The 54,899-nt window shown below is 64.8% G+C and carries 59 protein-coding genes and 4 pseudogenes (2 of these 63 running past the window's edge); 28 read left to right on the top strand and 35 right to left on the bottom strand.

Annotated elements, in window-relative coordinates; all coding sequences use genetic code 11:
• Together ACQCSY_RS23685 and ACQCSY_RS23680 are read left to right on the top strand one after the other, a co-directional pair.
• Positions 1 to 491, top strand: the 3' portion of a protein-coding gene (locus ACQCSY_RS23685; RefSeq protein ID WP_427136266.1) for a TetR/AcrR family transcriptional regulator. Its footprint begins 217 nt before the window's first position; only the last 491 of its 708 coding nucleotides appear in the window; its start codon lies off the left edge, out of view; the stop codon is at positions 489 to 491.
• The gene (locus tag ACQCSY_RS23680) at positions 427 to 792 is read left to right on the top strand and encodes a DUF2470 domain-containing protein (protein ID WP_427136264.1); all 366 of its coding nucleotides are present in this window, start codon (positions 427 to 429) and stop codon (positions 790 to 792) included. Before ACQCSY_RS23685 ends, ACQCSY_RS23680 begins: the two co-directional genes overlap by 65 nt.
• 402 nt (positions 793 to 1,194) lie before the next feature.
• Here ACQCSY_RS23680 and ACQCSY_RS23675 read toward each other — a convergent pair whose 3' ends face one another.
• The 11 genes from ACQCSY_RS23675 to ACQCSY_RS23625 all read right to left on the bottom strand — a co-directional run bounded on the left by ACQCSY_RS23675 (position 1,195) and on the right by ACQCSY_RS23625 (position 10,286).
• Positions 1,195 to 2,358, bottom strand: a complete 1,164-nt coding sequence (locus ACQCSY_RS23675; protein ID WP_427136262.1) for a permease — start codon at positions 2,356 to 2,358, stop codon at positions 1,195 to 1,197.
• Positions 2,359 to 2,466: 108 nt separating this feature from the next.
• Positions 2,467 to 3,375 carry a cytochrome c oxidase assembly protein gene (locus ACQCSY_RS23670; protein WP_427136260.1) on the bottom strand — a complete coding sequence of 303 codons (909 nt, stop codon included), beginning with the start codon at positions 3,373 to 3,375 and terminating at the stop codon, positions 2,467 to 2,469.
• Positions 3,376 to 3,377: 2 nt separating this feature from the next.
• Complete coding sequence (locus tag ACQCSY_RS23665) at positions 3,378 to 3,635, bottom strand: hypothetical protein (RefSeq protein ID WP_427136258.1); 258 nt, start codon at positions 3,633 to 3,635, stop codon at positions 3,378 to 3,380.
• 22 nt (positions 3,636 to 3,657) lie between these two features.
• A complete protein-coding gene (locus tag ACQCSY_RS23660) occupies positions 3,658 to 4,293 on the bottom strand; it encodes a DUF3105 domain-containing protein (RefSeq protein WP_427136256.1) in 636 nt (211 codons plus the stop codon).
• Positions 4,290 to 5,198: a prolipoprotein diacylglyceryl transferase gene (gene lgt, locus ACQCSY_RS23655; protein ID WP_427136254.1), complete on the bottom strand. Its 909-nt coding sequence runs from the start codon at positions 5,196 to 5,198 to the stop codon at positions 4,290 to 4,292. The genes ACQCSY_RS23660 and lgt overlap by 4 nt, the downstream gene beginning before the upstream one ends.
• 12 nt (positions 5,199 to 5,210) lie before the next feature.
• On the bottom strand, positions 5,211 to 6,806 hold the full coding sequence (locus tag ACQCSY_RS23650; protein ID WP_427136252.1) for a multicopper oxidase family protein: 1,596 nt from the start codon (positions 6,804 to 6,806) through the stop codon (positions 5,211 to 5,213).
• 40 nt (positions 6,807 to 6,846) lie between these two features.
• Positions 6,847 to 7,596 carry a cytochrome c biogenesis CcdA family protein gene (locus ACQCSY_RS23645; RefSeq protein ID WP_427136250.1) on the bottom strand — a complete coding sequence of 250 codons (750 nt, stop codon included), beginning with the start codon at positions 7,594 to 7,596 and terminating at the stop codon, positions 6,847 to 6,849.
• Between the two features lie 4 nt (positions 7,597 to 7,600).
• Positions 7,601 to 8,293 (bottom strand): F510_1955 family glycosylhydrolase, encoded by a 693-nt coding sequence (locus ACQCSY_RS23640; protein ID WP_427136248.1) that lies wholly within the window; start codon positions 8,291 to 8,293, stop codon positions 7,601 to 7,603.
• Between the two features lie 275 nt (positions 8,294 to 8,568).
• Positions 8,569 to 9,168 (bottom strand): DUF305 domain-containing protein, encoded by a 600-nt coding sequence (locus tag ACQCSY_RS23635; protein WP_427136246.1) that lies wholly within the window; start codon positions 9,166 to 9,168, stop codon positions 8,569 to 8,571.
• Between the two features lie 142 nt (positions 9,169 to 9,310).
• Positions 9,311 to 9,784 carry a hypothetical protein gene (locus tag ACQCSY_RS23630; RefSeq protein WP_427136245.1) on the bottom strand — a complete coding sequence of 158 codons (474 nt, stop codon included), beginning with the start codon at positions 9,782 to 9,784 and terminating at the stop codon, positions 9,311 to 9,313.
• Between the two features lie 181 nt (positions 9,785 to 9,965).
• The gene (locus ACQCSY_RS23625) at positions 9,966 to 10,286 is read right to left on the bottom strand and encodes a heavy-metal-associated domain-containing protein (protein WP_427136243.1); all 321 of its coding nucleotides are present in this window, start codon (positions 10,284 to 10,286) and stop codon (positions 9,966 to 9,968) included.
• 341 nt (positions 10,287 to 10,627) lie between these two features.
• Between ACQCSY_RS23625 and ACQCSY_RS23620 the strand changes: the two are divergent.
• From ACQCSY_RS23620 to ACQCSY_RS23600, 5 genes and pseudogenes are all read left to right on the top strand, one after another.
• Positions 10,628 to 10,992, top strand: a pseudogene (locus ACQCSY_RS23620) (ArsR/SmtB family transcription factor).
• A complete protein-coding gene (locus ACQCSY_RS23615; protein ID WP_427136241.1) occupies positions 10,989 to 12,236 on the top strand; it encodes a cation diffusion facilitator family transporter in 1,248 nt (415 codons plus the stop codon). The pseudogene ACQCSY_RS23620 and the gene ACQCSY_RS23615 overlap by 4 nt, the downstream one beginning before the upstream one ends.
• Before the next feature lie 79 nt (positions 12,237 to 12,315).
• The gene (locus tag ACQCSY_RS23610; protein WP_427136239.1) at positions 12,316 to 13,569 is read left to right on the top strand and encodes an MFS transporter; all 1,254 of its coding nucleotides are present in this window, start codon (positions 12,316 to 12,318) and stop codon (positions 13,567 to 13,569) included.
• On the top strand, positions 13,553 to 13,930 hold the full coding sequence (locus tag ACQCSY_RS23605; RefSeq protein WP_427136237.1) for an ArsR/SmtB family transcription factor: 378 nt from the start codon (positions 13,553 to 13,555) through the stop codon (positions 13,928 to 13,930). The genes ACQCSY_RS23610 and ACQCSY_RS23605 overlap by 17 nt, the downstream gene beginning before the upstream one ends.
• Before the next feature lie 110 nt (positions 13,931 to 14,040).
• Positions 14,041 to 15,012, top strand: a complete 972-nt coding sequence (locus ACQCSY_RS23600; protein WP_427136235.1) for a cation diffusion facilitator family transporter — start codon at positions 14,041 to 14,043, stop codon at positions 15,010 to 15,012.
• A gap of 106 nt (positions 15,013 to 15,118) precedes the next feature.
• On the opposite strand, the pseudogene ACQCSY_RS23595 reads toward ACQCSY_RS23600, so the two are convergent.
• Positions 15,119 to 15,657: pseudogene (locus ACQCSY_RS23595) on the bottom strand (cytochrome c biogenesis CcdA family protein); the annotation flags it as partial.
• A 4-nt stretch (positions 15,658 to 15,661) separates the two neighbouring features.
• Entirely contained in the window at positions 15,662 to 15,907 is a 246-nt protein-coding gene (locus tag ACQCSY_RS23590; protein WP_427136233.1) for a hypothetical protein, read from the bottom strand.
• A 373-nt stretch (positions 15,908 to 16,280) separates the two neighbouring features.
• Here ACQCSY_RS23590 and ACQCSY_RS23585 point away from each other — a divergent pair, with 373 nt between their 5' ends.
• On the top strand, positions 16,281 to 16,556 hold the full coding sequence (locus tag ACQCSY_RS23585) for an SHOCT domain-containing protein (RefSeq protein WP_427136231.1): 276 nt from the start codon (positions 16,281 to 16,283) through the stop codon (positions 16,554 to 16,556).
• 292 nt (positions 16,557 to 16,848) lie between these two features.
• On the opposite strand, the gene ACQCSY_RS23580 is transcribed toward ACQCSY_RS23585, so the two are convergent.
• The 4 genes from ACQCSY_RS23580 to ACQCSY_RS23565 form a co-directional block, all read right to left on the bottom strand.
• Positions 16,849 to 17,259: a DUF302 domain-containing protein gene (locus tag ACQCSY_RS23580; RefSeq protein ID WP_427136230.1), complete on the bottom strand. Its 411-nt coding sequence runs from the start codon at positions 17,257 to 17,259 to the stop codon at positions 16,849 to 16,851.
• 54 nt (positions 17,260 to 17,313) lie between these two features.
• Entirely contained in the window at positions 17,314 to 18,813 is a 1,500-nt protein-coding gene (locus ACQCSY_RS23575) for a multicopper oxidase family protein (RefSeq protein WP_427136228.1), read from the bottom strand.
• Positions 18,813 to 19,091, bottom strand: coding sequence for an SHOCT domain-containing protein (locus tag ACQCSY_RS23570; protein ID WP_427136226.1), 279 nt, complete (start codon positions 19,089 to 19,091; stop codon positions 18,813 to 18,815). The genes ACQCSY_RS23575 and ACQCSY_RS23570 overlap by 1 nt, the downstream gene beginning before the upstream one ends.
• Positions 19,092 to 19,283: 192 nt before the next feature.
• On the bottom strand, positions 19,284 to 19,541 hold the full coding sequence (locus ACQCSY_RS23565; RefSeq protein WP_427136224.1) for a metal-sensitive transcriptional regulator: 258 nt from the start codon (positions 19,539 to 19,541) through the stop codon (positions 19,284 to 19,286).
• Positions 19,542 to 19,733: 192 nt separating this feature from the next.
• Here ACQCSY_RS23565 and ACQCSY_RS23560 point away from each other — a divergent pair, with 192 nt between their 5' ends.
• Positions 19,734 to 21,143 (top strand): MBL fold metallo-hydrolase, encoded by a 1,410-nt coding sequence (locus ACQCSY_RS23560; RefSeq protein WP_427136222.1) that lies wholly within the window; start codon positions 19,734 to 19,736, stop codon positions 21,141 to 21,143.
• Between the two features lie 45 nt (positions 21,144 to 21,188).
• Entirely contained in the window at positions 21,189 to 22,475 is a 1,287-nt protein-coding gene (locus ACQCSY_RS23555; protein ID WP_427136220.1) for an MFS transporter, read from the top strand.
• A 575-nt stretch (positions 22,476 to 23,050) separates the two neighbouring features.
• On the opposite strand, the gene ACQCSY_RS23550 is transcribed toward ACQCSY_RS23555, so the two are convergent.
• The 9 genes from ACQCSY_RS23550 to ACQCSY_RS23510 form a co-directional block, all read right to left on the bottom strand.
• On the bottom strand, positions 23,051 to 23,815 hold the full coding sequence (locus ACQCSY_RS23550) for a sulfite exporter TauE/SafE family protein (protein WP_427136218.1): 765 nt from the start codon (positions 23,813 to 23,815) through the stop codon (positions 23,051 to 23,053).
• Entirely contained in the window at positions 23,812 to 24,420 is a 609-nt protein-coding gene (locus tag ACQCSY_RS23545; RefSeq protein ID WP_427136216.1) for a rhodanese-like domain-containing protein, read from the bottom strand. Before ACQCSY_RS23545 ends, ACQCSY_RS23550 begins: the two co-directional genes overlap by 4 nt.
• Before the next feature lie 158 nt (positions 24,421 to 24,578).
• The gene (locus ACQCSY_RS23540; protein ID WP_427136214.1) at positions 24,579 to 24,881 is read right to left on the bottom strand and encodes a rhodanese-like domain-containing protein; all 303 of its coding nucleotides are present in this window, start codon (positions 24,879 to 24,881) and stop codon (positions 24,579 to 24,581) included.
• Between the two features lie 84 nt (positions 24,882 to 24,965).
• Positions 24,966 to 25,190, bottom strand: coding sequence for a metal-sensitive transcriptional regulator (locus ACQCSY_RS23535; RefSeq protein ID WP_427136613.1), 225 nt, complete (start codon positions 25,188 to 25,190; stop codon positions 24,966 to 24,968).
• 15 nt (positions 25,191 to 25,205) lie between these two features.
• On the bottom strand, positions 25,206 to 25,520 hold the full coding sequence (locus ACQCSY_RS23530; protein WP_427136212.1) for a rhodanese-like domain-containing protein: 315 nt from the start codon (positions 25,518 to 25,520) through the stop codon (positions 25,206 to 25,208).
• Between the two features lie 137 nt (positions 25,521 to 25,657).
• Positions 25,658 to 26,188 carry a DinB family protein gene (locus ACQCSY_RS23525; protein WP_427136211.1) on the bottom strand — a complete coding sequence of 177 codons (531 nt, stop codon included), beginning with the start codon at positions 26,186 to 26,188 and terminating at the stop codon, positions 25,658 to 25,660.
• A gap of 174 nt (positions 26,189 to 26,362) precedes the next feature.
• Positions 26,363 to 26,887 carry an N-acetyltransferase family protein gene (locus tag ACQCSY_RS23520; protein ID WP_427136209.1) on the bottom strand — a complete coding sequence of 175 codons (525 nt, stop codon included), beginning with the start codon at positions 26,885 to 26,887 and terminating at the stop codon, positions 26,363 to 26,365.
• Positions 26,884 to 27,234 carry an ArsR/SmtB family transcription factor gene (locus ACQCSY_RS23515; RefSeq protein WP_427136207.1) on the bottom strand — a complete coding sequence of 117 codons (351 nt, stop codon included), beginning with the start codon at positions 27,232 to 27,234 and terminating at the stop codon, positions 26,884 to 26,886. The genes ACQCSY_RS23520 and ACQCSY_RS23515 overlap by 4 nt, the downstream gene beginning before the upstream one ends.
• Before the next feature lie 131 nt (positions 27,235 to 27,365).
• The gene (locus tag ACQCSY_RS23510; protein WP_427136205.1) at positions 27,366 to 28,106 is read right to left on the bottom strand and encodes an aquaporin; all 741 of its coding nucleotides are present in this window, start codon (positions 28,104 to 28,106) and stop codon (positions 27,366 to 27,368) included.
• A 45-nt stretch (positions 28,107 to 28,151) separates the two neighbouring features.
• Here ACQCSY_RS23510 and ACQCSY_RS23505 point away from each other — a divergent pair, with 45 nt between their 5' ends.
• From ACQCSY_RS23505 to ACQCSY_RS23475, 7 genes are all read left to right on the top strand, one after another.
• Entirely contained in the window at positions 28,152 to 28,826 is a 675-nt protein-coding gene (locus ACQCSY_RS23505) for a helix-turn-helix domain-containing protein (protein ID WP_427136203.1), read from the top strand.
• 148 nt (positions 28,827 to 28,974) lie between these two features.
• Positions 28,975 to 29,397, top strand: a complete 423-nt coding sequence (locus tag ACQCSY_RS23500) for an arsenate reductase ArsC (RefSeq protein WP_427136201.1) — start codon at positions 28,975 to 28,977, stop codon at positions 29,395 to 29,397.
• A 28-nt stretch (positions 29,398 to 29,425) separates the two neighbouring features.
• Positions 29,426 to 30,415: a thioredoxin-disulfide reductase gene (gene trxB / locus ACQCSY_RS23495; RefSeq protein ID WP_427136199.1), complete on the top strand. Its 990-nt coding sequence runs from the start codon at positions 29,426 to 29,428 to the stop codon at positions 30,413 to 30,415.
• A 171-nt stretch (positions 30,416 to 30,586) separates the two neighbouring features.
• Complete coding sequence (locus tag ACQCSY_RS23490) at positions 30,587 to 31,969, top strand: FAD-dependent oxidoreductase (protein ID WP_427136198.1); 1,383 nt, start codon at positions 30,587 to 30,589, stop codon at positions 31,967 to 31,969.
• A gap of 36 nt (positions 31,970 to 32,005) precedes the next feature.
• Positions 32,006 to 32,680, top strand: coding sequence for an arsenate reductase ArsC (locus ACQCSY_RS23485; protein WP_427136196.1), 675 nt, complete (start codon positions 32,006 to 32,008; stop codon positions 32,678 to 32,680).
• Positions 32,677 to 33,126, top strand: a complete 450-nt coding sequence (locus ACQCSY_RS23480; protein ID WP_427136195.1) for a low molecular weight phosphatase family protein — start codon at positions 32,677 to 32,679, stop codon at positions 33,124 to 33,126. Before ACQCSY_RS23485 ends, ACQCSY_RS23480 begins: the two co-directional genes overlap by 4 nt.
• A gap of 36 nt (positions 33,127 to 33,162) precedes the next feature.
• Positions 33,163 to 33,702: a universal stress protein gene (locus ACQCSY_RS23475; protein ID WP_427136193.1), complete on the top strand. Its 540-nt coding sequence runs from the start codon at positions 33,163 to 33,165 to the stop codon at positions 33,700 to 33,702.
• A 25-nt stretch (positions 33,703 to 33,727) separates the two neighbouring features.
• Here ACQCSY_RS23475 and ACQCSY_RS23470 read toward each other — a convergent pair whose 3' ends face one another.
• Positions 33,728 to 34,174 (bottom strand): heavy metal-responsive transcriptional regulator, encoded by a 447-nt coding sequence (locus ACQCSY_RS23470; RefSeq protein WP_427136191.1) that lies wholly within the window; start codon positions 34,172 to 34,174, stop codon positions 33,728 to 33,730.
• Positions 34,175 to 34,359: 185 nt separating this feature from the next.
• On the opposite strand from ACQCSY_RS23470, the gene ACQCSY_RS23465 reads away from it, so the two are divergent.
• Positions 34,360 to 35,640 carry an MFS transporter gene (locus ACQCSY_RS23465; RefSeq protein WP_427136189.1) on the top strand — a complete coding sequence of 427 codons (1,281 nt, stop codon included), beginning with the start codon at positions 34,360 to 34,362 and terminating at the stop codon, positions 35,638 to 35,640.
• A 145-nt stretch (positions 35,641 to 35,785) separates the two neighbouring features.
• Here the strand turns inward: ACQCSY_RS23465 and ACQCSY_RS23460 are convergent, their stop codons facing one another.
• Positions 35,786 to 36,175: a heavy metal-responsive transcriptional regulator gene (locus tag ACQCSY_RS23460; protein WP_427136612.1), complete on the bottom strand. Its 390-nt coding sequence runs from the start codon at positions 36,173 to 36,175 to the stop codon at positions 35,786 to 35,788.
• A gap of 221 nt (positions 36,176 to 36,396) precedes the next feature.
• Here ACQCSY_RS23460 and merA point away from each other — a divergent pair, with 221 nt between their 5' ends.
• The 4 genes and pseudogenes from merA to ACQCSY_RS23440 all read left to right on the top strand — a co-directional run bounded on the left by merA (position 36,397) and on the right by ACQCSY_RS23440 (position 40,603).
• Complete coding sequence (gene merA, locus ACQCSY_RS23455; RefSeq protein ID WP_427136187.1) at positions 36,397 to 37,839, top strand: mercury(II) reductase; 1,443 nt, start codon at positions 36,397 to 36,399, stop codon at positions 37,837 to 37,839.
• Between the two features lie 34 nt (positions 37,840 to 37,873).
• A complete protein-coding gene (gene merB, locus ACQCSY_RS23450; protein WP_427136185.1) occupies positions 37,874 to 38,539 on the top strand; it encodes an organomercurial lyase MerB in 666 nt (221 codons plus the stop codon).
• 130 nt (positions 38,540 to 38,669) lie between these two features.
• Positions 38,670 to 40,018, top strand: a pseudogene (locus tag ACQCSY_RS23445) (dihydrolipoyl dehydrogenase family protein).
• 78 nt (positions 40,019 to 40,096) lie between these two features.
• Positions 40,097 to 40,603: a DUF1440 domain-containing protein gene (locus ACQCSY_RS23440; protein WP_427136183.1), complete on the top strand. Its 507-nt coding sequence runs from the start codon at positions 40,097 to 40,099 to the stop codon at positions 40,601 to 40,603.
• Between the two features lie 118 nt (positions 40,604 to 40,721).
• Here the strand turns inward: ACQCSY_RS23440 and ACQCSY_RS23435 are convergent, their stop codons facing one another.
• From ACQCSY_RS23435 to ACQCSY_RS23415, 5 genes are all read right to left on the bottom strand, one after another.
• Positions 40,722 to 41,708: a cytochrome c biogenesis CcdA family protein gene (locus tag ACQCSY_RS23435; RefSeq protein ID WP_427136181.1), complete on the bottom strand. Its 987-nt coding sequence runs from the start codon at positions 41,706 to 41,708 to the stop codon at positions 40,722 to 40,724.
• Positions 41,709 to 41,721: 13 nt separating this feature from the next.
• Entirely contained in the window at positions 41,722 to 42,258 is a 537-nt protein-coding gene (locus tag ACQCSY_RS23430) for a TlpA family protein disulfide reductase (protein WP_427136179.1), read from the bottom strand.
• 1,013 nt (positions 42,259 to 43,271) lie between these two features.
• Positions 43,272 to 43,955: a hypothetical protein gene (locus ACQCSY_RS23425; protein ID WP_427136177.1), complete on the bottom strand. Its 684-nt coding sequence runs from the start codon at positions 43,953 to 43,955 to the stop codon at positions 43,272 to 43,274.
• A 17-nt stretch (positions 43,956 to 43,972) separates the two neighbouring features.
• Complete coding sequence (locus ACQCSY_RS23420) at positions 43,973 to 44,620, bottom strand: hypothetical protein (RefSeq protein ID WP_427136175.1); 648 nt, start codon at positions 44,618 to 44,620, stop codon at positions 43,973 to 43,975.
• Positions 44,610 to 45,401, bottom strand: coding sequence for a TIGR04255 family protein (locus ACQCSY_RS23415; RefSeq protein WP_427136173.1), 792 nt, complete (start codon positions 45,399 to 45,401; stop codon positions 44,610 to 44,612). Before ACQCSY_RS23415 ends, ACQCSY_RS23420 begins: the two co-directional genes overlap by 11 nt.
• 962 nt (positions 45,402 to 46,363) lie before the next feature.
• Here ACQCSY_RS23415 and ACQCSY_RS23410 point away from each other — a divergent pair.
• The 3 genes from ACQCSY_RS23410 (at position 46,364) to ACQCSY_RS23400 (ending at position 50,806) form a co-directional block, all read left to right on the top strand.
• The gene (locus ACQCSY_RS23410; RefSeq protein ID WP_427136171.1) at positions 46,364 to 48,502 is read left to right on the top strand and encodes a hypothetical protein; all 2,139 of its coding nucleotides are present in this window, start codon (positions 46,364 to 46,366) and stop codon (positions 48,500 to 48,502) included.
• Between the two features lie 512 nt (positions 48,503 to 49,014).
• Positions 49,015 to 50,520, top strand: coding sequence for a competence protein CoiA (locus ACQCSY_RS23405; protein ID WP_427136169.1), 1,506 nt, complete (start codon positions 49,015 to 49,017; stop codon positions 50,518 to 50,520).
• A gap of 25 nt (positions 50,521 to 50,545) precedes the next feature.
• Positions 50,546 to 50,806 carry a hypothetical protein gene (locus ACQCSY_RS23400; protein WP_427136167.1) on the top strand — a complete coding sequence of 87 codons (261 nt, stop codon included), beginning with the start codon at positions 50,546 to 50,548 and terminating at the stop codon, positions 50,804 to 50,806.
• A gap of 47 nt (positions 50,807 to 50,853) precedes the next feature.
• Here the strand turns inward: ACQCSY_RS23400 and ACQCSY_RS23395 are convergent.
• Positions 50,854 to 51,273, bottom strand: a pseudogene (locus ACQCSY_RS23395) (hypothetical protein); the annotation flags it as partial.
• Positions 51,274 to 51,291: 18 nt separating this feature from the next.
• On the bottom strand, positions 51,292 to 51,522 hold the full coding sequence (locus ACQCSY_RS23390; RefSeq protein WP_427136165.1) for a hypothetical protein: 231 nt from the start codon (positions 51,520 to 51,522) through the stop codon (positions 51,292 to 51,294).
• 214 nt (positions 51,523 to 51,736) lie between these two features.
• Here ACQCSY_RS23390 and ACQCSY_RS23385 point away from each other — a divergent pair, with 214 nt between their 5' ends.
• The 3 genes in view from ACQCSY_RS23385 to ACQCSY_RS23375 are tightly spaced (at most 60 nt apart) and all read left to right on the top strand, a layout consistent with a single transcriptional unit that may run on beyond the window.
• Positions 51,737 to 52,591 carry a DNA methyltransferase gene (locus ACQCSY_RS23385; protein WP_427136163.1) on the top strand — a complete coding sequence of 285 codons (855 nt, stop codon included), beginning with the start codon at positions 51,737 to 51,739 and terminating at the stop codon, positions 52,589 to 52,591.
• Positions 52,592 to 52,651: 60 nt separating this feature from the next.
• A complete protein-coding gene (locus ACQCSY_RS23380) occupies positions 52,652 to 53,884 on the top strand; it encodes a DNA methyltransferase (protein WP_427136161.1) in 1,233 nt (410 codons plus the stop codon).
• Positions 53,881 to 54,899, top strand: the 5' portion of a protein-coding gene (locus tag ACQCSY_RS23375) for a DEAD/DEAH box helicase (RefSeq protein WP_427136159.1). It continues 1,576 nt past the right edge of the window; the window shows 1,019 of its 2,595 coding nt (coding positions 1–1,019); the start codon lies at positions 53,881 to 53,883; its stop codon lies off the right edge, out of view. The genes ACQCSY_RS23380 and ACQCSY_RS23375 overlap by 4 nt, the downstream gene beginning before the upstream one ends.

The raw sequence follows: 54,899 nt of genomic DNA, 5'->3' as shown, positions 1-54,899 counted from the left end.
TCCACCTCGAAGAGCTCACCGCGCTCCGGCATCGGGGCGGTGATCCCTGGCAGCGGCTGGAAAGGGTGCTGGAGGCCTATGCGTTCATCTCCCGGCGCCGTGCAGGCGAACTCGGTGCGCTCCTGCACCGTGGAGAGAAGGTAGCCCAGGCACACCAGGAACTCACGGATCTGGTCCGGGACCTGCTGGCCGAGGCGGCACGGGCCGGGTCGGTCCGCAATGACATCGACCCTGCAGAGCTGGCCGGATACTGCCTGCACGCCCTGGGCGCGGCCGCTTCGGTTCCTTCGGACGAGGGCGTCCACCGGCTAGTCACCCTCACGCTAGCCGGCCTGACCGGTCCGGCGGGCACGGCGCCCGGCCAGGACTTTGAACGACACCCCGAACGACACGCCCAGCGCCACGAAGTGGAACCGGAGGCCCGCCATGAACAGGGACATCAGCACGGACTTCACGGCCGGAGCGGCCAACATCCTCAGGCATCTCAATAGCCGGCACCCGGATACCGTGTTGTTCCTGGCCCGGTACTCCGCAGGGATCGCTGATGCGCTGGCCGCTGAACTGGTCAGCGCAGACCGCGAAGGCATCGACATGTCCGTGAAGCGCGCGCTGGGGTCCTCTACGGGTCGCCTCCAGTTCGGGCAGCCGATCACCGCCGCGGCCGAACTGCGCCCCCAGCTCCGGGGCCTCCTTATCGCCGCCCGCGCCGCCGCGCCGCAGGAACACCTCACCTCCCTTGAAGAGGAAATGAGCACTTCAAGGGCCAACCACCATGACCCGGGCTCCCGATGATGGTCAGTGCCCTGGCTGGCAGGAAAGCCGCCATCGTGCAGGGCGGCCTTCGTCAGCCGACCTTGGGGAGTTGCGTAATACGGAACGCCGCATGAGGCACCGGGCGTGCGAGGTCAGGGCCTGATGGGAAGACACCGGGGAGACGCCCTCCGCATTGTCATGGTCGCAGCGGTGGTCGTCGTGGCGGCGGTGCTCGCCTTTGTGTTGACCCGGCCGCACAGCGACCGCATCGTGGACTGTGCACCGGGATACCACAATATTTCAGGTCCTTCCAGCGACTGTATCCCGGACCAACCGCCCGCTGCATCCCCCGCGCCGGCGTGAGGCAACCGTTCTCAGCTGTCCCCGACCGCGGCCGGACGGTATCAGCACACCCGCGTGTCTGAGAGCGCGGAGCGATGCTCAGCCGTGGTGGTGGTCGCGGTTGTCGGGGCTTCCTCCCATCATGTTGAGCATCCCGGTCCCGCCGCTGCGCACGAACCGGGCCACGAGGAACGCGGCAAGGGCCAGGAAACCGATGTTCAGATAGGTGGTGTAGTTCCAGGAGATGCTTGATTCCAGGACGGTGGCGTTGCGCTGGGTCGGGACGAGCCCGGTGATCGTGAACAGGCCTTCGACGGCGTATCCGGCGGCGACCATGGCGAGGTAGAAGGTCCCGGTGATCCGCAGCGCGGCCCTGGTGCCGTAGTACTTGCGGTAGATCAGGATGACGGGGATCACGATCAGGTCAGCGAAGATGAAGCTGGCGACCCCGCCGAAGCTGATCCCGCCGTTCCAGAGCACCGCGGCCAGGGGTACGTTGCCGATCGAGCAGACGAAGCTGAGCATCGCGATGACCGGGCCGATGATCGGGCCCCACAGGGCGGCCAGGAGCGGGTCGCCCTCGAAGAAGAAGGCCCGGAGCCAGTCCTTGGGAATCCACGCGGCAAAGGCGCCGGCGATCAGCAGGCCCCCGGCGATGTCCCGCCAGACCGAGGCCCAGTCCATCACGAAGTAATTCGCAACGGCGTCCAGGCCCTTGCCTGAGAAGAGCCGCTGGAACAAGGTACCTCCGCCCGGGACGGACATGTCCATCGCTGCGTGGCCCTCCATGGACCCGGCAATACCTTTCTCGGCCTGCTCTCGGGCGGCGCCAACGATTTCGCCGCGCATCCATAGCCGGAAGCCCAGTGCGACGAGGACGATCATGATCGGGCCGCCGATGAATTCGGCCAGGGTGAACTGCCAGCCCATCAGCAGCGCCAGGATGATGCCCAGTTCGATAACCAGGTTCGTTGAGGCAATTTCAAAAGCCATGCTCGACGCGAAACTCGCCCCTTTGCGGAACAGGGACCGGGCCAGGGCCACCGCGGCATAGGAGCAGGATGAGGAGGCCGCGCCCAGGCCGGTGGCGGCGGCCAGCGCCCTGGGCGAGTCGCTGGAGAGCAGCCGGGTGACCTGTTCCTTCCGGACGACCGCCTGCACAATCCCGGAGAGGGCAAACCCCAGGATCAGCGGCCAGAGGATCTCCCAGGTCATGGACCCGGCCATGGCCAGCGCCTGGCCGATTTCATTGATGACATTCATCTCCAACTCCTTTCTCCGGGCCCGGATGGGCCAAGGCTACTCGCGGCTGCACCGGTTCGGCAGGGACCGACGCAGCGGCGCCGCGGAAACGCGGGGCTGGCGGGGGGCTTACGCAGCGCCGGTCTCGCCGGGTGTGCGAGGGCCGTTCAGGTGTTCTTGGTTCAGTGCTTCCATCTGTGCGTCGGTGAGGTTGTCGAAGGAGCTCGCTTCGTTCCGGTCGCTGCGGGCGAACCGGAGGAACATCAGGATGAGCAGCGGCACGTCGACGATTTCGGCCAGGAACCACAGGAGGTCCCCGGCGAGCTGCTGGTCACGGAGCGGGCCCGGCAGCCACGCCGCATGCCCGGTGAGCCCTTGGGTTGCCCCGTCCAGGATCTGGGGGCTGATCCGCATCATGATCCCTGGCACGGCGTCGGCGACGAGTTCAATGAACACGTAGATGAATTCGACGATGATCAGCGAGCTGACGGCCTTGGAGGACGCCTCTTCGATGATGGGCACGACCATCAGCATCCCGGTCAGCGGCACGAGTACGGTCAGGGCCATGTCCCACAGCGGTTCGGTCCGCAGGGGGTGGAACAGCGGTGTCAGGAACACGGTGAAGATTCCCAGGCCCAGCAGTGCGGCGACGACCGTATTGCTCAGCGCCCGCATCACCGGGTGCCCCAGGAAGGCGTGGAGCCGTGCCAGACCGGCAGGTCCGAGGGTCTCGCGGGCAAGGGTCAGGGGTTTACCCGCGGTGACGAGGAGCGGGACGATGAACAGGTATGAGGTGATTTTCAGGGTGAAGACCCAGCGCAGGTCGTGGCTGTAGACCCCGGTGAACCCGAAGCTGAGAGCGGCGAAGCCGCCCAGTCCCAGGACGTAGAACGTCAGTGTCCGCCACCACGGCCACCGGATCCCGCGGCGTCCGGCCGCCCGGAGACCGCGGCCATAGAGCACCGCGGCGGGGACCAGGAGGGCCAGGGCCGGCCAGTTCAGGGTCCAGGAGGTCAGGACAACATTCAGAGGGGGCATGTTCAGCGCTTCTTCATCTCGGTGCGGCCGGCGAGAACAGCGCCGATGAGGATCAGCAGGGCACCTGTGGGGTAGTCGATGAAAATGTCCTCGGTGAGGCTGGGCCCCTGCCCGGTAGCGGCCAGGTGGGCGATCCAGTGGCTGATGGCGACGAGAGCCCCGGCGGCCATGAGGGCCTGCCCCGTCCGGAGGAGCCGCCGGTGCAGACGGTATCGTGATTCGGCGTCGGCCGCTTGTTTTGGCTTGCGGTACTTTTTCATGGTTTTCCTTGGCGGGGTCAGTTCAGCCGTTGGTTCCGCCGGTGCAGGCGGCGCCGGGTTCGGGTGCTTTCGGGGATTGGGCGTAGGCGCCGATGAAGGCGGCGATACGGGGGTCACCGGCGTCCTGCACGCTCAGTTGAACTCCCCAGGCGGTGGCGGTGACCGGTCCGGCCTGGTCATTGTCGGGGCTGAGCAGGAGGTAGGGCTTGTTCTTGGCGAGGTCGGTGAGCTTGGTGATCTCTGCCGGCGGCAGGTCCGGTTTGTAGGTCAGCCAGACGGCGCCGTGTTCAAGGGAGTGGACCGCGCGTTGTTCGTTGACCGGTCCGGTGTAGACACCGCAGTTGGTCCAGACCGGCGCGTGGTCGCCTCCCACGCCAGGTTCCTGGGGATATTTGACGGCGTCCTGAACGTGGTTGCGGGAGAGCCCGGTGTACGTCTGGACCCCGTCGATCGGTCTTTTCGCCGCTTCGGCGGCTGCGTTCTTCTCCTGGATCGAGGTGGTGACGGTGAGGGCCACGGCGGTGAGGATGGCCGCCAGGATGAGCCCGAGACCGCCGTAGACCAGGAGTTTCCATCTGCGCTGCTTGGCTTTCTGCTGGGCGCGGACGGCAGCCAGGACAGCCTCGTGCCCGGCGCGACGCTTTCCGGCGTTGGTCATGTGTTGGTCCTTTCGATGGGCGCGGCGGGGCCGTGGCGCGGATCGGGGGCGGGGGTGCCGATTTCTGAGCGCGACCGCGACCGGAGGGTCTGGAAGAGGGCAATGCCTGCCAGGAAGAGCAGGCCCGAGACCCAGGTGTTCACGCGCAGGCCCAGAATGGTGTTGGCGGGGTCGGAGCGCATCAGTTCAAAGACGAAACGGCCGGCGGTGTAGACGACGATGTACAGGGCGAAGACCGAGCCGGCACCGAGTCGGTAGCGGCGGTCCAGGAACATCAGCAGCGACGCGGCGGCAAGGACCCAGAGGGATTCGTAGAGGAACGTGGGCTGGAAGTAGCCGAGAACTTCCGGTGTGCCGTCGGAGCCGGTCAGGGCCTGGCCGGTGGCCTGGTTCATGGCATGGATCTGGAGTTTCCAGGGCAGGTCCGTGGGTTCGCCGTAGAGTTCGTTGTTGAACCAGTTGCCCCACCGCCCCAGGCCCTGGGCCAGGAGCAGCCCCGGGGCGGCTGCGTCCGCGAACGCCGCGAAGGGGACTCCGGCACGGCGGGCCCCGATCCCGGCGCCGACCAGTCCGAGGGCCACGGCTCCCCAGATCCCGAGCCCGCCGTCCCAGATCCGCAGCGCACCCCAGGGGTCTTTGCCCGGGCCGAAGTAGAGCTGGTTGTCGGTGATGACGTGGTAGAGCCGGCCGCCGACGATGCCGAAGGGCACAGCCCAGGTCACGATGTCCAACGTCTGGGCGGTGGTGCCGCCCCGGGCACGGAGCCGCCGTGCAGTCAGCCACACGCCGACTCCGATGCCGGCCAGGATGCACAGGGCGTAGAAGCGGATGGTCAGCGGCCCGAGCTGGAAGGCGCTCACGGTCGGGGATGGGAAGAACAGTTCTGTCACGACAGGGGTGTTCATGGTCGGGGTCCCTTATTTGATGTAGGAGAAGACGCCTACCATGCCGCGTTCGGCATGGTAGGCGTTGTGGCAGTGGGTGAGCCACTGGCCGGGGTTGTCGGCGTCGAAGATCACCGTGACGGTTTGTTTGGGACGGACGATCACGGTGTCCTTGCGTGCCCCGCCGGCACCGACTTGGAGGGTGTGCCCGTGGACGTGCATGGGGTGCCACATGTCGGTGTCGTTGATGAATCGCACTTCGACGCGTTCGCCGGCTTTGATCTCGAACGCGTTCTCGAACGGCTTGTTCATGTCAAAGCGGTTGCCGTTGATGCCCCAGTCGTACTTCATCATGCCGCCGGTGAGGTGCAGCTCATGGGTGCGGTCCGGAGTTTTGGCGGGGAGGACAGCGTCGGGGTCGGCTTTGAGCTGTCCACCGTCGACGACGGTTCCGTCCAGGGTGTCCGGCAGGACTGCCGGGAGGGGTTGTTTGCCGGCGCCGGTGCTGATGAAGCCGAGTCCCTGGCCGGTTTTGCCTTCGGGTAGTGCCATTACCGGGGTGAATCCGTCCCTGACGGTGAGGAGGGCGTCGATGCGTTCGCCCATGCCGAGCACGACGGCGTCGACGACCTGATGGACGACGGGGAACCCGTCGGTGTGGGTGATGGTCAGTTTCTGGCCGGGGACACCGACGCGGTAGGCCGTGTCCCCGGCGGCGTTAATGACCCGCAACCGGATCACTTGCCCCGCTGTGGCGGACAGGGTGTCCGCTTCGTCCGGGGCTTTTGAGTTGAACAGGTGGTAGGGGTAGCTGACGTCCCCGGCGTCGCCGCCGAGGAAATCGCTGCGGGAGCCCATCAGCATGTGTTTCATTCCCATCCCGGTCATTCCGCCGGCACCGGAGGGGGAGGGAGGGGATCCCATGGACCCGGACATAGAGCCGTGGTCCATGCCGGGCATGGATGTCCCGGACATGGACATGCCGCCGGAAAGCTCCTTCAGCACGTCATCGGGGGTGCCGGTGATGCCGTCCATCCAGTCATCCAGGACGATGACCCAATCCTTGTCGTATTGGAGTTTTTCGGTCGGGTCCTCGATGATCAGTGCCCCATAGAGGGCGCGTTCGCGCTGCATCTCCACGTGGGAGTGATACCAGTACGTGCCGGGGCGGGCGAGACGGAAACCGTAGGTGAACCCGGCGCCCGCGCCAACCGGGCCCTGGGTGAGGTGCGGGACGCCGTCCTGGTCATTGCGCAACGCGAGGCCGTGCCAGTGAATGCTGGTCGGATCACGGAGCTGGTTGTCCAGTGTTACCTCGAGCCGGTCCCCGGCCGTGGCCCGGAGCTGCGGGGCGATGAAGCCGCCGTTGTAGCCCCACGTCGTGACGGGCTTCCCGGCGACAGTTGTCTGGAAGGACGAGGCCGTGAGTTCTTGCCTGAGGGTTTTTCCGGTGAACGCCCGGCACGCTTCATAATCGGCGACGAGCGGATCAGTGGACAGGACCCGGTCCGGGAGGCCCGCCGGCACCGGCGTCTTGCTGCACGCCGCGAGGGCCGCCGCCGCGGCGCCGGCCACCGATAGGCCGATAAAGCGGCGCCGGACCAGATGGCCGTCTGTGGCGTTATTCATGTGAAGTCCTTCGGAGGCGGCCATGAGCGGGCCGCCCGTGTCAGATGGGGGTCAGGAAAGTTCCGGAGAGGTTCTGGAGCTGATAAATCCACTGCACCCAGAGTCCGGAGACCATGAGCACGCCCAGGATGATGAGCATGGCAGCGCCGGCGATGTTAACGATCCGGATGTGCCGGCGGACGAAGGCCAGGGCAGTACTGACCCAATTCAGGCCCAAGGCGGTCAAGGTGAAAGGGATGCCCAGGCCCAGGCAATAGGCGAAGGCCAGGAGCGCCCCTCGCCCTGCACTGGCGGTGGTGACGCTCAGGGACAGTACGGCGCTCAGGGTCGGACCCATGCAGGGCGTCCAACCCAGCCCGAAGACGACGCCCAGCACGGGCGCGCCAGCCAGCCCAGTCCTGCGGCCCAGAGTCAGCTTTCGGGTCCGCTGAAGCCAGGGGATGAATCCGAGCAGGACGGCGCCCATCAGGATCACCACAACACCGAGGCCGCGCATCAGGACATCCTGCCAGCGCAGCAGCCAGGACCCGATCGCACCGAACGCCGCCCCGTAGAGGGTAAACACGGCAGCGAAACCGAGCACAAAGAGACCGACCCCGGCCAGGACCCGGCGCCGGTTACGTGGCTGCGTCGGGTCGGTCAACCCCGACACATACCCGAGGTAGCCCGGCACCAGGGGCAGGATGCACGGCGAAAGGAACGACACCAGTCCCGCCGCCATGGCCAGTGGAATGGCGATGACCAGGGCGCCGGAGGTCACCGTGGAGGCAAAGAATCCGCCGATATCCATCGGCTCAGTCCGCGTCGGAGGGCCGGAACGTGGCGCCCCCGTCGGTGGACACCACCAGCCCGGTGGAAGTGGCGGCCCAGATCCATGGCTTTCCCTCCGCGCCTTCGGTCGCGGCGAGGGCCTGGACCACACCGGAGATTTTACCGGTCCGTTTCCAGGTGGTGCCGCCGTCTGCGGAAAAGTGCACGTTGCCGTCGGATGCGACGCCGACGGCTTCCTTCGCGGAGGCAAAGGCCGCGAACTGGATGATCGGGGAAGATTTCTCCAGCGCCCAGGTGGCGCCGCCGTCGGTCGAGCGCTGCACGCCCTCCCGGGTGGTGGCAAGGACGGTGTCGCTGTAGGGGTTCCCGGCCAGGACTGCCGGGATGAACCCTACGGCGATTGTTTTCCAGGTTATGCCGTCGGTGCTGGTGCGCAGCGTCCCGTCGAACGCCACGATCCCGGACTTGGTCGTCGTGAGCGCATGGAAGTCGGATTCGCCCTGCCGGGAGAGCTGTTCCCAGGTCTTCCCTCCGTCCCGGGTCTTGATCAAGCCCAGCGGGCCGGGCAGCGAAAAGTCCTGGCCCGGGTGGCCGGAAGCGTAGAACACGCCCTGGTCCATGGCGGCACTGAACCCCATGAGGTCGTTGGCCGGGCCGACTTTGACGGCCTGCTTTTTGGACACGTCATACAGGCCATCGTGGGTGGCCAGGAGCACCTGACCGGTTTCGCCGTTGACGCTCAGGCCGTGGATATGCGCACCGGGAATGCCGTTGCTGGCGCTTTGACGTGGGCCCGGGTCTGCCGGGACCAAGGCCGGAGCGCAGGCTGACAGGCCCAGGGCAACGCTGGCGACCGCCGCGATAACGGCGGCAATCCGCGGACGCAGGCTGGGGCGTGCGAGGGTGAAGAGGGGCATGGACGACTCCAGGTGTCGGGGAGGAAGGAACGGGTGCGGGCGGCACCGCCAGGGCCGGTGCCGCCCGCCAGGGACTACAAGGTGCCCAGCAGGTCCTTCATTTCCTGGATTTCCGCTTGCTGGGAGACCACGATGCTCTTGCTAAGAGCGACGGCGTCGGTGTTCTGCCCTCCGGCTTCCTCGGTCTTGGACATCATGATTGCCCCCTGGTGGTGGGCGATCATCTGGGTCAGGAACAGTTTGGCCGCGTCAGTGCCCTGCGCCGTCTGGAGTTTGCCCATGTCATCGGCGCCCATCATCCCGGACATGCCGTGGCCGGCAGACATTTGCGCGGACTCGTTCCAGCTCTTGAGCCAGCCGGTCATGGTGGTGATCTCCGGGCCTTGTTCGGCTTTGATCCGGGTGGCCAAGGCAGCCACCTTCGGGTCGATGCCCTGTTTAGTGAGCATCATGTCGCTCATCACCACGGCCTGGGTGTGGTGGGGGATCATTCCCTGGCTGAACATGGTGTCTGCCGCATTGTGGTCCCCGGGAGCCGGGGCGAAGCTCGAGGACATTCCGGAGCTGCCGTGGTTCATGCCGGACATGCCGCCCCCACTGGTATCGGCGGAGCATCCGGCCAGGGCAATGGTGGTGGCGAAGGCCGCGGCGGAGAGGGTCAGAATTTTTTTCATCAAAATCGGGGTCCTTCAAGACATCAATCCGGCGCTTGGCGCCGGTGGCGGGTGGCGCGCACGACAATGCAGCCGGAGTTCCCGGCAGGGCGCGTCAGGGTAAGGGCTGTGCGCCGGTCAGGACATGGCGCAGCTCAGCCGTTTACGTCCGGCTGATGCAGAGTTGGCCCGGTGAAGGACTTCCCGGAAGGTACGAGTGTGTGGAAGCAGGGGTCCGCGTGTAGGGGTAGTCGACCGCAAAAGAGGTACTGCCCGGCAGCGGGGCTGCCAGTGGTGCGTTGCCCGGGGAAAGGGTGCAGGACGACGCGTCCATGGCGGTCATCATCGCGCACCCGCCCGGGTCAGCGCACGATGACCCGTGCATAGACGTCCCGGTCATTGAAGGTGAGCTGTCCGTGGCCGCGGCGCCGAAGGCGGCATGGGATGTGTGTCCCGTCGCCGATGACTGCATCGCCTGGATCATGCCCACGTCCTGGACAGCGGCGGACGCCGTCATGCTGTGGGAACCGGTCATGATGTGCATCCCTAGAATCCCGGCGATCACGGCCAGAATTCCGGCCAGCAGGGCCGTCCGGCAGAGGAAGGCCGCGGCGCGCCCGGACAGGGGTGCGGTCATGGTTTTCCTCCTTTCCTGCCGATGTTCGTTTAAGGGTACCGGCCCGGGGACCGCCCGGGTGTCTGCCGGATTCAGCGGACCTGGCATCGGCACCGCACCCGGCGGCCGGAGAGAGCACCACCACGCGAACGTGCCGGTGCCAGGCAGGGCCCGTGGCCGGACCTGCGCCGGATCGGATGGACTACCTGGTGCTGAAGCTGTATCCGGCTGCTACGACGGCATCACTGAGCGCGGCTTCATCGACTGTGCCGGATACCGTCAGGCGGGAAATGCCGTCGGGCACCAGATCCACGGTGGCGGATTCGACGCCCGGTACGGCTGCTACAGCTTTCTCGACGGTTTCAACGCAATGGCCGCAGTCCAGACCTTCCAGGCCGTAAGCGCTGGCCTCGGACCCTGCAGGGACCGGTCCGGACGCTTCCGCAGGGGAACGGTCTCCGATGGGCTCGGCTGAAGTCTCACCGTGGTGGTGGTTGTGTGCATAGGGTTCAGTTCCGCACATGACAGTTCCTGACGCCAGAGGGGTACTTGGAATGCTGGGGTTGAACGGCTGTGATGGCCGGGCACTGCGCCGGCCTGGACATACCAATTCACTGACAACACCCTAAATATACCCCTAGGGGGTATCGATGGCAAGGAATAACCCGTGATACCGCGCAGTAGCCGAAGCCGCCATTCGAACTGTGAAAAGACCGCCACTCGCAAATACAAGTCATAGTCATCCAACACCGGCGGCCCGATTCTCAATGGGATACGTTCCCGATAACGAGAAGCCGGAGCCGTAACGGGAGGAATCCATACACACCTGGTGACGCCCCTTTTCCGATATGCCATAATGTGCGCATGGGTGCAATTGTAGAGATATGCGACCGGGATCCTGACAGTCGGTTCGTCGAGCTTGCCGTTGAAGGCTTCGCCATGCTCGCCGACGCCACGCGTGTGCGCATCATCCTGGGCCCTGCGCGACGGCGAACTGTCGGTCAACCATCTCGCCGGCATCGTCGACAAGACCCCCGCGGCGGTCTGCCAGCACCTGGCCAAGATGCGCCTGTCCCGGTTTGCGCCGCACGACAGGAAGGCACCGAGTGTTCTACCGGCTCGAGGATGATCACGCCCGCCACCTCGTGACCGAAGCGATTCTCCAGGCCGAACATTCCCTTGGCTGCCTGCCGCGCCACCACCACTCCGGAAGCAGGACGACACCATGAGCGCTCCGCACGAGCACCCGCACCCACACGCACACCCGCACGAGGACGAGCAGCCGGTGCCCGAAAACCCCGGCCCCGGCGAGCCCTACGACGATCATGATCATGGCCGCAGCAACAATGCCCATGCGCACCCGCACGAAGGACACTCCGGCGGCGATCACGGTCATGCGCACCCGCATGAAGGGCATTCACACAGCGAGGGCGATCACGGTCATGCGCACCCGACCGGGATCAAAGGATTCTTCTATGGCCTCTTTGTCCCGCACAGCCACGATGCCTCGGATTCTATCGACGACGCGCTGGAGGCCAGCGCGGAAGGCATCCGCGCCCTGAAAATCAGTCTCTTCATTCTGCTCGGCACCACCCTTCTGCAGCTGGTTGTTGTCCTTATCAGCGGTTCCGTCGCGTTGCTCGCCGACACCGTCCACAACTTTTCCGATTCCCTGACGGCGGTTCCGCTGTGGATTGCGTTCATTCTCGGCCGGCGGGCCGCCAACCGCCGACACACCTACGGCTATGGCAAAGCCGAAGACCTGGCCGGGCTCTTTATCGTCGCCGTCGTTGCCTTGTCAGCGGTCGTCGCGGCCTGGCAATCGGTCGACCGGCTGTTTCATCCGCAGTCGCTCCAGAACCTCTGGTGGGTGATGGCCGCGGGCGTCGTCGGATTCATCGGCAACGAGGCGGTGGCGATCTACCGCATCCGGGTCGGCCAGCGGATCGGCTCGGCCGCTCTCGTGGCCGACGGGGTCCATGCGCGCACCGACGGGTTCACCTCCCTCGCCGTTGTGGTCGGCGCCGGCGGCGTCATGCTGGGATTCCCCCTGGCTGACCCGATCGTCGGACTGTTGATCTCCATCGCCATCATCTTCCTGCTCTGGGGCACCGTCCGCAGCATCGGTCGCCGGCTCATGGACGGCATCGAACCCGAGCTGCTGGACCGCGCCCAAACCGCCCTCGAAAATACACCGGGCGTGCTCTCCGTCCCGAAGTTGCAGCTGCGGTGGGTCGGGCACCGCCTCCAGGGCGCGGCGACCGTCATGGTCGCCAACACCTCGCTGGCCGAGGCGGAAAACGTCGTTTCACAGGCCGAAGCCAGGCTGGCCTGCGCGCTGCCTAATCTTGACGACATGCCCATCCGCACCGTCAGCGGCACCCCGGCCGCGTCGGATGTGCTGCTCCAAACACCGCCGCCGCTGCACCCAATTGCCGGCCGAGACGGTGACGGGTGGGACCGCAGGCCCTGAGCGCGGAACATCTCGGGGACGAAAGTCGACTAGGGTGGGTGCATAGACGCGCACGTATGCACTTAAGGGGTTTTGTCTGATGTTAGCGGTTTTGCGGAATGTGACCTACCGGCGGCTGTTCGCCGCCCAGATCGTGGCCCTGGTCGGCACGGGCCTGCTCACGGTGGCCCTCGGGCTGCTGGCCTATCACCTGGCGGGCCGGAACGCGGGGGCCGTCCTGGGAACGGCCTTGACCATCAAGATGCTGGCGTACGTGGGTCTCGCCCCGGTGATCACTGCCCTGGTGGCGCGCCTGCCGAAAAAGCCGGTGCTGATCGGTGCGGACCTGATCCGGGCTGCGATGGCACTGTGCCTGCCGTTCATCACCGACACCTGGCAGATCTACGTCGTGATCTTCCTGCTGCAGTCCGCCTCCGCGACCTTCACCCCGGCCTTCCAGTCGCTGATCCCCACCATTTTGAAGGACGAGCGGGACTACACGCGCGCGTTGTCCCTCTCCAGGCTGGCCTATGACATGGAATCCCTGGTCAGCCCGGCCCTTGCGGCTTTGTTGCTGACGCTGATCAGCTACAACAACCTGTTCATCGGCACCGTTGCCGGTTTCCTGTTCTCGGCCTTCATGGTCACCATCACGGTTCTGCCCCGGCTTTCCGCCGCGGCCGGGCCGCAGACGTCGTTGTGGCACCGGACCACCCTGGGTGCACGGATCTTTTGGCGCAACCGGCGCCTGCGGTCCCTGCTGGCACTGAACCTCGTGGTCGCAGCCCCGACAGCCCTGGTGCTCGTCAACACCGTGGTCTACGTCCGGGACATCCTGCACCGCCCCGAAACCGACCTGGCCCTGGCCCTGGCCTGCTTCGGCGTCGGTTCAATGATCGTCGCCTTGTCCGCCCCCCGGGCCCTGGACCGTTTCGGGGACCGTGCCGTGATGCTCACCGGCGCCGCCCTGATCCCTGTGGTGCTGGCCGGCGCGGCACTCCTGACCTTCCTGGGAGCCGGTGGTGCGGGGTGGTGGCTGCTGTTGGGGCTGTGGTTCCTGCTCGGCGCGTCGAACTCCACGATCCTCACCCCCTCCTCCCGGCTGCTGCGCGATGCCTCCACCGAGGAAACCCGGCCCTACGTCTTCACCGCGCAGTTCTCCCTCTCCCACGCCTGCTACATCCTGACCTACCCCCTGGCCGGCTGGATCGGAGCCGTGGCCGGGCTGGGCTGGGCCGCTCTTGCGCTGACGATTATTGCGATGATAGGCAGTGCAGGCGCATTCCTGTCCTGGCCACGGCACAACGCCGCGGAACCCGCTAATGAGGAGCAGTCCGTTGACCAGCCAGCCTGAGAGTGCGTCCAGCACCATCCCTGAGGAGCCGTCCCTGGCCCATCCGGTCATTCCGGACTCTAAGCTGCTCGAAACGGCAGCCGGGACGCTGCGGATGCTCGCCGAACCCACCCGGCTGCACCTGCTCTGGCAACTCTCCAACGGCCCGAAAACCGTCACCGAACTCACCGACGCGTCCGGTGCGCCCCGGACCGTGGTCAGCCAGCATCTGGCCAAACTCCGGCTCAGCGGCCTCGTGGACACCCGCAAAGACGGCCGGCACGTCATCTATTCCCTCCATGACGGGCACCTGGTCCGGCTCATCCGCGAAACCATCAACCACGCCGACCACCTGGTCACCGGCGAACCGGCCCACGACTAAACCCGCCTCATGCCCGCACACTTCACCCGCACGCCAGAGGCCAAGCCCATCCGCACCAACACATCACTGCCGTTCATCCAGGACGCACCAGCACAAAAGGACAACGACCGATGAGCGCTCATGACCACGCACCGGACCGGACCGCGGACCGGACCGCGGACCGGTCCGCTTCCACCCACGACGGTCACAGCCACGGGATAGCCGCGAACGCGGACAGACGGTACCTGGTCATAGCCCTGGCGCTGATTGTCGGGTTCATGATCGTCGAGGTCATCGTCGCCGTCGTTTCCGGGTCGCTGGCACTGCTCTCGGACGCCGGGCACATGCTCACCGACGCGGCGGCGATCGCCGCCTCCCTGTGGGCGATGCATCTTGCGGGCCGTCCGGCACGGGGAATCTGGACCTTCGGATTCAAACGCGCGGAAATCCTCTCCGCTGCCGCCAACGGCATCACCCTGGTGGTCATCAGCGCCCTCGTAGCCGTGGAAGCAATCCACCGCCTCCTCGATCCGCCCCCCGTCGCGGGCGGACCCGTCCTGATCGTCGCAATCCTGGGGGTCATCGTGAACCTGGTGGCGGTTTGGGTGCTGGCCCAAGCCAACCGGTCCAGCCTGAACGTGGAAGGATCCTTCCAGCACATCCTCACCGACCTCTACGGGTTCATCGCCACCGCGATCGCCGGCATCCTCGTCCTGACCACCGGCTTTACCCGCGCGGACCCGATCGCCTCCCTCATCGTGGTTGCCCTCATGCTCTACGCCGCGTGGGGGCTGCTGCGGGACTCGGGCAGAATCCTCCTGGAAGGAGCCCCCGAAGGCGTTGACCTGGCCCAGATCAGGGAACACCTGCTGGAAACCGGGCATGTGCACGACGTCCATGACCTGCACGTCTGGACCGTCACCTCAGACCTGCCCGCCCTGTCGGCCCACATCGTCCTTGACGAGAGCTGCTTCCACGACGGACACGCCCCCGCCATCCTCGATCAGCTGCAATCCTGCCTGACCGGACACTTCGACGTCGAGCACTCCACGTTCCAGCTCGAACCCGCCGGCCACGCCACCCACGAAACCGGCACCCACTAATAACCGGACCTCATCACGGTTTGAACGGCTCCAGCCGGGGCGATGGATGAACAGTCGTCCCTGGTCCATCCGGTCACCCCCGGTCCGGGACATCTGGCTGCGGCCAGCGAAACGCTGCGCATGGCCGCCGAACCCAGCCCAGACCCGTGGCCGTCAGGGCGAAGGGGATGCCCCGGCCCAGGCAGTAGGCGAAGGCCAGCAGGTTCCTCGGCCCGCGCTGCCTGTGGTCACGCTCAGTGAGACGACGGCGCTCAGCGTCGGCCCCATGCAGGGTGTCCATCCCAGCCCGAAGACGATGCCCAGCAGCGGGCCGGCGGCCGAGCGTGAGCTTTCGGGTCTGCTGCAACCAGGGCACCAGCCCGAGCGGGACCGCTCCCATCAGGATCACGACCACACCGAGGCCGAGCATCAGGGCGTCCTGCCAGCGCAGCAGCCAGGGCCCGATGGCCCCGAAGGCCGCACCGTAGAGGGTGAAGACGGCGGCGAATCCGAGTACGAAGAGCCCGACGCCGGGCAGCACCCGGCGGCGGTTACTGGGATGCAGGGCGAGTGGAATGACACCGGGCCCGCGCAATGGCCGGCGGGATGGCGATGACGAGCGCGCCGGGGGGTCACCGTGGAGGCGAAGAATCCGCCGATGTCCATTGGTTCAGGCGGCGTCGGAGGGCCGGAACACGGCGCCGCCGTCGGTGGATACCACCAGGCCGGTTGACGTGGCGGCCCAGATCCAGGGCTTTCCGTCCGAGCCTTCCGTCGCGGCGACGGCCTGGACCTCTCCGGTGATCCGGCCCTTCTGGGACCAGGTAGCCCCGCCGTCAGCGGAATAGTGCACGAGGCCTCCGGGCTCGACTCCGACGGCTTCCTTGGAGCTGGCAAAGGACGCGAACTGGATCACGGGGGAGGACTTTTCCAGCTGCCAGGTGTTGCCGCCGTCTGTCGATCGCTGTACGCCGTCGGTGGTGGTGCCTGAAAACGAGCTGGTTGGAGTGTGGAAAGCAGTTTCTGCATTCCCTGGATTTCCGCTTCCTGGGCGGTCACGATGTCTTTGCTGAGCTGGACCGCGTCGGCGTTTGGGGGGTATATGTAGCAAGGGTGGCCAGCGTGTGGGTTTCCCTCATGCCGTGCGCCGACGTGGGGCCGCCAGTCGGCCGCGGGATTCACACCGTGCGAATCGAACAAGGGCCAGGTATATGGTTGCTGGTGCTAGGGGTAGTCGCCGGTGTAGGGCCTGCACGGCGGGGGGATGCTCCAACCGGGCATGAAGGGACGTGCGAATCATGATGGGTGGCGGGTTCGGCATGGGCGGGTGGTGGGTCATAGGCCTGCTGTTGGCCACCGTCCTCATCTGGGTCACCATCCGCGTGGTCCGCGCCGCTGGCGACGACAGCATCCAGAACAACAGCCAGGAACCCCGAGATACGGACATCGGGGCCGCTGAGACACCCGCGGGTGCCCGCGGGATCCTTGCTGAGCGATACTCACGCGGTGAACTGAGCGCACAGGAGTATCAGGAACGTCTGCGTATTCTCGGCGAGGGCCCATAGCGAGGCCGACCACCACCTTCGGCGGGTAATCCGGCCGGCTTCCCGACCGGAGGGCAGCGTTTCTGGGCCGGCGATTGTCGCCGTCCAGAACGCTGCCCCCGGGCTACGCTGATTGACCGGACGGTAACTCAGCAACCCTGTGACTCCCGCCAACTAGGCCCCTGGCTGAGCCAGGCACCGCGTGAATAATCCAGCCGGCACCGCACAGTGGCCGGCGGGCTCCGGTGCCACGCCGCGTTCAACCGTACTCGTTCTCTCCGCGGGCGGTCCGTCGCCGCACGTTGGCCGGGTCTCAGACGGATTCTAGTTCCTTCAGGGCTGCGAGGAGCCTGTGATCGGCGTCCGAGGCGACTTCGGAGACGGCCGGGGCGTCGCTGAGCTGCACCATGGTCTGGGGGTCGATGGTCTGGATGACGGTGGTGCCGTTGTCAGGTCCGCGCCTGATCACGACGTTGCAGGGCAGCAGCAGTCCCATGTCGGGGTCTGCGGCAAGAGCTTTCTGCGCCAGGGCAGGATTACAGACGCCCAGGATGAGGTAGTCACCTAGGCCCTGCCCGGCATCGGACCCGAGCTTGGCCTCGAAGGTGGAACGGACATCAATTTCGGACAGCACCCCGAAACCCTGCCCCGAGAGGGCTTCCCGCGTCCGGGTTACCGCTTCCCCATAGGGCAGCGCGACGGTGATGGTGTGTGCGTAGCTCATTGTTGTGCTCCTTCATCGGTTTTCTCAGGCGTGCAAAGGCTGCGGGGCGCTGTGCTACCGGGCTTCTATCAGGCCCATCATGCCGCTGTCCTCGTGGTCCAGGATGTGACAGTGATAGACCGTTTTCCCGGTGAAGTCATCGAAGGCGATCCGGACCCGGACACTGCTGCGGGCCGGGACGTTGACCACATCCTGCCACGCGGGACTGTCCACGGGCCGGCCGGCCTGTTCGATGATCTGCATCGGCCACACGTGCAGGTGCACGGGGTGGTCCATCGGGCTCGTGTTCCTCAGGGTCCATTCCTCGACGGCGCCGGCGGGGACCGTGGTGTCGACCCGGGCTGGGTTGAACGGCCTGCCGTTGATGGTGAAGCTCATCATCCCCGGCCCCGTCCCACCGCCCATCCCCAGGCCGCCGCTGTTCATTCCCATATCCATGCCCATAGCGAAGACCAGTTCCCGGTGGGCGGTCACCGGGGCGGCCCGCAGGTCCCGCGGCGCAGGCTGCGCCGGAACCGGTCCCGGCGCAGCAGCCGGTGCGCCGGCAACGGCCACAGTGGCCAGGACCGTCCCTTCCGGGCCGGGCCGGGACTGTCCGCCACCGTTGTTGCCGCCCATCATGGATCCCATACTGCCCCTGTCCACGGGCAGGGTGCGCAGCCTGGCCGTCCCGGCCGCGGTGGTGACGAGCAGGTCGGCCCGGTTGCCCGGGGCCAGCAGCACCTCCTCAACGTCCCTGGGACTTTGGAAGCGGCCCGAATCCAGACCCAGCAGCTGCAGGTACTGGCCGTCCAAGCGCAGTTTCAGGTACCGGGAGGTGCAGGCATTGATGATCCTCCACCGTTCACGCTCGCCCGGCCGGGCGGCCAGGGCCGGGTTCAGCTGCCCGTTGACCAGGACCAGGGCACCTTCCCGGCCCATCATTTTCTCCATCGCAGACACGGCGGCGATGGAACCGCCACCGGTCAGGGAGATGTCGGAGATGACCAGGACCCGTTCCCGGCTGACCGGCACGGGCTGGGGGTCCTGGATGATGATCGCCCCGTACAGGCCGCCGAAGATCTGGTCGGCGACGCTTCCGTGACGGTGCGGGTGGTACCAGTACACGCCCGGCGGATGGTCCGCCGGCAGCCGGTACTCATAATCAAAGGACGTTCCCGGCGCGACCGAGACCAGCGCATTGTCGCTGTTACCCTGCGGGGAGACGTGCAGCCCGTGGACGTGCAGGTTGGTCGGATCCGCCAGCCCGTTCTCCAGCGTCACGTTCACCCGGTCCCCGGGCTGCAGGAACAGGGTGGGCCCGGGCAGGGACCCGTTATAGGACAGCGCAGTGGCGTCCCTGCCCGCGATCCGCACCTGGCCCAGGGCCGCTGAAAGTTTCACCTGAAGCCGGCCATCGGCACTGTGCAGGGCCTGCGGTTCACTCAGGTCCTGCCCGTCGGCGGACTGGAATCCGGAGCCTTGTCCCCACAGCAATCCTGCCGCGCCCGTCACGGTGGCCACAGCCCCCGCACCTCCCAGTATCAGGGCACTGCGGCGGCTTAGAGGTTGCATCAGGTTTCGTTCCCGAGGACTGCGAGCCGTTCACGGTATTCTTCTGTGCTCAATTCTCCCTTGGCGTACCGTTCGTCCAGAATCCGTCGGGCGGTAGTCTCACCCATAGCTCCGGGGCGGTCCGGGCCCGGGGCCGCCCCTGGACGCCGGCCGGTCCCGGGTCGGGTGATTCCCCCGGAAAAAGCCCGCACGGCAAGGATCGAGAGCAGGACAATGCCGATAATCAGGAGCAGCCAGAACAGCCACGTCGAGCCCATCATCGAACCATATCCGTCCATCACTTTCCTTCTCCGTTCCTTCTCCACCGGCCGCTGTCCCGCCGGCCGCCTCGGGAGTCGTGGCAGTTCGTGGCGGGACCGGTGTAACGATTGCCAATAATGACCCGGCCGTATTGGACCCTAAGGGCTGGCGGGAACCGGGACGCGCCACAACGACGCCCTCCGTGGGTTTGGTTTTGGGTTGATTGCGGCTCAGGCGAGGGACAGGAAGAGTTTTTCCAGGTCTTTAGTGTTCATGCTGGCATCTTCCCTGGTGATGCACTGCTCCAGGCCGCTGGCGATGATGGCGAATCCTGCCCGGTCCAGTGCCTTGGAGACCGCGGCGAGCTGCGTGACGATGTCCTTGCAGTCCCGGCCCTCTTCGAGCATGCGGGTGACGGCGGCGAGCTGCCCCTGGGCGCGCTTGAGGCGGTTGATAACCGGGGTGAGTTCTGTCGAATCAAGTTCCATGGCGGGCTCCAAAGCTGAGTGGGTGTTTTGCAAAGTCTATACCGCCGGGGGTATAACAGCCAGTGGTGAGGCGCCCGCATCCGGCCGGGCCCGGACCATTTGCCAGATACCCCCAGGGGTATTACCGTTGTGAATAGAGGAACGGAGGATCCCTCCCGGAAACTCCCCCACCGCCCAACGAAGGAGAGCCCCATGCTTATTGAGCGCATTTACGACGAAGACCTCGCCCAGGCCAGCTATCTGATCGGCTGCCAGGCCAAGGGCGAAGCACTCGTGGTCGATCCACGCCGGGACATCGCCGTGTACCAGTCCCTGGCTGCAGCCAACGGGATGAAAATCGTGGCCGTCACCGAGACCCACATCCACGCGGACTTCCTCTCCGGCACCCGTGAACTGGCCGCCGCGACCGGCGCCACCGCCTACGTCTCCGGTGAGGGCGGAACCGACTGGCAGTACGGGTTCGAGGCCGAACGCCTGAACGACAACGACGAGATCACCCTCGGCAACATCACCGTCAAGGCCCTGCACACCCCCGGCCACACCCCCGAACACCTGTGCTTCCTCATCACCGACGGCGCGTTCGCCGACACTCCCGGCTACCTGCTCTCCGGTGACTTCGTCTTCTCCGGCGACCTGGGCCGCCCGGACCTGCTCGACGAGGCCGCCGGCGGTGTGGACACCCGCTTCGCCGGGGCCAAGCAGCTCTTCGCCAGCCTGCTGGAGAAGTTCCTGACCCTGCCGGATCACGTCCAGGTCCACCCCGGCCACGGCGCAGGCAGCGCCTGCGGCAAGGCACTCGGCGCCATCCCGTCCTCCACCGTCGGCTACGAGCGGCTCTACTCCTGGTGGGGCCCGTACCTGGCCGCGAACGATGAGGAAGGCTTCGTCAACGAACTCCTCGACGGCCAGCCCGACGCCCACGCCTACTTCGGCCGGATGAAGCGCGAAAACCGGCAGGGGCCAGCTGTGATGGGCGAACGTGCCCCGCTTGAGGAACTGCAGACCGCCGATGTCGCCCTGGGCCTCGCCGCGGACACCGTGACGTTCGTGGACACCCGGTCCAATGCCGAGGTCCACGAGGGAACCGTCACCGGCTCCCTGAATATCCCGGCCGGCAAGTCCACGGCGAGCTTCGGCTCCTGGGTCGTGAACCCCGAAACGGACAATAACCCTCTGGTGCTGCTGGCCCCGAACCAGGCGTCCGCGCAGGAGATGCGGGACCACCTGGTCCGGGTCGGCATCGACACGGTCGCCGGCTACGTCACCAGCATCGAGGGCCTGCCTGCCAGCACCCCGAAACTGATCCAGCCCGAAGAACTCGATGGCTTTGACGCCGCCATGGTGCTCGATGTCCGCAACCGCACCGAACACACCGACGGTCACATCCCCGGCTCCCACCAGCTCAGCGGCGGCCGCGTCATGTGGAACCTGAACGAGCTCCCCACTGGGGGCACCATCGTGTCCTATTGCCAGAGCGGGGTCCGGAACTCGGTGGCGGCGTCCGCGCTGCGCCGCGCCGGCTACGACGTCGTCGAACTCGACGGCAGCTACGCCGCCTGGGCAGCCTGGCAGCAGGCACGGGAATCCGTCTCCAGCAACTGAGCCAGGCAACATCTGAAGTGATTGATTGACAACTGGAGTGCAGGGATGACATCCGGCAACACCTCTTCACCGCAGCGTCCCGGAGTACGGCCCGGTGTCACGCTGGGCCTGCGGCAGAACCTGGCCCAGTTCATGCTCCTGGTCGCCGTCAACGCCCTCGTCGGCGGCACCCTCGGCCAGGAACGGACGGTGCTGCCCCTGCTGGCGGACCAGGTCTTCCACCTGGACCTGTACACGTCCGCACTGACGTACATCCTGGCCTTCGGGCTGGCCAAGGCCGGAACCAACTACGTCGCCGGCACCCTCTCGGACCGCTACGGCCGAAAGCCGGTCCTCGTTGCCGGCTGGCTCATCGCCATCCCCGTGCCGCTGCTGCTGATTCTTGGACCGTCCTGGGGATGGATCGTGGCCGCCAACGTGATCCTGGGCATCAGCCAGGGCCTGACCTGGTCCACCACCGTGATGATGAAGATGGATCTCGTCGGCCCCTCCCGCCGCGGCCTGGCCATGGGCCTGAACGAGGCGGCCGGCTACCTCGGCGTCGCCGCCACCGCACTCGCCACCGGCTACATCGCCGTCAACTACGGGCTCCGGCCGGGACCGTTCCTGCTCGGCGCCGCCTACATCGCGCTCGGGCTGGGCCTGTCCGTCCTGTCCGTGCAGGAAACCCATCACCATGCCAAACTTGAAGCCGCCAACCACACCGCGGCCCATGCCGATGCCCACGCGGATCTGAGCAATCGGCAGGTCTTCACCCTGACCAGCTTCCGGGACAAGTCCCTGTCCTCGGTCAGCCAGGCCGGCATGGTGAACAACCTCAACGACGGCCTCGCGTGGGGGCTGTTCCCCGTTCTGTTCGCCGCGGCCGGACTGACCATCGAAAAGATCGGCATCCTCGCCGCCGTTTACCCCGCCGTCTGGGGTGCGGGCCAGCTCGTCACAGGTGCCCTGTCAGACAAGTACGGCCGCAAACGGTTGATCGTGGGCGGCATGCTCGTCCAGGCAGGGGCCCTTGGGATGGTCGCCTTCGGGACCGGATTCGGGACCTGGCTGGCCGCAGCGGTCCTGCTCGGCGCCGGCACCGCCATGGTCTACCCGACCCTGCTGGCCGCGATCGGCGACGTCGCCCACCCGGTGTGGCGGGCACGCTCGGTGGGGATCTATCGGCTGTGGCGCGACGGCGGATTCGCCGTCGGTGCAGTGCTCGCCGGGATCCTCGCGGATGCCTACGGCATCCCGGTGGCGGTCGCCGTCGTCGGTGCCCTCACCGGGCTCTCAGGAATCTTCGTGGCTGTCCGGATGCGCGGCACCGACCACAAACCTGCCGCCTAGCGGCCGGCTGCCGACGAAGGTACGCGTCGGGCCACACGCAGCGGCCCAACCACACTGAGCCGTAATTTTAGGCACTTGCCCGTTCCCCATTCAGCCGGCCTGGCCATACCGGCCGCCCCTTCCATGGCGGTCCCTGATTCGGCCTGGCACGGCGACGGTGCGTCATTGACGCTCTCTCCTGTCATTCCCGCGCTGTGCCCCAACCGGCGCACCGGGCGGCCATGTCTGGCGGGGAATGCATCCGAGCACAAATACCCCATGGGGTATACTGATGGGACTATCCATTCATGCTAAGGGAGCAAGCAGATGTGCCGTGCGGTGACATGTAAGAAGTGCCAGAAGACGACGTGGGCGGGCTGCGGTCAGCACGTTGACCAGGTCATGCGCGGGGTTCCGGCCTCCCAGCGTTGCCGCGGGCACGAGCAGGAGAAGTCGGCCGGCAAGGGCTTCTTTGCGAAGCTGTTCGGACGGTAGATCGCCCCTGCCATCGCCCGGGAACAGGCGTTGAGGAAGAGGGAAGCGCCGGAGGAAGAGTCCTCCGGCGCTTCCCTCTTCCCTTTCCCTTGCGGTCGCTCTCAGGAGAGGAGCGCCTGCACTGCGACGTAGGCGGCAATGACCACGACCAGGATTCCAAAGCCGCGTTTGAGCGCCTTGTCCTGGATCCGGGCGCCGATCCGCCCTGCCGCGAGCGAGGCGGCCATCGCGGCTCCGGCGAAGGCCGCCGTGACGGCCCAGTCGATCTGCAGGTCGCCCAGATGGGCGGCGAAACCGGCGGCCGAGTTGATGACGATGATGACCAGGGACGTCCCGACGGTCAAGGCCATCGGGAGTCCGAGAACCAGGGTGAGGGCCGGGACGATGAGGAAGCCGCCGCCGACGCCGAGCAGGCCGGTCAGGAACCCGACGACGGCGCCGGTGGCGATTGCCTTGGGCAGGCAGCTTCGCCAGTTGATCCCGCCGCCGGGCAGCGCGCAGGCGCCGCCGGCTGCTGTGGAGGGCATCAGCATCCGGACGCCGGCGAAGACCATGATGGCGGCGAAGGCCAGCAGCAGGATCTTCGGGTCCAGGAGCCGGTTGACCGCCGCGCCGAGGTACGCGGTCGCGGTTCCTGCGGCGCCGATGATAAGCGCCAGCCGCCAGTTCACCCCGGTCCGCAGCCGGGGCAGCACCGCGACGGCGGAGGAAGCGCCGACAACGACCAGCGACGTCGGGATTGCCGCGGCAAGCGGCAGCCCGACGCCGTAGACCAGGGCGGGCACGGCGAGGATGGATCCGCCGCCTCCGACCAGGCCCAGCAGGGCGCCGACGATCAGCCCGAACGCCGCCGCGGTAAGGATCATGCCTTCGCGTCCAGGTTCTGCAGGGCCTGGTGCGCGGTTGGCTCGCTGGCGGAGCGGTTCCACGGCATTCTGGAGAGCATCTGGCCCATGGCGCAGCTGTTGGTGGCGGCGGAGAACGTCAGTCCGGCCCCGATCCCGCCGGCAACCAGGCCCAGCCTGGGCGAGACGAATTTCGCCGCGACGATGCTGGCGAGCACCAGGGAACCCGCGGTCATCCGGACCTGGCGTTCCAGGGCCCAGGGGCCGCGGCCGCGGACCACGTTCCCGCCTGCGGCGGCGTAGGCGGGGACCCCGCCGGACAGGACGCTGGCACTGGCCAGGCCGACGGCGTCCAGGTGTTTGCGGGCCTGCTCGGCCCGGTTGCCGGACTGGCAGACGAGGACCACGCGGGTGCCCATTTTTGCCGCGAATTCTTCCGCGTGTTCGCTGAGCATGGCCAGCGGTACATGGTAGGAACCCTTGACGTGCAGGGAATCGAACTCTGCACCGCTGCGCACGTCAATGATCATCAGATCATCATGGTTGTCTTGCCAGGCCTGCAGGGTCGAGGCATCGATGGACTGAGGAGCGGAATCAATGGTGCTGGTCGTATTCAAGGAAGTCATGATCTCTTTCGGTATATCTTGGAGCATTTCCGGTGGCGGCCCCGCGTTTGCGCGAAGCCGCCATCCACCGTCCGGTTGGCCGCGTATAAGGACAGGATCCGGGCAAGTGGAAGTCCGGGCGACACTTGGGGGCATGCCGCCCGGACGGTCTGGTGGGGTCAGCTGACGGGGAAGCCTGCGGCGGCCCAATCGAGCATCCCGCCAGGCACGGTGTAGGCGGTGAAGCCTGCGGCCGTGAGCTGGTCCGCGGCCGCCGCACTGCGGCGGCCGCTGCGGCATACGGCGAGGACGGGACGGGACTTGTCCAGGTCGTTGAGGCGCTCGGCCAGTTCTCCCAGGGCGATGTGCCTGGCGCCGGGGATCATGCCTTCGGCGACTTCAGCTGGTTCTCGGACATCCACAATCTGGGCGTCGCTGCCGCTCTTGAGCTGTTCCGCGAGCTGCTGTGGGGTGATTTCCATGAGCTGGACCTTTCGGTAGGACGGGGCTGTTGCGCTGCAAAAATCAGTACTACGGGGTTTCTCAGGAAAGAGTCCTGCCCCGGCCTAGGTCATGCGCAGGAAGAGCGTGCGGATTTCCTCCAGGGTGGGCTTCCGGGCCAGCAGCCCGGACGGCGCGCCTCCGGCCGTGAAGACGTCCGCAGGCGCTGTGAGGCAGTCGCGCATCGCCGTCGAGATCAGTTCGAATCCGGCTTTGTCCAGGGCTCCGCGGACGGCCGTCAACTGGGTGACGACGTTCCCGCAGTCAGCCCCGGATTCGACGGCGGCAATCAGCGCGGGACATGCTCACTTGCCGCCGGCCTGGTAGGTGACCGGGTGCCCGTTGCGGTACCACTCGGTGATGCCACCCATAACATTCACAGCGTCGTAGCCTTCCCCCTCCAGGTGCATCGTGGCGCGGGAACTGCGGCCACCGGACGCGCACATCACATAGACGGTCCGCCCGATCGGAACGTCACCGAGGGACTGCTGGAAACGCGAGAGCGGAATGTTCAGAGTTCCCGGGACGCAGGCCTCCGAGTACTCCGCCTCTTCCCGGACGTCGATGATGGAAACATCAGACCCGAGTGCTGCCAGGTCGTCCACTGAAAGGCTCTTCATGCCGGTGTCCTTTCATGGTGTCCGCGAGCCCGGGCGGGCATCTGCCTCTTCCATCATGATACCCCCAGGGGTATAAATGCAAACCGGCGCATCGCCTTGCATCAATACCCCCTCCATCGGTCCTTCGCTTTGCCCACCTATCGGGGCGGAGGGCTGAGACTCAACTGTCGGGCGTGGAAGTCGAAGTGAAGTGTGGGGTAGGCGTAGACGTCCTTGAGTGTCATGGTCGGGGCGAAGAACGGGTCCCACTTCTCGGGAAACGACATTGCCCCGGTCAGGGACCTGGCGCTCTCGCGTTCCAGCCGGCGGGTGATGGCGGCGATGGTCTTTTCGAATTTTCGGCCCATCCGTTGCCTGCTGTAGACGAGGGCAGCGGCCCGGGAGCCCCAGTAATTCACGGCATCGAAGGGCCGCGTTCCCGCGTTGAGGACGGCGGCGAAGGCCTTACCGACGGGCTCGGGGAGCCTGCTGATGACATGGACCATCGGAAGCAGGGCGCGGACGATCATGTATCCGAAAACCATGTGGAACAGCAGCTCTTCGTTGGTCCACCGGGTTCCGTTGCTCCTGCGTCGAAGATCCGCGGCCGTCGCGCTCTCCAGCCAGGCGTCGAGGGCATGGCGGGCGCGGCTGTATCCGGCCAGGATTTCCGTCTTGGTTGGTTCCACGTCGTGCCGTCCCCTTCCTTAGGCCTGGATCCGGATGAGGTCCGGTAGGTCCGAAATGCGTTGTGCCTGGCTTCAGTATGGGTCGTGACAGGGCGACGCCGGAGCGTTTGACAGCAAGGCGGGCAACGACAGTATTTGCCGATCACGTGAGGCCGGGCCGGACAAAGTGGCTGTTCAGATGGCGTTGGACCGGCGTTCGATCAGGACCGTGTCGCGCCACTGCCCGGTGAGCGGCCCGTGGGTCATCCTGGCGATGCGGCGCCTGCTCCCGACGACGACGTAGCCGTTGGCAAGGTGGAGTTTGAGGCTGGCTTCGTTTTCGGGAAAGACGCTGGCCTGGATGGTCCAGATCCCGTCGCGCTCTGTGGAGTCTGCCAGAGCCCGCAGCAGCGCTGCGCCCAGGCCTTGCCCGCGCGCCTCGGCTGCGATGTAGACGGAGTGTTCAACCACGCCGCAGTAGGCGGGGCGGGCCGATACGGGGGAGACAGCAGCCCAGCCAAGGATTCCGCTTTCTGCGGTTTCGGCGACCATCCGGTGGCGGGGGAGCCTGGAGTCGTTGAACCGGTCCCAGTCGGGCGCTTCGGATTCGAAGGTGGCGTGGCCGGTGGCGATGCCTTCACGGTAGATCCGGTGGACGGCCGGCCAGTCGTCCTCGCGCATGGGACGGATCGTGACCGCGGAGGGTTCCGGCGCGGTCACAGGGTCGCCAGGAGTCCGGCGGCCTGTTTCAGGGCGCCGGGAACCAGGGAGTAATAGGCCCACGTGCCACGCTTTTCGCGGTGCAGCAGACCCGCATCGACCAAGATTTTCAGGTGGTGGGAGACGGTGGGCTGACCCAGCTCCAGCGGACCGGTCAGATCGCACACACAGGATTCACCGGAGGCTTCGGCCTTGACCATGGAGAGCAGCCGCAGCCGGTTCGGATCGGCCAGCGCCTTGAAGACCACGGCCTTCTGCTTCGCCTCCTCAGCGCCCAGGGCAGGCATTCCCGCAGGGGCGCAGCAGGCTTCATCCGTGGCCGGCTCAAGGACAGGCAGCAAGTTCATGTACCCATTATGCCCCAATATTGACAATCATCAATGTATAAGCCGCAAGCCGTTGACCGGGAGCGACCCGGGCACAGGCCGTATTTTATGCGGAGGTACAGGCGGCCCGGCCCGTCGCGTGCCGGCGAAGGCTATGCGCTGGCCGTCTCGGCACTGTGCGCCAGGACGACGTCGTCCGCGGCGCGGGGCGCGGAGGGGAACAGGATGAGGAGGAGGCCAAGGCCTACTGCCGCGCCGACCAGCTGAGCCACGACGAAGCCCGGAACGGAGGCCGGCGCGATGCCGGCGAAGGTGTCACTGAAGACACGGCCCACCGTCACGGCCGGATTCGCGAACGACGTCGAGGACGTGAACCAGTACGCGGCTCCGATGTAAGCGCCCACCGCCGGCGCGGCGAGAACGCCACGCTTGGTGGCGGCCAGGGCGAAGATCAGCAGGACGAGCCCGGCGGTCGCGACTACCTCGCCCAGCAGATGCCCCGTGGTTGCGCGCTCCTTGGTCGAGATGGAGGTGCCCACCTCAAACATGGCGTTCGCGACCACGCTGCCACTGACCGCCCCCACGGTCTGCGCAACGACATAGGTGCCAAGCTCCGGCAGGGTCAGTCCGGTGCCGCTGCGCCGGCCCAGGATCCAGTCGGCGAGGGAGACCACGGGGTTGAAATGCGCGCCGCTCACGGGCCCGAGCATCAGAATCAGGACCGTCAGCCCCAGCACCGTGGCGGTGCTGTTCTGGAGCAGCTGCAGGCCCACGTCATTCGGGGAGAGCTGCTGTGCGGCTATCCCGGACCCGACGACGATCATCACGAGCAAGTTGGTGCCGAGCAGTTCGGCCACGGCACGGCGCCACAGCGGCGGTTGTTGAGAAGTCATACCAACAGCTTGACTCAAGATATTTACTCAGTCAAAATTGAATCAATGAATACTGAGCAAGTTGAAGTCTTTCGGGCGCGGGTCGCCAAGCATGCGGCCCTCGCAGATCCTGCGCGGCTGCGGATCGTGGACCTGCTGACCCTGGGAGACCTTTCCCCCACGGAGCTCCAGGCCGAACTCGGGATGCCGTCAAACCTGCTGTCCCACCATCTGCGCACGCTGGAAGGCGCCGGCCTGACGACCCGCCATCGTTCGGAGGCGGATAAGCGCCGCAGCTACATCCGGCTCGCCGCAGGGGCGTTGGAGGGACTGGCTCCCGGCCGCGAACACGGAGCCCGCCGCGTCCTCTTCGTCTGCACCCGTAACAGCGCCCGGTCCCAGCTGGCCGTCGCACTCTGGAACCAGGTCAGCAAAATCCCCTCGATCTCCGCGGGTACGCACCCCGCGGACAGCATCGCGGCGGGCGCCCTTGATGTCGCCCGCCGCCACGGCGTTGCTCTCGCGGACCTTCCCCCGCGCCGGTTGGATGAGGTGGCGCACGATGAAGACTTTGTCGTGACCGTGTGCGACAACGCCCACGAGGAAATCCCAAACCTCGGAGGGATCCACTGGTCCGTTCCGGATCCGCTCCGGCTGAACACCGAGGACGCCTTCGAAGGCGCCTTCACTGACATCGCCCGCCGCATCAGCGACCTCGCCCCCCGCCTGCACGCAGCCTAAAACCCGAAACCCGCCAATATTGACAAATATCGATCTATTGTCCGATACTGCATGCATCGACAAACATCAATGTCTAGTCAGTAAGAGTGGTGCGGAACGACGACCTCATCAAAACCGATCCACATATATCTGATTCCAGGAGAAACACGTGAGCACCGAAACCGCCAAGAAGCCCTCTGTCCTGTTCGTCTGCGTCCACAATGCCGGCCGCTCCCAGATGGCCGCCGCCTTCCTCACCACCCTGGGCGAGGGCCGGATCGAGGTCCGTTCCGCCGGCTCCGCGCCCGCCGACAAGGTCAACCCGGCCGCCGTCGAGGCCATGGCCGAACTCGGGATCGACATGTCAGCCGAGATCCCCAAGGTCCTCACAACCGAGGCCGTGAAGGAATCCGACGTTGTGATCACCATGGGCTGCGGCGATACCTGCCCGATCTTCCCGGGCAAGCGCTACGAGGACTGGGAACTCGAGGACCCGGCCGGCCAGGGCGTCGACTCCGTCCGGCCGATCCGCGACGACATCAAGACCCGCATCGAGGACCTCATCGCATCCCTCACGCCCGCCGCCAAGTAACGCCCGTTCGAGCACCAGGAGACGTCCCGTGAGCGAGACCCAGAACACTGAACAGCTGATCATCATCGGATCCGGCCCGGCCGGCTACACCGCGGCGATCTACGCAGCCCGGGCAGGGCTGAAGCCCCTGGTCCTGGCCGGGTCGGTCACGGCAGGAGGTGCGCTGATGAATACCACCGAGGTCGAGAACTTCCCCGGCTTCCCCGGCGGGATCCAGGGGCCGGAACTGATGGACGGCCTGCAGCAGCAGGCAGAGAAGTTCGGCGCCCGGGTGGTCTTCGACGACGTCACCGAAGTCACGCTGACCGGGCACCTCAAACGCGTGGTCACCGGCGCCGGAGAGACCCACGAGGCCCCCGCCGTCATCCTCGCGACCGGTTCCGCCTACAAGGAACTGGGCCTGCCGGAGGAGAAAAAGTTCAGCGGACACGGCGTCTCCTGGTGCGCCACCTGCGACGGGTTCTTCTTCCGCGAGCAGGACATTATCGTGGTCGGAGGCGGCGACTCGGCCATGGAGGAAGCGACGTTCCTGACCCGCTTCGCCAGGTCCGTGACCGTGGTCGTCCGCAAGGGCGAACTGCGCGCCTCCCGGATCATGGCCCAGCGCGCCAAAGACAATCCCAAGATCAGCTTCGCCTGGAACTCCGCCATCACCAAGATCCACGGCGACAGCAAGGTCACCGGCGTGACACTGACCGACACCGTCACCGGCGAAACCCGCGAACAGCCCGTCACCGGGATCTTCGTCGCAATCGGCCACGTCCCCAGGACCGAACTCGTGACCGGGCAGGTGGAACTGGATGACGAGGGCTACATCAAGGTCGACGCACCCACCACCGTCACCAACCTTTCCGGCGTCTTCGCCTGCGGGGACGCCGTGGACCACCGCTACCGCCAGGCCATCACCGCCGCCGGGACCGGCTGCGCCGCCGCCCTCGACGCCGAGCGCTACCTCGCCGCCTTAGAGGACGCGGACAGCATCGCCACCGCCCTCGTGGAAGAACCCATCCACGCCTGACCCCGAACGGAGAGGGGGTGAGCTGAATGACAACAGGATGCTGCAGCGACTCGGGTTGCTGCGAAGACGATCAGGACTGCTGCTAACACTCTCCCGCCTGCCGGCCCCACCAGGGACCGGCAGGCACCTCCCGCAAAACCCATCACCCCTACGGATGAAACAGAGGAAACCATGGATTCAGCGAAGAACCTTCCCGTTGCCGTGATCGGCGCCGGCCCCGTGGGCCTGGCCGCCGCGGCCCACCTCCTCGAACGCGGACTCGAACCGCTCATCTTCGAAGCGGGCTCCTCCGCGGGCGCCGCCATCGAGCAGTGGCGCCACATCCGGCTGTTCTCCCCGTGGCGGTTCAACATCGACGCCGCCGCCGTCCGCCTGCTCGAACCCTCCGGATGGGAATCACCCCGCCCCACAGCGCTTCCCTACGGCGGGGAACTCATCGACGAGTACCTCACCCCGCTGGCCGCACTCCCGGCCATCAGCTCGCAGCTGCAGACCGGCGCCAGGGTCATCGCGGTCACCCGCGCCGGCATGGACAAGACCCACACCCGCAACCGCGAGACCACCCCGTTTCTCATCCGGGTCGAGAACGAGGACGGCGAGGCCCGCGACCACACCGTGGCCGGGGTCATTGACGCCTCCGGCACCTGGTCCACCCGCAACCCGTTGGGAACCTCCGGACTTCCCGCGATCGGCGAAGACTCCGCCGCGGGCCGGATCTCCTCCCCGCTCCCGGACGTCACCGGCCGTGACCGTGCCTCGTTCGCCGGACGCCGCGTCCTGGTCGTCGGCGCCGGCCACTCCGCCGCCAACACCCTGATCAACCTCGCTGACCTCGCCAAAGAAGAACCGGACACCCGGATCCTCTGGGCGGTCCGCGGCGCGTCCGCCGAAAAGGTCTACGGCGGCGGAGATCTGGATGGCCTGCCCGCCCGCGGCCAGCTCGGTGCCCGCCTCCGCCGCCTCGTCGAGGCAGGAACCATCGAACTGCACACCGGCTTCGGCATCAGCTCGCTGAAATCCCTCGCCTCGCATGTCACCGTCGAATCCGTTGACGGCCGGACCCTCGAGGCCGACATCGTCGTTCCCTGCACCGGCTTCCGCCCGGACCTGGACATCCTCCGCGAACTCCGGCTGAACCTGGACCCCGCCGTCGAAGCACCCACCGAACTCGGCCCGCTCATCGACCCGGAATTCCACTCCTGCGGCACCGTCCCCCCGCACGGCGCAGCACTGCTGGCCCACCCGGACCAGGACTTCTACCTCGTGGGCATGAAGTCCTACGGCCGGGCCCCGACCTTCCTGCTCGCCACCGGCTACGAACAGGTCCGATCCGTCGCCGCCGCCCTGGCCGGGGACCGGGAAGCCGCGGACACCGTCCACCTCGAACTCCCCGAAACCGGGGTCTGCTCCACCGACGCCGGGACCAGCTGCGACGTCCCCGCCGCCGTCACCGCCAGCGCAGGCTCCGAAGCCGACGGATGCTGCACAGTCCCGGAACCCGTACTCATCGGATTTCCGACCGGCCTGGCCCACGGCCGATCCGGCAACAACTGACACCCTCCGTCGGCCCAAGTAGAACGGACACATGCGATGACTGAACAGCCCAACACGCTGGGCCTGAAGGACAACACCGAGCTTCTGCACCGGATCAGTGACCGCCTGGCTGAACGGTTCTCCGGCATCTTCACCGCCGAAACCGTCGAACGCTACGTCTTCGAGTCCTACACCGCCATGGCCCGAACCGCGAAAATCAGCGCCTACTTGCCAGCCACCACCGAACACTTCGCCAACGACCGCCTCAACGCCCTGGCCAGATCCAAAGGCGCCTTCGCCTCCGAGGTCCCTGAAGTGCTCTTCGTCTGCGTCCAGAACGCCGGACGCTCCCAAATGGCCGCGGCCTTGTTGAACGTCGAAGCCAAAGGCCGCGTCCGGGTCCGGTCCGCGGGGTCCCTGCCCGCGGCAGAACTGGACCCCGCCGTGGTGACGGCCATGTCCGAAATGGGCCTGGACATCTCGGCCAACTACCCCAAACCCCTCACCGACGATGTCGTACGCGCCTCCGACGTCGTGATCACCATGGGCTGCGGAGACTCCTGCCCGATCTACCCCGGCAAACGCTACGAAGACTGGGACCTGACCGACCCGGCCAACCAGTCCCTTGACATCGTCAGGGACGTCCGCGACCAGATCCACGACCGCGTTAAGACGCTGGTCGTCTCACTGCTGAACTATCCCGACCTGCACAAGGAAGAAGCCCACTCATGACCTACCCCGCAACCACCCCGGCCGAAAACGGAAAGAAGCCCGCCGTCCTGTTCGTCTGCAGCAAAAACGGCGGCAAGTCCCAGCTCGCCGCCGGGCTCATGCGCCAGATCGCCGGGGACAGCGTTGAGGTGCACTCGGCCGGGACGAAGCCGGGCAAGGACCTGAACCCCCTTGCCGTCGAATCCCTCACCGAACTCGGCATCGACGTCGGCGGGGAACACCCCAAAGCCGTCGCCGAGGACGTCATCGACGCCGTTGACGTCGTCGTCGTGCTGGGCACCGAAGCCAAGCTCGACCCGCGCGAAGGCACCCGGTTCGAACTCTGGGAAACCGACGAACCATCAGAACGCGGCATCGAAGGCATGGAACGCATGCGGCTCGTCCGCGACGACATCAAATACCGCGTCCAGCAGCTCTACGCCACCCTCACCGGCGCAGAGAGCTAGCCACCGGCAGCGGGCCCGGCCGGGCGGAGGCGCCACATGAACGCCGACAAGGAACACCGTGAACCGGGGCCGGCCGGATCCGGGTTCCTGTACTCGCCCATCGTGGTGGGCGTTACGCCGGGGCAGGATCCGGCTGTGCTCGCACGGGCAGCCGAACTCGCCCAGGAGCTTTCCGCGCCCCTGATCTGCGCGTACGTCGACCCGGCCAGCTATCTGATCGAATGGAACCGCGAGGAACCCATTGTCCCGACATCCCTGGAACCGGTGCCTGAACCAGACGACGAAGCCGCAATCAATTCCCGCCAGCTCAGAACCGGCCTGGCCCACATCCTGGACCCCCTCGGAATCACCTGGACACTGCGCGTCCTGGCAGGCGACACCGCCCTGGCCCTCGGACGCCTCGGAGCATCATCCGGGGCCTCCATGATCATTGTCGGCTCCAGAAGAGTCGGGCTGCTGGCCAGAATGGAAGAACTAGTCAACGGCTCCGTCGCGCTCCGCCTGCTCTCAACCCAACAACTCCCGGTCCTCGGCGTTCCACTACAAACAACCAGTCTCCGGATGAGGATGAGATAGTCCCAGCGATAACAATCTTCAGGTCTCAGGCGTTTTGCCGGCCGTGCGTCTGAATGTTTTCCATACGGCGGTGTCCGGCGTTAACGATGGGGCATCCGTCGTGTGCTTTACCGGGCGGAGACTCGGACTCTCGCGTGGCGAGCAGGGCGGATCTCAGCACGGTCAGGTGTGCGATGGTGTCGTCTATGTCCTGGAGGCGTTGGGTGAGCATGCTGCGGACGGTTGCGCAGGGCGGCGTTCCTGATTCTTTCTGCATGGTGAGGATGCCCGCTATGTCGTCCAGGGCGAGTCCGAGGGAGCGTGCGCGCCGGATGAACGCCATGGTGTCAATATCGTCGGGGGTGTACAGGCGGTATCCGCCGGGGCTGCGCGGCGGGGTCCGGATCAGCCCGCGTCGCTCGTAGAGCCGGATCGCTTTGGGCGTGAGGCCGGTGTCTTTGGCGGCCTGGCCGATCGTGAGCAGGGTTCCCATTTTTCCTCCTTGTATTGACGTTACCCCCGGGTCAAGGTTTTAGCGTGGGATGTATTAAGGAGGAGGTGGAAGGAAATGGCATTGCAACAAGGTGAGGTTTACCGTTGTCCGGATGCGTCGTGCGGATGTGAGATCACGGTGACGAAGGGTGCGGCGGAGGGCCACGGCGGGGACAAGAACCCGACGTGCTGCTGCGGGCACAGCATGGAGAAAGTCAGCTGAGCGGACAAACGGCAAACGGGCGGCCAGGAATTCGGGCGGTTTTCGGGTACCCGGCATACCGGCGGCTCTGGGCGGCGCGCACGGCCTCAGCCGCCGGCGACGCTTTCGCGACCGTGGCGCTGAGCCTGCTGGTACTGGATCTGACGGGATCCGGTTTGGGTGTGGCCGGTGTTGTCGCTGCCGAAATCGTGCCGGTTCTTCTGCTCGGTCCGGTGGCCGGGGTCGTCGTGGACCGGTGGAGCCCGGTGCCGGTGATGGTCTACGCGGATCTGGCGAGGATGGTGTGTGCTCTGTCCCTGCCTCTGGTGCTCGGCTCAGCGGCGGGCGTGTATGCCCTGGCGTTTGCGATGTCCGCCGCCTCGGTGTTTTTCAACCCTGCGGCGGGGTCAACGGTGCCCTCAATTGTGGGATCTGACGAGCTGGTGGCCGCGAACAGCGGGATCTGGTCGGCAGCGGTCTTCGTTCAGATCGTGCTGGCCCCTGCCGCTGGTGCCGTGGTTCTCGTTGCCGGCTATGCACCGGCGTTCTGGGTCAACGCGGCCAGTTTTGCCGTCTCGGCACTGGTCCTGCGGAAACTGCGGGTGGACCGGGCGGGTTCCGCCGATGCTTCGAAGGATCGTTGGTGGCCACGGGCCCGTGAGGGCTTTGCGCTGCTGGGCCGTCAGCGGGTCCTTCGTGCCCTGGCTGTCGGCCAGCTGTTCGCCGCATTGTCCGCCGGGGCCACCAGCGCCCTGCTGGTCGTCTACGTGAAGGACCGGCTGGGTCTGGATTCCCGCGGATACGGCCTCGCCCTGGCCCTGATTGGTGCCGGAGCGGTGCTGGGCCCCTTGGTGTTGTCGCGGTTTGTCAGCAACCCGCGGCGTCCGGCCTTTGTCTTCGGCCCGTATCTGTTGCGCGCGGCCGTTGACGGGGTACTGGCTTTGACCCTGTCTCCTGTCCTCGCCCTTGGGGCGCTGGCCGGATACGGCCTTGGTACCTCGACGGGTGCCGTGACGTTCAATTCGCTGCTGCAGGCCGAAACTCCCGCAGAAGCGCGAGGGCGGGTTTTCACCGCGTTCGACGTCATCTGGCAACTCGGGCGCCTGGTCTCGCTGGGGATCGGCGGCATCCTCGCTGACCGGGCTGGTCTTCCCATTGTCTATGCTTCCGGCGCTGTACTGCTGACGGCGGCGGCGCTCATCGGTTGGACCTCGTTGCGAGCCGCCGACAAGGACCGCGGCTCCGCCCGGATCCATGACATTTGATGCGTGCAGTTTATGAGCAAAACCCGCCGGGAGTAGACGGATCGCCGGGTTCCCACCCTTCCAGTCCGCGGTTGCCGCGGCTGAGGTGTTCCTTGGGCCTGCGGGAATTCAGCCGTGCAGGACGAGCGCCGGGATCTGGTCGGGTTTAGAGGTAGCTGCAGATGCGTTCGGGGTCGCAGGCTGCGGGGTCCCCTGCGGCTGCGGCGTCATGGAATTCGGCGACGGTTGCCCGCAGCGCTGTGAGTTCTGCGATCCGGGCGTCGAGGTCGCGGAGCTGTTTGGCCAGCAGATCCTTGACGTGTATGCAGGGGGCCTGGCCGATGTCCCGGACGGAGAGGATGTCTCCGATCTGGGCCAGGGTCAGTCCGGCGATGCGGCCGCGGCGGATGAATTCCAGCCTCCCGACCGTCTCCTGGGCGTAGTCGCGGTATCCGTTCGGTGCCCTGTCAGCTGCCGGCAGCAGGCCCCGGTCCTCGTAGAACCGCAGTGTCTTGGCCGTCATGCCGGCGGCTGCGGCGGTTTCACCAATGCGCATCATGCACCTCTTGTCCCGGGTATTTCCCTCTTGACCTTCCAGTCTAGTGGAAGGTCGCGAACGGCTACAGGAGCCCGTGGGTGCCGCCCCGGGCCGGGAGAGCGTAGTCGACCTCTTGACCTTCCCCCGTGGTGGAAGGTGCAGACTGGGGACGAACCCCCACACGAGGCACCGTCGCGGCCATTTCGGGACTGTGCTGCTGTACGACTTTGGAGGATTTCATGTCTGAACCAACACCTGATTTTGATCTGGCCGTCATCGGCTCAGGCGGCGGAGCGTTCGCGGCCGCGATCCGGGCGACCAACCTGGGCAAACGCGTCCTGATGATCGAGCGTTCCACCGTCGGCGGGACCTGCGTGAACACCGGCTGCGTGCCGTCCAAGGCACTCCTCGCTGCGGCAGAGGCCAGGCATGTTGCCCTGGACGCATCAGGCCGGTTCCCCGGCATCAGCACATCAGCCGGGCCGGTGGACATGGCCGGGCTGATCGGCGGGAAGCGTTCCCTGGTGGAAACGATGCGTTCGGATAAATACGTGGACCTGATCGCGGACTACGGCTGGGAACTGCGCCAGGGCAATGCCGTGTTCGCCGGCACCCAGGACGATCCCGTCCTGGAAATCACCGGAGGCGACGGGGCCCGGGAATCCGTGAGGGCCGCGCATTATCTGGTGGCCAGCGGCTCCGCCCCGTGGGCGCCCCCGATCGAGGGCCTGCAGGACACGGGCTATCTGACCTCGACCACCGCGATGGAACTCGAGGAGGTCCCCGAGTCCCTGCTGGTCATCGGCGGCGGGTACGTGGCCCTGGAACAGGCCCAGCTCTTCGCACGGCTCGGGTCCAAGGTGACCATGCTGGTCCGCTCCCGCCTGGCCTCGGCCGAGGAGCCCGAGGCCTCGCGCGCCCTGATGGGTGTCTTTGCCGACGAGGGCATCCGCGTCGTCCGCCGGGCGGCTGTGTCCTCGGTGCGCACGGACCCGGCCACCGGCGGGATCGTTGCGACCGCGGCCGTATCCGGCGGGCAGGAGGAATTCCGGGCCGTCAGGGTGCTGGTCGCCACGGGCCGCCGGCCGGTCACGGAAGGCCTGAACCTGGCCGCGGTCGGCGTCAAGACCGGGGACGGCGGCGAGATCCTGGTCAACAGCCGGCTCACCAGCTCCAACGACCGGATCTGGGCCGCCGGGGACGTGACCGGTCACCGCGAATTCGTCTACGTCGCAGCCGCCCACGGCTCCCTGGTGGTGGAGAACGCCTTCAACCAGGCTGGCCGTGAGGTCGACTACCGGCACCTGCCCCGGGTCACCTTTACCAGCCCGGCCCTGGCCGCCGTCGGGATGACGGACAAGGAAGCCAACGAGGCCGGCATCCGGTGCGAATGCCGGGTCCTGCCCCTGGAATATGTCCCCCGGGCCCTGGTGAACAGGGACACCCGCGGCTTCATCAAGATCGTCGCCGACGCCGACACCGGACGGATTCTGGGAATCACCGCCGTCGCCAAAGACGCCGGGGACCTGGCCGCAGCCGGGGTCTACATCCTGGAAGCCGGGATGACCGTGGAGCAGGTGGCAAACCTGTGGAGCCCGTACCTGACCATGGCCGAAGGAATCAAGATCGCCGCCCAGTCCTACACCACGGACATCTCCAAACTCTCCTGCTGCGCCTCCTGACCCCCTGCCCCTCCACACCGGAAGAAGACCCGCCATGAACACGAACTTCACCGACCTCACCGACCGCCTGACCTCGCCGGACACCGGCATCGAACCCGCCCTCTGGGTGCCCCTGCTGCATCTGCTCTCGCAGGGCGATCCCGTGGCCATCGGGGACCTGGCCGCCGTCACCGGCCGCACGCTGCCGGAGATCAGCGCCGCGCTGGCCGCGGTGCCGGACACCGAGTACGACGGGGACGGGCGCATCATCGGGCAGGGCCTGACCCTGCGCCCCACCCCGCACCGGCTGGAACTCGCCGGGGAACAGCTCTACACCTGGTGCGCCCTGGACACCCTGATCTTCCCGGCCCTGCTCGGTACAACCGCACGGATCGAATCAACCTGCCACGCCACCGCAGTCCCTGTACGGCTCAGCGTCGGCGCGTCCGGCGTGACCGGCGTGGAGCCGGCCACGGCCGTGGTCTCCCTGGTCAACCCCGAGGACATGAGTTCGGTACGGTCGGCGTTCTGCAACCAGGTCCACTTCTTCGCCTCGGACGAGGCCGCACACCCCTGGCTCGCCGCCCACCCGGGCGGCTCCGTCGTTCCCGTCGCCGAAGCCCACCGGATCGGCACTGCCATGGCCGCATCCCTGCTCGATGAAACCCTGCCCGCACAGCCTGCCGCCCCCGGAAAGGGCGCACACCGCTGCGCCTGCTAAGGACCCGGCCGGCCTCTGATCCGGAACGGACACCTCAGGACGCCTGCATGCCGGCACCGGGGCGTCCGCGGCCCGAACCACGGTTTGAGGAACAGCACCCGAAATAGCATCCGAGATCAAGGGGAGAGTTATGAGCGAACATTTTGACGTGGCAGTGCTGGGCATGGGACCCGGCGGGGAAGTCGCCGCGGGCCGTCTGCTGAAAGCCGGGAAGAAAGTCGCGGTCATCGAGCGCGAGCTCATCGGCGGGGAATGCGCGTACTGGGCCTGTGTGCCGTCCAAAACCGTGCTCAGGCCACCCGAGGCCCGAACGGAAGTCCAACGCGCGGCCGGGGTAGCCGGTGCGGAGCTGGACTGGGCAGAAACCAGCGACTACCGCGACTACATGATCCGGCATCTTGATGACAAGGACCAGATCGACGGGTACGCACGCCACGGGGCGGTGGTGGTCAAAGAGGAGGCCCGGATCACCGGCTCCGGACGGATCCTGGCCGGAGACCGGGAACTGAGCGCGGAACACATCATCATCGCCACCGGCTCCGAACCGGTCATCCCGGCCCTGGAGGGCCTGGATCAGATCACGGCCTGGACGAACCGGGAAACCTACACGGCCACGACCCTCCCGGAGCGCGCCGTCGTCGTCGGCGGGAGCGCCGTCGGGATTGAGACGGCCACGTTCCTGGCTCGTTTCGGAGTCAAAGTCACCCTGATTCACCGCGGGGACCGGCTCCTGGAACGTGAAGAACCCCGGGCGGGTGAACTGGCCGGCAAATACCTGCCTGAATCCGGGATCGATATCCGTCTCGGCGTCAGCGCCCGTCGGGGTCGGCGGGCAGGGGGCAGAGCGTCCTTGACCTCGACGACGGTACCGAGGTCGCGGGCGACGTCGTCATCTTCGCCACCGGCCGCACCCCGCGCACCCAGGACCTGGGGTTCGAGCAGGCAGGCGTGGTCCTGGGTGACCGCGGGCAGGTACAGGTCGATGAACACTGCCGCGCGGCCGGCAACGTGTGGGCGATCGGGGACGTCACCGGCACCATGGCCTTCACCCACGTCGCGAAATACCAGGGCCGGATCGCGGCCGACGCTATTCTCGGCAAACCCCGGAAGGCCTTCTACGAGGGTATTCCCCGGGTGGTGTTCGCCGACCCGGAAATCGCCGCAGCCGGCCTCACCCGGGACCAGGCCGGACAGCAGGGCCTGAAAACAGCTGCGACGGAGATCGAACTCGCCGCAGCCATTACCCGGCCCTGGACCTACGAACGGGATCCCCGCGGGCACCTGGGCCTGCTGGCCGATACCGACCGCAAGGTCCTGATTGGAGCTTGGGCGGTGGCTCCGATGGCCGGGGAATGGATCCACCAGGCCTCTCTGGCCATCCGCGCAAAGATCCCCATCGACACCCTGAGGGACCAGGTCGCCCAGTACCCGACCTACAACGAGGCCTACCAGGCTGCCTTGGACAAACTCGACATCTAGCCGGCCGTACCCAGCCCCGGGACGCCGCCGGTCCCGGGGAATCCGGACCACACCATTGGCTCCCAGGGAGAGACCATCATGAAAGTTACTGAGGCACTCGAAGACCTGGCCGCCGCCTGGGCCGCCGGCTACGTCGGGACCAAGGCCATGGAACCGGTCAGCATGAAACTCTACGAACTGGAGCCGGAGCGGGACAGTGCCCGGGAAGACGCCGTCCGGCCAGGTCCGCCGTATGAGCTGGCAGCGAAGAAGATCTTCGGCGCCGCCGGGATCATGCTGGAGGGAAAAGCGCTGGAGCGCGCGTCGATGTTCATGCATTATGGGCTCGCCTTGAGTTGGTCACCCCTGTATGTGCTGCTGCGCCGCAGGACAGGCATGGGAGTGGTCGGGGCCGGCCCGGTCACCGGGACGGCGATGTCATTGATCGCGGATGAAACCATGACACCTCTGGCCGGGTTCAGCGCCCCCAACGGTGCCTACCCTGTGGTGGCCCATCTGCGCGGTTTTGCCGCCCACCAGGTGTTCGGGCTCGCCGTCGCGGCTACCTGCGAAACGGTCTGGGCGCTGCGCGGACGCCGCCCATGAACCCTCCAACGATCTCAAGCACCCCGGGGCGCAGCTGAACGCTGGCCGGTGCACCGACGGCGCCGGGGCCGGGGCTCTGTTCATCAACGCAACGGCCCGGCGCCCGCTGAATCCGGCCTCACGCCGGCGGGACGTCGTGTGAGGCGGCCGGTGTCGTGCGGTTCAGATCGGCGTCGGTGTCGGAGCGGGTGGCGTCGGCTGCGTGCAGTCCGGTTGCGGGTGCGCAGCAGTCGTCTTCAGGCTCCTTCCGCATCGGCCCGGCGGTACGCCGGCGCGTCCAGAGGACCGCCAGCAGCACGGCCGCCGCGAGGGAGATGGCGAGAACCGCGATGACGGCGGTATTGGCTCCGATGAACCTGGTCGCTGCCGAAGATAAGATGTTCATCCCTCCGGCGATGCCCTGGTTGGGCTGGCCGGTGACCAGCGCCGGCGCCCAGTACGCGACAAGATAAGCCCCGGAAAGCACGAGCACGGCTCCGCCGGCACGGGGCAGGTAGCGTGAGGCCCGGTGCAGTCCTTTGGCCAGGGCTCCGCTGGCCAGTGCCGAGAAGAGCGCCAACAGGATCAGGACCATGCTCGCCCCGGCGGCGTAGGCCACGAAGACCGAAACCAGTGCAGTGATGCTGTTCGCCGCCAGGGCCTGGGCGATGACCGCCAGCAGCACCGCCAGCGTGCAGGAGAGCGAGGCCACGGCGTAGGCGGCCCCGAAGGCAACCATCGAGCCAGGACCGCGCCCCGGGCGGTTCATCCGGTTCGAGTTCAGGCTCAGACCCACGCGGCGGCCGGCGAGCATCGCGATACCGACCCCGGCGAGCAGGACCCCGATCAGGACGGCCACCCACGGTACGGCACCGATGATGCTCCGAAGCCCAAACGCAACAAGCAGGCCCGTCACGGTGAAGATCCCGGCGAATCCGAGGCTGACCAGCAGCCCTGCGCCAAGGCCGCTGAGGGCCCGGCGGAGCAGTCCCGGACCTGCGGAGCCGGGGGCGGTGTCGTCACGACCGATGTAGTAAGCAAGGAAAGCCGGAAGCATGGCGAATCCGCACGGGTTCACGGTGGAGAGCATGCCGGCACCGAAAGCGAAGGCGAGTGTTCCTGTCAAGGGGCGGTCCCTCCTAAGAGCCGGCGGCCGCGAGGGCCTTGGCAGTTTCGTCGGCAGAAGGATCCACGCCGCGGTAGATCTCCTGGCCTGAAGAGTTCAGGACGACCGTCGTCCCGAGGGAATCGACGCTGAAGTGTTTCAACAGGGTTCCGTCATCCCGCACCAGCGTTACCGGCGGGTTGCCGACAGAGACGATGAACTGGTTCAGAACCTCGGTCGGCTCGCTGGGATCAAGATCGACGGTAATGACCTGCGCGCCAGGGGCGGCCCTGGCCAGGCCCGAGGCAACATTCTTGACCCCGGCGGCGCATGGCCCGCAGGAGGCTGTGAAGAAATAGATGACGGTCGGGTGACCCGTCGGAAGCGTCAGCAACGAGCCGTCAAGGGTCTTCACCGTGACGGACGCAACCGAGGACCCCGAACCGGCACTGGCGGGGCCGGCGCTTGACGAAGATGCGGCACCCGGCGGCGTGCCGGCACCGGTAGTGGAGCCGCAGCCGGCCAGCAGTATTGCGGCCAGCACGGCGCCCATCAGCGCGGCAGCCCGCATGGCCGGTCGGTGGCGGAGGTAGCGCCGTCTCGGACGGGTGCTGACGGTGCTGTGGGAACGGTCATGGTCGGCCGTTCCGTCCGTTCGCGGATGAAGTACCCCGGATCCCCGGTTCCTGCCCGGAACCATTGGCCCCGGTCTTCTGAGGGCCACAGCAGTCACCCATCTTCGGGGAAGGACACTCAGCAGCGGATAACCCGCCGTCGGAGTGCCCGTTCGGTACTTCACTTGCCCGCGCACGGGCGCGGCGGCGGCGGCCCACAGTAAACGCCACGGCTCCTGCAACAATGAGCGCGCCGATCGCAAGCACCACAGGATTGCCAAGCACCCCGCCCGCCAGGGCGAGACCACCCCCGGCGATCAGAACCGGGCCGGCACAACAGATGACGGCCAGGGCCACGGCCCCGACAGCAACCAGAATTCCACCTGTTCCCCCCGAAGGGGCTGACGGACGATCAGACATACGGTTTCTCCTCAAGACGGAAAACAATTCCCTAACACCAGTGTCGACCTTCCACCAGAGGGGAAGGTCGACCCCTTTGCGGGGCGAGCAATCCAGCGAACCAGCGAATCCGAGGCTTCCCGAACGCAACGAGATGGAGTTAACAACCACCAGCCGCCCCTTTACGACGGCCTGACACGAAGCAGCAATCAACGCTGCGGGACGCTTGTGTCATCGGGCTCCGCGAGTCAAGGTCGTGACAACTGCTTTGTTTCGTCCTGGTCCCTGCGCACGTGCTGGGGTGCTGCCGTTTGGACGAGCGGCGCAGACGACTTCGGATATTCCGTGCAGTCGTCTTCTGAAACTGACACCGATCAGTGAGGGAGTGTCCCACTTTGACGGTCCAGGTTCCAAGGCTGTGGCACATAGCAACCCGATTGCTGCTCAAGAACCGTGTTCAGTAACGGAGCGGGTTATTCACCGAACAAACCGCCGCACTGGGCGACGGTTTCAATGCATACTTGCGAAGCTCTGTTGCGCGCCAGGGCCTTTCCGTTCTTCAGGTCTGCACCTACGGTTGGGCGCGCAGCCGCCGCAACTCGGCGTTCATGGCCCTGCGTACGGTCGCCCGGCTTTGAGGGTTGCGCAGCAGTTTCTGACGCGTAGCTGATGCCCCGGCGTCCGTCGTCCGAATCCAGTCGTGGAACTCCGCGACACCGTCGGGCCCGCGCTCGGCGCACCACTCTGCTGCTAGGTCAGCTTCCTCGAATTCCCCGGTTGTCTGTTCGTTGTACGTCATCGTTGGCACGACCACGCGGCTGTTGTGGTGCACCCACCGCTGGAGCAGGAGATTCACGCCGTGCTGGGAAAGGATGGCCACCCGTTCGCGGCCGCCAATGTCGGCACGCGTCACCAATGCCAGGTCGGTGAATTTGGCGGCGTAGTGCTGTCCGTCCAGGAAGAGGTCAGGCAAGGGCATCTGCCTGATAGATTCTTTTGCCCAGTTGCTGCGTGTCCCCTGGACCTGGGATATTTGGGCGACCAGGACCGGGTCAACCAGCTCAACACCGCCCACGCGGAGCGCGCAGGGATGCTGAACAATGATGAATGCCGCCCCCGGCTCCTTCTGCTCGGACGGGTCAGCGGCGGCGAAAACGTCGCCGGTGAAGACCGGGCGGTTATTGTCAACGTCTTCGCCGCGCGCGTAGTACAGGTCATCTATGGATGCGGGGGTTTCCGGCTGGTTCGTGCTCACAGACAATTATCTCTGTTTCAGACGCTTGGCCTGGGTCGGATGGACAGCTCGCCGTCTTCAGCAGTGAACGTCTCAAAGTTCTCATCAACATAGTGCTGCCTCCAATCGGCATCGAACTTGTCCAGAACCGTCACTGGGTCGGCTTCGTGGTTACTGACCCAGTCCAGGAGCAGATCGGTTTTGCCGGTGGCGTATAGGTCGATGGGCGTAACGGCAACCCCGTCCTCGATTGGCATCTCGAACCAAGAGGCCGGGTCCGACACAAGGTGTTCAACAGTGATCATTTCAATCACTGCGATCAGACGCGTAAGGCGCAACCGGTTCTCGCCCGTGATCCGCTCCCCCCGACGCCATTTCTGGACGGCCGGGACACTGACATGGATCATTCGGGCAATATCGCGCCATGCAAAGCCCAGCGACGACACATGTTCCAGAAGTTCATTCGGAGCCTTCTTCCCCCACTCCTGCATAAGTCGGTTGAGGGCACTGACGCGGAGTTGGTGATGCAGGTCCTTCGTAGAGGAATGCAAGTCCCCGGCTTGATGCCGAATCACGGCAGCATCGCCGTGTAGATCCCGTCGTGGCGCACTCGACGTCTGGTCAATGACAGGAAGAAATGATTTACCGCCAGTGGCAGAGCCGCCGGGAAGAAGATCAGATGACATTGCGGAACACCTCGTTTCTAAGCTTTTCCGAAACCAACGATTCAAAAACGTCCTTGATCGGGCCGTGGAGACGCGTGCACGCACCCATCACGTCGTCAACATCAAACTCAGGAATCATCCCTTCCGGCGCCGCCCATGCGCCATCAATGTCGATCAGGAAAAACGGGCCGCTGAATTCCCCGGGCCTCGCCAGATTTGGACTGCCGACAACAGCCTGACCTTCACCCAGGCCATATCTCAACGTGATCGAGTCCCCTGGCGTTTGGGCGGCGAACACTGTGACCCCTTGCTGCTGGACGACCGAAAGGAACTCCGAGGAGTACGGGGCGTCCGGCCCCAGCAGCTTGGGCGAAATCCAATCCCCCCACGGGACAGGGCCCGCCACCGGTACGCGAACCTCGTCGATGTATCTCAGACCTACGCGCTCAATCGCATCCAGGGGATCCACATCATGGCGAACCCGCACAGCTGTTTCTACGACGTCCCGGAAGCCCGCGAAGCCCTCATAGTTCGTCGTCTCGACAGCAATGGCTTCAGTCCTGAAGGAGACCGCCGTCCGTTGGTCACGGGAAATGAACTTAGGAAAGCGCCGGACCTCCTGCGTGCCGCTTTGCACGTCAATAGTCATGACTTCCTCCCAGCGCTGGATCGGCGTAACGGCTGCAAGGCCGGCTTTAATCAAACCCAAAGCTGACGAACTTAAGGGCTCGGTTGACGGATGCCTGAGCTCAACAACGGCTAGGGCAAGAGCGGAACGTGGGTATACCTCATTGGAAGTCACTTTCTCAACATACTAGAAAAGAAACTGAGAATACAACCAAGACGGGACGCTACGGACCAAGCCACGCGCCCCAGGAGTGGGGAGGGTCTACAACCACGCCAGGAAGCTGACCTGGCTCTGGTACTTCAACCGAGCGATCCTGCCGGACCAGCTTCATAAGTTCCGACTTACCGCCAAGCACCTGGAAGAACTCAGGCGCCACCTCCAAGAGGAAGCGGCTCGATAGAACTGGGTTCAGCGCGGCCAGCGCCGGCGGCTGGGAACCTCAATGACGGGGATTTCATGGGGCTCCAACGGGCGTTGAGGAACGGGGCGTATGCCCATTCCTGTCCTGGGGCGGGGTTAGGAAAAGCTTCTGTATCCGGGTCCATAGTCGCTCATTATCCATCTGCGCATCTTCTTCTGGTCGGGACCCATCCGCCGACGGCTGAGACTGGCAAGATCCGCCGCAACTCGGCGTTCCACATCCAAGGAACTGGAACATCTGGGGGTTGCCCGCAGGTCGTTGTCAATTGACCAAGTGGCGTGCGCCGTCGGAGGTTTCGTCGTGGCGAGGAATTGCTGGTGTGCCAGAGGTGCGTGTGGAAGTCCAAGGAGGAAGCATTGCCTATGTTGGACGGCGGGTGCCGTGACACGCGGTGAGGCAGGCAACCCGGAAGATTCAGCTCCCGGTACGGTTGGAGCTGGAACGAATGCAAGCGGCATCCAGTCGCCTCGGGAAGAGAATGCTTCAGGCTAGGACTACGTGGAATATCTCCTTGATGACGAACCGCTGAATGGATCACATGCCGTTCGGATCTTGTTTCGGCAGGAACGCACGGCACTTCCGGTAAACAGCATCAACGCGTTGATAGATATCGTCACGTTCGAGTGCCAATTGTGGGGCGGGGCTAACACCCCTTTGGTGCCCGTTTCGGACTCCGGTCTCGTACCCCGGCAGTGCCATAGAGAGGGTACGCGGAATGGATACTTACGGGCTCTATAACATGTTTGGGGCCTCCGAAGTGCGCGTGTCCATGAGGAACTACGGCGATGAGATGGACAGTTTCGGTCGCCAGTTGGCGGTTGCGCTTCTGCCACATGGCAAGCAGCAGGATTATCGGCGGCTCGAAGTTCTTCAACTGGCTGAAGAAGATCCGTGGAGAGGTATATACGCCGTCTGTCTGGGATGCCTTCCTGAACGACCCGATATAGAGGTTCTTCGCCACGGATACTTGAATGAAAACTTGAAGTTTGAGGACTTCGTCAAACTCGACCGAACAGGTGCCAGGGGCTCGCTTGAAGACTTGTTGGAAAGAGTGACGACTGATGCCACGATGTCACCGCGCCAACTTTCAATGATTCACCTTGACTACGGCGGCACGGGTCGGTACGGCATCGGGACTAAATCCGGGGTCCTGCCGGAGCCGGACTTCTTCCGGAAGGACGCTGGTCCAAACATTGTGGTGGCCTGCTCGCCGAACAACGTAGATGACCTTGCACTCTTGTGGAATCTCCGATCGGCACACGGTGACTCCCGTCCATTACCTATCGGAATCCCGGTTGACGAGCTAACGCATGGTCGAGTTGAAGAGTTGGCTGCACACCCACTCGTTACGCAATACGGAATTCACTCCGGCTCCATTTATGTGACCAGCGCGAGTCTCGACCAAGCAGCCCTGAGCAGCATCCTGGGAGAGCCAGGAGACAGAGAATTTCGTGTAATCGAGGCCGAAGCCCTGCTGACACTTGGCAGACCCGCCGGATGGGTTCGCGAGGATGTCATCATGTGGGCTGACGGCAAGGGACGGTTCGTGCCATTGCCCGCCGAAAGCAAGAAAGACGTGCTAGAAGAAACCCACTTTGGCCGGCTTACGCGGATGCAGGTAGATCTGCAGGTAGTGTCTCGTCCATTTCCCGATGGACGTGATGTCAGGATTGACGGGACAAATTCGCATTTTTATGCTGGGTCGAACTCCATGTCGGTTGGCACACGGCGGATGGAGCCGGTCGAGGTCGCTTGGCCGAGTCGACTGCTCACTGCGCGGGCGGTCGCAAGAAGCCGAAATCTTGAAATTTCTGAATCCATGCCGGGAAAGTCGGCGCGGGTTGCATTAGCCGCCTTCTCCGACATGTGGGAGATCTCCAATCTTGCACATGCTCCTCTCCTTCAGTTGCTTGAAGAAATGGCGGCAAGAAGCGGTTTCGGTTGGTTAAGACAACGCGCCAGGGATTTGAACAGGGAAGTTGCCCCGCAAGAGGCTGTAGGTCCGACTACGGACGAACTTCCAGAAAAAGCATTTTCCGATTTCAAGCGCGCACTGGGCAATCGTGAGAAAGCCACTAAGTATTGGCTGGTGTGGGCTGAACATGCTGGGCTCATCGTCAAAGGGTTCCCACTGCAGTGCTCACAGTGCAGTGCCAAGCAGTGGACTCCGGTGGCGGCCTTTGCTCCGCCAATTGTGTGCCGTGGATGCGCGGAGGTCATGGCGGCACCATTTGGCGAACGGCCAAGCATAAACTTCACATACCGGATTTCTGAGCGGCTCCGTCGGGTGTATGAGCACGATGCGATGGGACACCTGCTTACACTGCGCTTCTTCAACATAGTTTTTTCCCGCTTTGCTGGCAGTGACGTAATCGGTATCCACCCGGGCATGGATATTCGCTGCCACGGAAGCGATCGGATCGAGGGCGAGGCAGATGTTCTACTCTTTTTCAAAGATTCAGCTTTCGTCCCAGTGGAGGTTAAGCGCTCATTTGCTGGTGCGACAGCGTCGGAGATCTTGAAGCTTGAGCATCTTGCCAGTGTTTTACATTCGCCCTGGTCTGCGGTTGCTGTATCCGATTACGGGTTGGAGGCCTCGACAGATTTCATCCGCCTTGAAGGTCGGGACGACACCAAGAAGCATTTCCGCCTCATACTCAGTTATGACCGGCTCTTGGATCCAACGCCAATATGGTCCTTAGGAGGAGATCCGTTTGAATGGATTCCGCTGACGCGCGAGCAGATCCAGGAGAGAGAAGCTGGGTTTGTGCAGAGACTGACTCAACGCGCCGAGGACGGACCCTTCGATTGGCTTGCGAACACAATGCTGAGACGGCCTGGCGCGACAAGATAGAGGCCTTGGGCTGCGGCCCAACCCCCGCCATTGCCCTCGGTTGGCTGCTGCTAGCCGCAGTCTTCGAGGCTTTCCAGCTGCTCCCATTGTGGTCAGGTGGAGCCCGGAGGTTGAGCTCAAAGCTGGGCGGTTTCTCACCATCGTCGCAACAGGTTCGATTTGAAGCTATCAGAATCCCCGTTTAGCCATCGAAGGCTCTGCCGTCGTGGGTCAAACGAACGTCGGGTTGAACAGCATTCCGCCTCAACATCAGGCGTTTCCTGAGCCTGAAGAACGTGCCGTATAGGGCCCACAGATGTGCGCAGTCATGGGTGCAACTGTAGCTGCTGGTCAGTTTCTAGCTGTATTCACGGGCCAAAACGTGTCTGGTCTTGGCCCGAATGTGCCCACTCGTGGGCCATGAATGGGCAACGCGCGTGACGCGGGTCAGATTGGGGCCACACTCTGATCACGATTGTCGGTGCCTGTGGGTAGGGTGAATCAAATGCCCTCGGGCAGTAAAAAGGGGGGCAATGCCGCTGGTGGCGTTTCTCGACGGGGAACGAATCGAATCGTACCTGGCGACGGATGAGCACTGGGATCTGGTGAAGAGCGTGTACAAGGGCCGGTCTTTGCTCATGCGGTGCGGGGTACCTGGAATCCCGCGCACGTCCCGGCGCGGCCTCAAGCACTTCGCTCACAAGGCCGGCGTGCAGTGCGGCCTCACCGATTGTTGGAGTGAATCCCCGCAACATCGCATGATCAAAACCCTGATCGCACAGGCCGCAACAGATGCGGGCTGGCAGGTGAGTGTCGAGTGCAGTGCAGAGGGACGGGCGTGGACGGCCGATGTCCTGGCCGAGCTCGATGGCAGGCGCCTGGCGTTGGAGGTTCAGTGGTCGCGCCAGGACGCCGGTGAGTTTAGGCGCCGACAGGATCGCTACGCCGCTGACGGCGTTGAGTGCTTCTGGTACGTCCACCGGCGAAACAGGGACGAGGCGAGGCGCTCCGGCGTGCCCCATATCGTGTTCGAGGGCGACGATGCTCCGTTTGATGTCCTGGCAGAGAAAGCGTTCCAGCAGGCCGCAGCGACCATTCTTCACGCACATGTTACCGCTCTCCTGCTGGGGTTGTACCTAGACCGGATCCAAGCGCGGATAACCTCGGTGACGATTCAGTATCTGACCGACAACTGCTGGGCCTGCAAACGGCCATCGACAATCTGGAAGATAAGCGCAGCGTCCCTCCGGTCCCGCTGCCACGAGACAACTGATGCCGCTCGGACAGACTTTCCTGTTTGGCCAACCGAACGCATCGAGACTCTGATTGCTGGCGACGTCGCAGCGTCTCTGGCGAACAGAAGCCTTCCGCCGCTGGCTCCGTTGCGGATGCACCACTCGAAGAAGGCAGGGAAAACCTACTTGGCCTACGGTTGTGCGCATTGCAGGGTCGGCTTTTTCGGTGATGGGTTCCTGGAGCTGGAGACCCGCTGGAAGTCCGTGACCATACCGGCGACAGCCCGCATTCCCCTCGTTGATGGCATTCTCACCCAAGTCCACCTGTGTGCCGATAAGGGCTTCGGACCATGCAGCCAGGACCCGTCAGAGAGCCAGCAGCCAACGTTTGACGGGTACATTCCCGGCCAACATCAGCGCCGGCGCCTGTCACACGCGGACTCAGTAGACGTTGCACTGGTGGGGACGGAAATCTCCGCAAGAGACGCTGTGGCCATCATGACCGGGCACCGGTATCCGGACCACGGGGAACCGACGTCCAGTTCCTGGTCCTCAGCCAGGAAGAGGGAAAAGCCGCAACCAGCCGAGATCGCCTCCTGCGATTGGTGCGGCAGGCAACCACACCCTCAGTACGAGTGCCTTTGGCGCCGGCTCAGGGCGAAAGCAAACATAAGCCCTGGCTCTGTTCATTATTCGGATGGCCTTTACGACAGGATCTTCAAAGGCGCGGCCCCTGTAGTCGAGGGCACGGCGATGATGAAGAGACTGCTTGAACGGTGCGTACCTATACCGCGCGGTAAATGAGCCCTGGCCGGGGTAGCTTGAGGCCATGAACAACGAAGCTGAACCAATCAGCATGACGGTCTACTCGAAACCGGACGGTACTTGGTGGGTGCGGTTCACTGATGACCACGTCAATGCTGAGGACAAGGGACCGATCTCCTGGAAGGGTGAGGGAACCTTCTACAGTAACGGCCTGAATTCCGTGGTTTTTTGGGTACCCAAGGGCTACGCATACCAGAGTTGGCAAGAGATGGAAGACGGGTCGTTTACGGCCGTCCTGTATCGAACGCATCCTGGGTTCGGCTAGAGACGCGCCGAAGGATTTCCCTCCGGGCGCTCAAGTCCCCTCCGCGCTCAGTCCCGCCTAAAGATGAGCTGTTCGACCTGCTCGGGTTCAATGCCGAGGTCTTCTGCCCATTCGGCCATGCATTCGGTGTATCGGCGGTAGCTACTGGTGCTGTGCCAGGTAAGCCACAGGGGGCCGATCTCTTGGCAGTGGTTCTTGAACCATCCAGCGACGATGCTGTCCATGATCGGGGTGGCAGCCACTTGGTCTGAAGCTTTAGTAGCGAAGCTGATGAACTTTGTCGCGAAGGCCGGTCCCCATTGAGCGAAGAACTTCCTATCGGCTTGTCGTTTGTCTACGACGTGCTCGAACGCAGCGGTCCCGCCGTCGGCCATCGCGATCTGAGAGAGGGTGTGCAGTTCGTCCGCGAAGTGCTTTCCCTTTTCAGGGTCCGTGTTCAGACGGATGACCCGTTCGGCGCGGTACGGGCCGAAGCCGGCCCTCGCTTAGCCCCAGAGGTAGCTGGCGATGTATGCGTCGAGAGCCGAGTCGGGGTCATGGACGAGCTTGAACGTCTCCAGGACGCCAGCGCGGTCAATGGGATTCGGAAGAGTTTCCAAAATGCTGCTGTTGCCGAGGTACTTTTGCCAGTTCTTCTTCTCCCACTCGAAGGCCTCCTGCGATGGACGGCCCTTCGCGTCCCACTTCTGGAATCTTCTTCGCAGGTTATCGGGCACAGCTGGCATGGTGTATCTCCCCCAGATAGATGGTCCACTTACCTTCGCATATACCACCCGGGTTTCCGGTTAGTGGATATGAGTGGTGAAGATTTCGGCGCCGGCTCTGTGCCGCGGACGAAGCTGAAAGACCGCGATTGACCGGTGCCCTACTCATTTGCTGATAGACATGAGGCTGGGTGTTCGTGTGCGCGGCGATTTTCAAGGAGTTTTCATGTCCAAAAGCATGTTCGAGGTCTACTTGAACGAGGTGACGGACGAAGCTCTGAGGGCGAAGTTAAAGGCCGAATACGAGCGCACCACCAAGAAGTTCGGGCTCGTCTTTGAAAGGCACTCTCCCGAAGGCATCCGGATGCCCCAGGCCCAGGTCCGCCGAGGTCGCACCGTCATCCGTGAAGCCGACGGCACATTCCACAAGGTCCGTGCCATCAGCGGCGACGCTGTGACTCTTGCAGACGAGCACGGAAACGTGATCGAAGAGAAGGTCGCGAACGTGACCGCTGCCCGGCAATTCGGCGAGGTGGTCTTCCCGGGTCTGAAGTCCGTGGGTTCCGTGCGAACCGGCAAACCGGAGTCTCCCGCCCATGTAGTGATCAACGGAGAGAACTTCCATGCCCTCGAAATGCTTGGATACACGCACCCTGAATCGGTGGATCTGATCTATATCGACCCCCCGTACAACACAGGCAACAAGACGTGGCAGTACAACGATCACTATGTCGCCGAGCAGGACAGCTTCAGGCACTCGAAATGGCTGAGCTTCATGGAACGCCGGCTGACGCTGGCCAAGAAACTTCTGAAGCGCACGGGCGTCATCATCGTGGCCATCGGCGACGAGGAGCACCACCGGCTGCGGATGCTCATGGACGAGATCTTTGATGACCAGAATTTCTTGGCCAACATCACGTGGCAGGGGAGCGGGAAGAATGATTCTCGATACACCGCCGGTGGCGTGGACTATATGCTCACTAGTGCGTATCCGGTTAGCTCAGGTTGTGTCAGCGACACTCAAAAGAGAGCCCCAAACAGACCTGTTCGTCGCCGAACCCTTCCTGGTACTCCAAAATAGTCCGCGATTAGCTCAAGTCCGAGCGTGCACCCAGCCAACCTGAGCAGACCGGATACCCACTTGCTCACTTATGCCAGAAACAAGGTTGCACTCACCGAAGCGGATACTCGTTGGTTGGCGATTAAGCCGGGCATTGAGCTTTCTGCAGAGGCAGCGATCACGGCGTGGGGTCAGGCTGAGGGTGACACACAGCTTGCGACAAGTCTTTTCCGAGCGGCGCTAAGGAAATTGAAAGGACAGCTTGAGCCGGCGGTCTTCCGATATGACCAGATTGATGAAAACGGCGAGGTCTACCAAGCCGACAACTTGACGAGTCCCAACCCTCGCCCGACGCTCCGATATGACATATTGCATCCGGTTTCGGGAGCTCCAGTAAAGGCGCCTGTCAACGGCTGGCGGTACTCGCGCGACGCGATGTTACAGCTGATCGAGGAGGGAAAGATTCTCTTTGGCCCAGACGAATCGACGGCTCCGAGGTTCAAGAGGTACTTGAAGGATCAGGAATCTCAGGTACCCTACCCGACCTTCTCTCAGACCCGAATGCCCGGCTCAAAGCGTCTCGAAACCATCCTCGGTGACAAACGCTTCCCCTTCCCCAAAGACCATGAAGTCTTGATGCGCTGGTTCCGCATGGTTGCCCCCAAAGACGCCGTGATCCTCGACTTTTTCGGCGGCTCGGGCACAACGGCTGAGGCTGTGATTCGGATGAACGCCGAGGACCAAGGCACCCGCCAGTGCATCCTGGTCACCAACAACGAACTGTCAGTCAAAGACGACGCCGCGCTGCGCAAGGCTGGTTATCAGCCAGGCTCCGCCGAGTACGAGGCCCAGGGCGTGTTCCACAACGTCGCCAAGCCGCGCATAGAGACAGTGGTGACTGGCGTGCGCCAGGACGGCTCCACCTATTCCGATGGTCTGCCAGCCAACGTGGAGTTCCTTGAGCTCGCCTACCTTGAGGAGAGCCGTGTTCACGCAGCTCTGGAGTACGAACGCCTCGCGCCATTGTTCTGGCTAAAGTCCGGCGCAGTGGGCACCGTAGTGCAACGCACCGAGGATTCAGCCTATGAATGGAACGAAGAGTCCTCGATGGCTGTGCTGTTCAATGCCGGGAAGGCAGCCGAACTGGCTGAAGTCCTGGCCACCAAACCAAATCAGGTCGAGCACGTTTTCATCATCACGGACTCTCCCGAACAGGGCGACCTCGCCGGGGAAGCGTTCAGCGACGAGATCACCGTTGAGCCCATCTACGGTTCCTACCTTGATGCCTTCCAAATCAATCGGAGCGATTCGTGAAATTCACGCTTGCCGACTATCAGGCCGACGTTGTCGAGGAGACTCTCAACGAAATCAGCATCGCCATCCAACGGCTCCGCTCCAGCACTGAGCGCAAGACCGCGATCGGAATCAGTGCTCCGACCGGTGCGGGTAAGACCGTGATTGCTTCCGCTGTTTTGGAGGGACTGTTCTTCGGAACGGAGGACTCCGAGCCGCGTCCGGAAACCACCATCCTATGGCTGACCGATGACGGGGAACTCAACGAGCAGTCACGCAAGAAGATCCGGGCGTCCTCGGACCGGATCAATATGAACATGCTCCGGACCGTCGAAGCTGACTTCGACCAGGCTGAGTTCAGCCCCGGGCTCGTCTATTTCCTGAACGTCCAAAAGCTCGGAACCGGCGCTACGCGCCATATCCAGACCGGTGACGGACGCAGGTATTCGCTGTGGGAAACCATCGGAAACACCATCAAGCAACGCGATAGCGGCTTCATCATCCTGGTCGATGAGGCGCACCGGGGAGCAACAGACCGGAGCCGGCCGACGATTCTGCGCCGAATCCTCGACGGGTCGATTATCGAGGTGCCAGGTGTCAACGACACTTTCCGCACGATCGTAAACCCGCCGGCGCCCATCGTAATCGGGCTTTCGGCGACGCCGAAGAAATTTGAGGAGGCCATGCGCGGCGCCTCCGGTCGTTCCCTCGTGCAAGTAGTGGCCGATGTCCAAAAGGTGCGCGCCTCCGGGCTCATCAAGGAGCGCATCAACGTCAGTTACGCGGTGGACGACCAGCCCAGCGACGACACCCTGATTCGTCAGGCCGTCGCTGACCTGGACCATTCCGATCGACAATGGCAGGAGTGGGCCCGTGCCACGGGCGCTTCGTCCTATCCGGTGCCGCTTCTGGCGATCCAAGTTCCGGATCTGACGTCACCCGCCAAAATCGGGGAGATCGTCCAGACACTCACCGACGCTTCCGATGCTTTTGACGATGCAGATTCGGTGGCCCACGCGTTCGGAGAGCACGCACC

Origin of the sequence: Pseudarthrobacter sp. S9, assembly GCF_050156545.1 — a bacterium.
Taxonomy (GTDB): Bacteria; Actinomycetota; Actinomycetes; order Actinomycetales; family Micrococcaceae; genus Arthrobacter.
Note: the sequence above shows the minus strand (reverse complement) of the source record. Positions and strands in the feature narration are given on the sequence as shown.

Coding starts and splice junctions, on each gene's coding strand:
- ACQCSY_RS23610 (WP_427136239.1), top strand. CDS start 12,316: ATGTTAGCGGTTTTGCGGAATGTGACCTACCGGCGGCTGTTCGCCGCC.
- ACQCSY_RS23540 (WP_427136214.1), bottom strand. CDS start 24,881: ATGGAAATCACCCCACAGCAGCTCGCGGAACAGCTCAAGAGCGGCAGC.
- ACQCSY_RS23515 (WP_427136207.1), bottom strand. CDS start 27,234: ATGAACTTGCTGCCTGTCCTTGAGCCGGCCACGGATGAAGCCTGCTGC.
- ACQCSY_RS23580 (WP_427136230.1), bottom strand. CDS start 17,259: ATGAGCTACGCACACACCATCACCGTCGCGCTGCCCTATGGGGAAGCG.
- merA (WP_427136187.1), top strand. CDS start 36,397: ATGTCTGAACCAACACCTGATTTTGATCTGGCCGTCATCGGCTCAGGC.
- merB (WP_427136185.1), top strand. CDS start 37,874: ATGAACACGAACTTCACCGACCTCACCGACCGCCTGACCTCGCCGGAC.
- ACQCSY_RS23510 (WP_427136205.1), bottom strand. CDS start 28,106: ATGACTTCTCAACAACCGCCGCTGTGGCGCCGTGCCGTGGCCGAACTG.
- ACQCSY_RS23670 (WP_427136260.1), bottom strand. CDS start 3,375: ATGCCCCCTCTGAATGTTGTCCTGACCTCCTGGACCCTGAACTGGCCG.
- ACQCSY_RS23555 (WP_427136220.1), top strand. CDS start 21,189: ATGACATCCGGCAACACCTCTTCACCGCAGCGTCCCGGAGTACGGCCC.
- ACQCSY_RS23485 (WP_427136196.1), top strand. CDS start 32,006: ATGACTGAACAGCCCAACACGCTGGGCCTGAAGGACAACACCGAGCTT.
- ACQCSY_RS23650 (WP_427136252.1), bottom strand. CDS start 6,806: ATGAATAACGCCACAGACGGCCATCTGGTCCGGCGCCGCTTTATCGGC.
- ACQCSY_RS23490 (WP_427136198.1), top strand. CDS start 30,587: ATGGATTCAGCGAAGAACCTTCCCGTTGCCGTGATCGGCGCCGGCCCC.
- ACQCSY_RS23570 (WP_427136226.1), bottom strand. CDS start 19,091: ATGGACGGATATGGTTCGATGATGGGCTCGACGTGGCTGTTCTGGCTG.
- ACQCSY_RS23410 (WP_427136171.1), top strand. CDS start 46,364: ATGGATACTTACGGGCTCTATAACATGTTTGGGGCCTCCGAAGTGCGC.
- ACQCSY_RS23560 (WP_427136222.1), top strand. CDS start 19,734: ATGCTTATTGAGCGCATTTACGACGAAGACCTCGCCCAGGCCAGCTAT.
- ACQCSY_RS23470 (WP_427136191.1), bottom strand. CDS start 34,174: ATGGGAACCCTGCTCACGATCGGCCAGGCCGCCAAAGACACCGGCCTC.
- ACQCSY_RS23680 (WP_427136264.1), top strand. CDS start 427: ATGAACAGGGACATCAGCACGGACTTCACGGCCGGAGCGGCCAACATC.
- ACQCSY_RS23460 (WP_427136612.1), bottom strand. CDS start 36,175: ATGCGCATTGGTGAAACCGCCGCAGCCGCCGGCATGACGGCCAAGACA.
- ACQCSY_RS23545 (WP_427136216.1), bottom strand. CDS start 24,420: ATGACTTCCTTGAATACGACCAGCACCATTGATTCCGCTCCTCAGTCC.
- ACQCSY_RS23675 (WP_427136262.1), bottom strand. CDS start 2,358: ATGAATGTCATCAATGAAATCGGCCAGGCGCTGGCCATGGCCGGGTCC.
- ACQCSY_RS23400 (WP_427136167.1), top strand. CDS start 50,546: ATGAACAACGAAGCTGAACCAATCAGCATGACGGTCTACTCGAAACCG.
- ACQCSY_RS23385 (WP_427136163.1), top strand. CDS start 51,737: ATGTCCAAAAGCATGTTCGAGGTCTACTTGAACGAGGTGACGGACGAA.
- ACQCSY_RS23440 (WP_427136183.1), top strand. CDS start 40,097: ATGAAAGTTACTGAGGCACTCGAAGACCTGGCCGCCGCCTGGGCCGCC.
- ACQCSY_RS23420 (WP_427136175.1), bottom strand. CDS start 44,620: ATGTCATCTGATCTTCTTCCCGGCGGCTCTGCCACTGGCGGTAAATCA.
- ACQCSY_RS23430 (WP_427136179.1), bottom strand. CDS start 42,258: ATGCGGGCTGCCGCGCTGATGGGCGCCGTGCTGGCCGCAATACTGCTG.
- ACQCSY_RS23505 (WP_427136203.1), top strand. CDS start 28,152: ATGAATACTGAGCAAGTTGAAGTCTTTCGGGCGCGGGTCGCCAAGCAT.
- ACQCSY_RS23660 (WP_427136256.1), bottom strand. CDS start 4,293: ATGACCAACGCCGGAAAGCGTCGCGCCGGGCACGAGGCTGTCCTGGCT.
- ACQCSY_RS23625 (WP_427136243.1), bottom strand. CDS start 10,286: ATGTGCGGAACTGAACCCTATGCACACAACCACCACCACGGTGAGACT.
- ACQCSY_RS23530 (WP_427136212.1), bottom strand. CDS start 25,520: ATGAAGAGCCTTTCAGTGGACGACCTGGCAGCACTCGGGTCTGATGTT.
- ACQCSY_RS23550 (WP_427136218.1), bottom strand. CDS start 23,815: ATGATCCTTACCGCGGCGGCGTTCGGGCTGATCGTCGGCGCCCTGCTG.
- ACQCSY_RS23480 (WP_427136195.1), top strand. CDS start 32,677: ATGACCTACCCCGCAACCACCCCGGCCGAAAACGGAAAGAAGCCCGCC.
- ACQCSY_RS23630 (WP_427136245.1), bottom strand. CDS start 9,784: ATGACCGCACCCCTGTCCGGGCGCGCCGCGGCCTTCCTCTGCCGGACG.
- ACQCSY_RS23645 (WP_427136250.1), bottom strand. CDS start 7,596: ATGGATATCGGCGGATTCTTTGCCTCCACGGTGACCTCCGGCGCCCTG.
- ACQCSY_RS23575 (WP_427136228.1), bottom strand. CDS start 18,813: ATGCAACCTCTAAGCCGCCGCAGTGCCCTGATACTGGGAGGTGCGGGG.
- ACQCSY_RS23565 (WP_427136224.1), bottom strand. CDS start 19,541: ATGGAACTTGATTCGACAGAACTCACCCCGGTTATCAACCGCCTCAAG.
- ACQCSY_RS23405 (WP_427136169.1), top strand. CDS start 49,015: ATGCCGCTGGTGGCGTTTCTCGACGGGGAACGAATCGAATCGTACCTG.
- ACQCSY_RS23615 (WP_427136241.1), top strand. CDS start 10,989: ATGAGCGCTCCGCACGAGCACCCGCACCCACACGCACACCCGCACGAG.
- ACQCSY_RS23635 (WP_427136246.1), bottom strand. CDS start 9,168: ATGAAAAAAATTCTGACCCTCTCCGCCGCGGCCTTCGCCACCACCATT.
- ACQCSY_RS23475 (WP_427136193.1), top strand. CDS start 33,163: ATGAACGCCGACAAGGAACACCGTGAACCGGGGCCGGCCGGATCCGGG.
- ACQCSY_RS23600 (WP_427136235.1), top strand. CDS start 14,041: ATGAGCGCTCATGACCACGCACCGGACCGGACCGCGGACCGGACCGCG.
- ACQCSY_RS23665 (WP_427136258.1), bottom strand. CDS start 3,635: ATGAAAAAGTACCGCAAGCCAAAACAAGCGGCCGACGCCGAATCACGA.
- lgt (WP_427136254.1), bottom strand. CDS start 5,198: ATGAACACCCCTGTCGTGACAGAACTGTTCTTCCCATCCCCGACCGTG.